Origin of the sequence: Brucella sp. 22210, from assembly GCF_052045675.1 — a bacterium.
Classification (GTDB): Bacteria; Pseudomonadota; Alphaproteobacteria; order Rhizobiales; family Rhizobiaceae; genus Brucella.
Genome location: NZ_JBQEPD010000022.1, coordinates 1 through 57,149 on the forward strand (window position 1 = coordinate 1; position 57,149 = coordinate 57,149).

A 57,149-nucleotide genomic window follows, 5' to 3' on the forward strand; every position below is an offset into this window, starting at 1 on the left:
GTAAGCGCTGTCCTGACCCCACCTTCCGGATCATCGCTTGATCATTGATGTTCAACCTCGAAAGAGGGCTAGGACATATGTCGATTTCAGAACTTACGCTTAAATCCAAGGATGAGCCGATACGCCGGTTTGAGGTGTTCACAGGCAATGGCCGTCGTCGCGAATGGAGCGACGATCAGAAGGCGCAGATCATTGCGGAGAGTTGCGAGCCTGGCGTCACGGTGTGCTCTGTGGCGCGGCGGCATGGATTGACGCCGCAGCAGTTGTTCACATGGCGACGGCTCGCCCGAAAGCCGCTTGATGTGTTGTCGGTGCCGGAGCAAGCACCAATGTTTGCACCAGCAGTCGTCGTGTCGCCCGAGAATTCGGAACCGAAGAGGGCGCGGCAAGCACGTTTGCCAAGAAGAACTTCTCCGGAGGCGGCCATTGAATTGCGGATTGATGGAGCCTGGCTGCGTATTGCCTCTGGCACCGATGCTGCAACCATTGCCGCCGTCATCCAGGCGTTGAAGGCTCAGTCGTGATTGGCCCGTCCGGTGCGGTAAAAGTGATGATCGCCACCAAGCCTGTCGACTTCCGCAAAGGTGCTGAAGGATTGGCGGCATTGGTAAAGGCCCAGATGGGTGCCGACCCGTTCTCGGGCACGATCTACGTATTCCGGGCCAAACGAACGGACCGGATCAAGCTGATCTTCTGGGACGGCAGCGGCGTGTGCCTGGTCGCCAAGCGGATCGAGGATGGCGAGTTCCATTGGCCTCGAATGCAAGACGGTGTGATGCATCTGACGGCCGCCCAGTTCTCGGCTCTGTTCGAAGGATTGGACTGGAAACGCGTGCATGCGCCGAGCGAAACGCGCACGCCGATAAAGGCCGGATAACGGGCGCGACCAATTGAATCAGAGCCATTCAGCGTCTCGCTCCGAGCGGCAAAATATGCTGTTCTCGATCCATGACGATGACGGCAGACGAGCTTCCGGATGACCTGAACGCGCTGAAAGCAATGGTGCTTTCGCGTGAGGCGGAGAATGCCCGCCTGCGGCAGATCATCAAGGAATTACAGCGTCACCGCTTTGGTCGACGGGCAGAGACGCTTCCAGAGGACCAGCTTCTGCTTGGGCTTGAAGAGGCCGAACAGATCGAGGCTGCCGGGCTGGAAGAGAAGGAACAAGGCTCGACTGCTCTGCGCCAGGCGCAGGTCGCTAAACGGCGTACGAACCGGGGTTCACTGCCAGCGCATCTGCCGCGCGTCGAGATCGTGGTCGATATCGATAACCATGCCTGCCCCTGCTGCCGCAACGACCTGCATCGGATCGGCGAGGATGTCAGCGAGAAGCTCGATCTTGTGCCCGCCCAATTCCGGGTGCTCGTGCTGCGCCGCCCGAAGTATGCCTGCCGGGCCTGTGAAGAAGTCGTTGTCCAGGCTCCGGCCCCGGCAAGGCTGATCGAGGGCGGCATCCCGACAGAGGCAACCGTCGCCCAGGTGCTGGTATCTAAATATGCTGACCACCTGCCGCTGTATCGCCAGGCGCAAATCTACAAGCGTCAGGGCATCGACCTCGACCGTTCGACGCTCGCCGACTGGGTCGGTCGCGCCGCCTGGCATCTACGCCCGGTCCATCAGCGGCTGCTCGATCATCTGAAGTCATCGTCCAAGCTCTTCGCCGACGAGACGACGGCCCCGGTGCTCGATCCGGGACGTGGCAAAACCAAGACCGGCCAGCTTTGGGCTTATGCACGAGATGACCGGCCGTGGCAGGGCGATGACCCGCCCGGTGTCACCTATGTCTATGCGCCAGATCGCAAAGGCGAACGACCGATGGCCCATCTCGACGGCTTCGTCGGCATCCTGCAGGTAGACGGCTACAGTGGATATCGCCCGCTCGCGGCAAAGAACACCGTGTCGCTGGCCTTCTGCTGGTCCCACGTTCGACGCCGCTTCTATGAGCTTGCTGCCGCTGGTCCGGCACCCATCGCCAGCGAGGCGCTGCGACGCATCGGCGAACTTTACAGGATCGAAGAAGAGATACGTGGCCGGCCCCACGAGGAGCGTCGTGTCGCCCGTCAGGAAAAAAGTCGTCCGATTACCGACAGCCTCGCTCCCTGGCTGCGTGAACAACTCGGCTACATCAGCCAGAAGACAAAACTCGCCGAAGCAATCCGCTATGCCTTGTCACGCTGGGACGGCTTGACCCGCTTCATCGACGATGGCCGGATCGAGATCGATTCCAACGTCGTCGAACGGTCAATCAGGCCAATTGCCCTCAATCGCAAAAATGCGCTATTTGCCGGTTCTGACGCCGGGGCCGAACACTGGGCGACTATCGCCTCGCTCATCGAGACGGCAAAGCTCAACAATGTCGAGCCACTGGCCTATCTCTCAGACGTCCTCACCAAGATCGTCAACAATCATCCAAATAGCCAGATCGACGACCTGCTGCCTTGGGCCTATGCCGCAACGCACGATCTCAAAGCCGTGGCCTGAAAACAGCGCTTACGTTGTATTTTGCGATCTCGGATTTCGGCGTCGTTTTGGATGATCTGTCAAACAGGATCGAGCGTAGTTGGCTTAAATCTGATCGGAAAGACCGAAATTTGGATACTTCCGCGTCGGAGGACCTATGAAAAAAGCCGGGCGCTAGACCCGGCTTTTTTCATATCTTCACTGTGAGCTGCGCTTACTCCGCAGCCTCTGAGTTCCGCTTGGGGCGTCGCTCCAGCAGCTCTTTGAGGAAATGGCCGGTATAAGAGCGCTTTTCCTTCACGATATCTTCCGGACGTCCCACGGCAACGATCTCACCGCCGCCGTCACCGCCTTCAGGGCCAAGATCGATTACCCAGTCGGCAGTCTTGATCACTTCGAGATTGTGCTCAATCACCACCACCGTATTGCCCTGTTCGACCAACTCATGCAGCACTTCCAGGAGCTTCGCTACGTCATGGAAATGCAGGCCGGTGGTTGGCTCGTCGAGGATATAGAGCGTGCGTCCGGTTGCGCGACGCGACAGTTCCTTCGCGAGCTTCACACGCTGTGCTTCACCGCCCGAAAGCGTCGTCGCCTGTTGCCCGACCTTGATATAGCCGAGGCCAACCTTGACGAGTGTTTCCAGCTTGTCGCGCACGGCAGGCACAGCAGAGAAGAACTCCGCGCCTTCTTCAACGGTCATATCCAGCACATCGGCGATGGACTTGCCCTTGAACAGCACTTCCAGCGTTTCACGATTGTAGCGTTTGCCGTGGCAGACATCGCAGGTCACATACACGTCCGGCAGGAAGTGCATTTCGATCTTGATAACACCGTCGCCCTGACAGGCCTCGCAGCGTCCACCCTTCACGTTGAAGGAGAAGCGACCCGGCTGATAGCCACGCGCCTTGGCTTCCGGCAGGCCAGCGAACCAATCGCGGATCGGCGTGAAAGCGCCGGTATAGGTTGCCGGATTGGAGCGCGGCGTGCGTCCAATCGGCGACTGGTCGATATCGATCACCTTGTCGAGGAACTCCAGCCCCTCGATGCGATCATGTTCCGCCGGATGCTCGCGGGATCCCATGATGCGGCGCGAAGCAGCCTTGAACAGGGTTTCGATCAGGAAGGTGGACTTGCCGCCGCCCGAAACGCCTGTCACAGCAGTGAAAGTGCCCAGCGGAATATCCGCCGAGACATTTTTCAGATTGTTGCCGCGTGCACCAACAACGCGAATGCGCTTGGTCTTGGAAATCTTGCGGCGCTCCGATGGAACGGCGACTTCCATGACGCCCGACAGATATTTGCCGGTCAGCGAGTTGGTATTCGACATCACGTCTTTTGGCGTGCCTTGCGCAATTACCTTGCCGCCATGGACACCGGCAGCCGGACCAATATCGACCACATAGTCCGCTGTCAGGATGGCGTCTTCGTCATGCTCCACCACGATGACCGTATTGCCGAGATCGCGCAGATGACGAAGCGTGTCCAGCAGGCGGGCATTATCGCGCTGATGCAGGCCAATGGACGGCTCGTCCAACACGTAAAGAACGCCCGTCAGGCCCGATCCGATCTGGGAGGCGAGGCGGATACGCTGGCTTTCACCACCCGATAGCGTGCCTGAATTACGCGCCAATGTCAGATAATCGAGGCCGACATCATTGAGGAACTGCAGGCGCTCGCGGATTTCCTTGAGGATACGCGCTGCAATTTCCCGCTGCTTGTCGTTGAAGCTGCCATCGACGTCGCGGAACCAGGCATCAGCCTTGCGGATCGACATTTCGGTGATTTCGCCGATATGCTTCATACCGATTTTCACGGCCAGCGCTTCCGGCTTCAGGCGATAGCCGTTGCAAGCCGGGCAGGGCGTCGAAGACATGAAACGTTCAATCTCTTCACGCGACCACGCAGAATCAGTTTCCTTCCAGCGGCGCTCGAGATTGGGAATGACGCCTTCAAAAGGCTTTGTGGTCTGATAAGAACGCAGGCCGTCGTCATACTGGAAGGTGATTTCCTTGCCGTCCGTGCCGTAAAGAATGGCGCGCTGCGATTCCTTGGACAGATCAGACCAGCGGGTGCCGACCTTGAAACCATAGGCCTTGCCCAGCGCTTCCAGCGTCTGATTGTAATAAGGTGAGGACGACCGCGCCCAAGGCGCAATCGCTCCGTCTTTCAACGCAGCGCTTTCATCGGGAACAATCAGGTTCGGATCGATGGCTTGCTGCGTACCCAGACCGTCGCAGGTTGGGCAGGCGCCAAAGGGATTGTTGAACGAGAAAAGACGCGGCTCGATTTCCGGAATGGTGAAGCCGGAAACAGGGCAGGCGAATTTTTCAGAGAACAGAATGCGTTCGTGGGTCTCGTTGGCCGACTTGTTGGCTGCACCACCTTCCGCCGTTTCTTCGGGCGGCAACGGCTTGTCGGCGAATTCTGCGATAGCGAGACCTTCGGCGAGCTTCAGACAGGTTTCGAGACTGTCCGCAAGGCGTGAGGTGAGGTCGGGGCGCACGACGACGCGGTCCACCACCACATCGATATCGTGCTTGTATTTCTTGTCGAGTGCCGGAGCATCGGCAATCTCATAGAACGTGCCGTCAACCTTGACGCGCTGAAAACCCTTCTTGAGAAGCTCCGCCAGTTCCTTCTTGTACTCGCCCTTACGCCCGCGCACGATCGGCGCCAGAATGTACAGACGCGTACCTTCTTCCAGCGCGATGATGCGATCAACCATCTGGCTGACGGTCTGGCTTTCGATAGGGAGACCAGTCGCTGGCGAATAGGGCACACCGACACGCGCGAAAAGAAGGCGCATATAGTCGTAGATTTCCGTAACAGTGCCGACAGTCGAGCGCGGATTGCGGCTCGTCGTCTTCTGTTCGATGGAAATGGCAGGCGACAGACCGTCGATCTGGTCCACATCCGGCTTCTGCATCATTTCCAGAAACTGGCGCGCATAGGCCGAGAGGCTTTCCACGTAGCGGCGCTGGCCTTCTGCATAGATGGTGTCGAAGGCAAGCGACGACTTGCCCGAGCCGGAAAGGCCCGTCATGACGATCAGCTTGTCGCGTGGCAAATCCAGATCGACATTTTTTAAATTGTGCTCGCGCGCGCCACGTATGGAAATGAATTTCTGATCGCTCATTCCGCGTCCTGCCTGCTTCGTGATGCCATGGATAGACTGGCTTCGGCTCTGATGCTGCCGCGCCAATCCCGTAATATGGGGCGACGCCCTCCAAAGAAGAAGGGGTTAGGTCATCCTAATTTGCGCTCTTGTAGCACCGGAACAAATATCGAACAACCAGCCTTCTGATAGGCGATACGAAATGTGAACGCAAGAGCGTTGACTGTCACTCCTGACAGGAGCACACTTTGGTTACTCGCTGCTAGCGGAGAGGTATTGCGGAGGGATGACGCGATATCGGCAAGAGGTTCGCAGGAAGCGGGAAAATCCGGTAGGGAGGTAAAGGAGCATGAGTCCACCTGACTACACTGCCTAGCTTTCACACAGATGAAAGCACAGTCGATCTTGGTCGCGGATGCATTCTTTCGTAAGGAACCATGCATCGTTGATAAGAAGTTCGATTGCCGACAATTTATATATGCGCGGAAAACGAATGGCCGCGCGCCTTCGAGTTCCGAAAGATTTTGTCGACGAATTAATGCCGACATATGAGCTTTGCTCAAACCCCAAGCCCCGCGCGCCAAAGAAACAGTGAGCGGCGGGGCTTTTTCTTGTTGAGATGACCGGTGCAAGGTTGTTGGAGTTCGGCTGGACCAATGAGTGGTTTTAAAGCTCAGAAAGCCGCATAAATTTACCCGCACAGTTTTCTGAAAATTGGGAGAGGAACAGTTTTTGATGATGCAAAATGCTTGCATTTTGAACAAAACAAGAACATAAACTCTGTGGACATTTACATTTCGCTGTACGGGAATTGAGCGCTCCACGCGTCAGTCCTGTAAGGTAAATGAATGAGTTTCAGGTGATGGCGCAATTCATGCGCCTGATCCTTCTTTTTGTAAGCGCTCTTGCCGGGGTAGAAATATCCGAAGAGACGCGAATGAGACCCGGAGTGGATTTTCGATGGCTGGTAGCGTCAATAAGGTCATTCTGGTCGGCAATCTCGGTGCCGATCCGGAAATTCGTCGTCTGAACTCAGGCGATGTGGTTGCCAATCTGCGTATTGCGACATCGGAAAGCTGGCGCGATCGTCAGTCTGGCGAACGCAAGGACCGCACCGAATGGCACAGCGTTGTCATTTTCAACGAAAACCTTGCCAAGGTCGCAGAACAGTATCTGAAAAAAGGCGCCAAGGTTTATATCGAAGGCGCGCTCCAGACCCGCAAGTGGCAGGACCAGAACGGCAACGAGCGTTATTCGACGGAAGTTGTGTTGCAGAAGTTCCGTGGTGAACTTCAGATGCTCGACAGCCGTGGCGAAGGCGGCGATCAGGGCCGTTCGTTTGACCGTGGCAGCAGCGGTGGTGGGCGCAACCAGATGTCGGATTATTCCGGCGGCGGTGATTTCGGTTCGTCCGGCCCGTCTTCTTCGGGCGGCGGCGGTGGCGGCGGTTTCTCCCGCGATCTCGACGATGAAATTCCATTTTGATGAATTTAACGGGCGCTTTAAGCGCCCGTTTCATTTTGGCTTGATTGTCTTTTAAATCAGAACATTATGTATTCGTGTTATCTTTCTGATTAATAATACTATTTTGATTTTATTCGATTAGTAAGTCTCGATTGAAAATTCCATACGGTCAGCAGAAAAGCGGGTCAGCGAATATTGGATTGGGTGACCATCTGTGTCGACATTGATGGCACGTGCCATCAGCACAATGGCCCCAGGTGAAAGCTTTAGATGTTTCAGATCATCTGAATCAGCATGTTGGGCCGATATGGTTGTCGATTTACGGAAATAATCCTCGATACCTGCCTTCCGGAGCGCCCAGGTAATGGATCCATTTTCAGCATAGTCGGCGGCAAAATCGGGAAAACGCGCCGTATCCACCCAATGCGTTGCCCGCGATACCGGCCGCCCATCCGCACTATGCGCGGTTTCAAGTTTTGTGACTTCGCTGCCGACAGCGATGCCCAAGGCGTCCGCTATGTCAGCGCTAGCCACTTCTGTGCTGCTACTGAGCAATATGCCTTTGACTTCGCTGGCCTGCGTGCCCAGCGATTGAGAAATACGGGTGCGCTGCCCGATCTGGTACGTCAGGCGCTTGGCATTGGCGACAAATGTGCCGCGGCCCTGTTCAGCACGGAGAACACCTTCCTGTGTCAGTGCCGCGATGGCGCTGCGTACCGTATGACGGTTGACACCGAAGCGATCCGCCAGTTCCATCTCGGCAGGCAAACGTGCACCGGACTGAAGTTTTCCGGCCATGATGTCGCCGCGTATTTCGTCGGCAATCTGCCGCCAGATCGCCACGCCGCTGTTTCGTTCAATTCGTTTGGTCTTTGTCATCAACTGTCATCGTCCTGTCATTGGCAGGGGGTAATAATTCTGTTATTGTATGGTTGTCTAGATAAATAGACAAATATGCGAAGCAAGTCAACAGGATTGAAACAGGGCGGAAAAGCTCATGCAAACGACAGAGCCCAAGGCAGGCAATGGCACTGCCGCCGGTGGGATCCACGCCTCGGCCAGCAATGACAAGTCCGGAAACGGTATGGCGCTTGATGCGATGCAGGCCGCACGTCAGGCCAGCATGGCAACACTTGCGCAGGCGAGCGGCGACGAGCTGAAGGCCTTCTGGCAGGAATGGTCGGACAAGCCCGATTTCGAAATTCTCCGTGGTCCGGAAACCGGACTGGTGATGCTGCGCGGCCGTATCGGCGGCGGCGGCGCGCCGTTCAATGTTGGTGAGGCGACGGTGACCCGCGCCACGGTGCGTCTGGCTGATGGTTCGGTCGGGCATTCCTATGCGCTCGGTCGCGATCAGGAAAAGGCGCGGCTGGCCGCTCTGTTCGATGCGCTCTGGATCGACGAAGAGCGCCGCGACGCGGTGGAAAGTCAGGTCCTCGGCGTCTTGCGCAACCGGCTGGCGCAGGCCGACGCAAAGCTGCGCAGCGAAGCCGCTGCTACCAAAGTTGACTTCTTCACCATGGTTCGGGGAGACAATTGATGCTTCATTCTTCACCCCATTCATCTCCGGCCTTTGAAGGCGGTCTCGCTAATCCGGTCACGGATGCCCAATCGGCATTTCACGCAGTCATGCATGCGATGGCCAATCCGGGCCGCGTTTATGCTCTGGCGCGTGCGGCCATGCCGCCGCTGCCGCTGACACCGGAACTGGGTGTCATCGCTGCCACCTTGCTCGACCACGACGCCACCGTCTGGTGTGACCGCGCCATTACAGCCAATGCAGACGCCACAGCCTGGCTGACCTTCCAAACGGGCGCGCCGCAGGCGGACGGCTCGGCTTCCGCGCAATTCGCACTGGTTACCGATGCTTCGCTGTTGCCAGCATTGGCAGAATTCTCGCAAGGGCTCCCGGAGTTTCCCGATCGCTCGACGACGGTGGTTCTGGCGGTCAAGTCCTTTGAAAGCGGGCAGGGCCTCGTTCTGAAAGGACCCGGCATCGACGGTGAGCGGGAAGTTCGCATCGATGGTCTTCCGCAGGACTTCGTTGCGCAATGGCGCGACAACGGCGCGCAATTTCCGCTGGGCATCGATCTGGTTCTGGTGAGTGACGGTGCTGTCCTCGCATTTCCGCGCACCACGCGCATAACCAAACTGGAGGGCTGAACATGTATGTTGCCGTAAAGGGTGGCGAAACAGCCATCCGTAACGCCCACCGGCTTCTCGATGATCGCCGCCGGGGTGATCGTGCGGTGCCTGCACTGCGTCTGGATCAGATTGTCGAACAGCTTGCGCTGGCCGTTGATCGCGTGATGGCGGAAGGTTCGCTCTATGATCGCGAGCTGGCTGCGCTTGCCGTGCGCCAGTCGCGAGGCGATCTGATCGAGGCCATTTTCCTCGTGCGTGCTTATCGCACCACATTGCCGCGCTTTGGCTATTCCCGCCCGATGGAAACCGGGCAGATGCTGATCGAACGACGCATCTCTGCGACCTATAAGGATCTTCCGGGCGGCCAGTTGCTTGGTCCGACTTTCGACTACACCCACCGTCTTCTCGATCCGGATCTGGCGGGCGACGTTGCAGTGCCAGAGCCTGAAGCACGTGAAACCGAGAAGGAAGAGACGCCCCGCGTCACCGATATTCTCGGCGTGAACGGCATGATCGAGGACGATGGTTTTCTGCCGGAAGGCCACGAGCCGGGCGATCTGACACGCGAGCCGTGGACATTCCCGATGGAACGCGATCTGCGCTTGCAGGCGCTGGCGCGCGGCGATGAAGGCTTCCTTCTCGCACTCGGCTATTCCACCCAGCGCGGCTATGGCAACACGCATCCTTTCGTCGGCGAAATCCGCATTGGTGAAGTGGAGGTCGAATTCGACGTGCCTGAGCTGGGCTTTGCTGTCTCGCTTGGCCGGGTGCAATTGACCGAATGCCAGATGATCAACCAGTTCAAGGGTTCGGCAAAGCAGCCGCCGCAATTCACACGCGGTTACGGTCTGGTGTTCGGCCAGAGTGAGCGCAAGGCCATGTCCATGTCGCTTTGTGACCGCGCCTTGCGGGTTCGTGAATTCGATACAGACGTGACCGCGCCCGCACAGGACGAGGAATTTGTCATTTCTCACTCGGACAATGTGCAGTCGACCGGCTTCGTCGAGCATCTGAAACTGCCGCATTACGTCGACTTCCAGGCTGAACTCGAACTCATCCGCAACATGCGTGCGGAATATGAGAAAACGCAGCGCGAGGCTGAAGGCACAGTGGAAGGCCAAGCGAAGGAGGCCGCAGAATGAGCGATCTGGCCAATTACAATTTCGCCTATCTGGACGAACAGACCAAGCGAATGATCCGCCGCGCCATATTGAAGGCCATTGCGGTGCCTGGTTATCAGGTGCCTTTTGCCAGCCGCGAAATGCCGATGCCTTATGGCTGGGGCACGGGCGGCGTGCAGGTGACGGCTTCCATTCTTGGGCCGGACGACGTGCTGAAGGTCATCGATCAGGGCGCAGACGACACCACCAATGCCGTTTCGATCCGGGCGTTTTTCCAGAAGACCGCCGATGTGGCTGTGACGACCAGCACCGGCGAGGCGACGATCATCCAGACGCGCCACCGTATTCCGGAATACCCGCTGACAGAGGGGCAGGTGATCGTCTATCAGGTGCCGATCCCGGAACCACTGCGCTTTCTGGAACCCCGCGAGACGGAAACGCGCAAGATGCACGCGCTCGCCGAATATGGCCTCATGCATGTGAAGCTTTATGAAGACATTGCGCGTCACGGTCAGATCGCCAAGACCTATGATTATCCGGTGATGATCGAAGGGCGCTACGTGATGGCGCCATCGCCGACGCCGAAATTCGACAATCCGAAAATGCATATGTCGCCTGCCTTGCAGCTGTTCGGCGCAGGTCGCGAAAAGCGCATCTACGCGGTTCCGCCCTACACGCAGGTCGTGAGCCTCGATTTCGAGGATCATCCGTTTGAAGTGCAGAAGTTCAAGGAACCTTGTGCACTCTGCGGTGCGAGGGGCGTCTATCTGGATGAAGTTGTGCTGGATGATCGCGGCGGCTCGATGTTCGTGTGCTCGGACACCGACTACTGCGAAGACCGTCAGGCAAAAGGCCATTTCGGTCATCTGGCCGCCAATAACGAGGCTGCAGCCAAGGAAACGGTAAGATGAGTGACGAACCTCTGCTGAGAGTGAACAGCCTTTCGAAATTCTATGGCAGCCGTCGTGGTTGCGAGGATATCTCCTTCAATCTTTGGCCCGGCGAAGTTCTGGCCATTGTCGGTGAATCCGGCTCGGGCAAGACGACGCTGCTCAACAGCCTTGCAACCCGGCTAGAACCGACATCCGGAACCGTTGAATACCGGATGCGCGATGGCGAATTCCGCGATCTGTACAAGATCGGTGAGGCCGAGCGCCGTTTCCTGATGCGCACCGATTGGGGTTTTGTACACCAGAACCCCGCTGACGGGTTGCGCATGACGGTTTCGGCTGGGGCCAATGTCGGTGAGCGCCTCATGGCCGTGGGTGAACGCCACTATGGCAACATCCGCTCCACGGCGACCGAGTGGCTTGGCCGCGTGGAAATTGCCGCTGACCGTATCGACGACCAGCCGCGGGCTTTTTCAGGCGGTATGCGCCAGCGTTTGCAGATTGCTCGCAATCTCGTCACCGCACCGCGACTGGTGTTCATGGACGAGCCGACCGGCGGTCTCGATGTTTCGGTGCAGGCACGTCTGCTCGATCTGTTGCGCGGGCTTGTCAACGATCTGGGGCTTTCAGTCATCATCGTGACACATGATCTGGCCGTAGCGCGGCTTCTGTCGCACCGCATCATGGTCATGAAAGACGGTCATATTGTCGAGCAAGGGCTGACGGATCGCGTGCTGGATGACCCGCAAGCGCCTTATACGCAATTGCTCGTATCATCGATCTTGCAGGTATAGATCAATTAAAACAGATATTTATCGCATGTTCTTCCCAAATTGGCGGAACTTCATGCGTGAGGTGAAAAATGTCTATGTTGCAAACATCCGCTTCGCAATCCATGCCGCCACTGGTCGTATCCGGCGTAACCAAGACCTTCACCATGCATTTGCAGGGCGGTATCGAACTGCCGGTCGTGCATGGCGTGAATTTTGAACTCAACGCCGGTGAATGCGCCGTGCTGGGCGGTCCATCAGGTGCAGGCAAAAGCTCGATTCTGAAAATGGTCTACGGCAATTATGCTGTGAATGGCGGTTCCATCCTGATCCGCCATGCGGATCGTGCCGTCGATCTGGCCAAGGCTGATCCCCGCGAAGTGCTTGCAGTGCGCCGTGACACGATTGGCTATGTCAGCCAGTTTCTGCGCACGCTGCCGCGTGTAGCGGCGATTGATGTCGTCGCAGAACCGTTGATTGCTCGCGGTGCAGACCACGACATGGCGCTGGACCGCGCCCGGGAACTGCTGGCCAAGCTCAACCTGCCGGAACGGCTCTGGGCACTGCCGCCTGCAACCTTTTCCGGTGGTGAGCAACAGCGCGTCAACATCGCTCGCGGTTTCATCACCGATCATCCGGTGTTGCTGCTGGACGAACCAACGGCTTCGCTCGATGCGAAGAACCGTGCGGTTGTGGTCGATCTGATCAAGGCCAAGAAGGCCGAAGGCGTTGCCATGCTCGGCATTTTCCACGACGAGGATGTGCGTGAGGAAGTGGCCGACCGCATCATCGACGTCACCGCCTTTTCGCCGAGGGCAGCGGCATGACCAAGCTCTCGGTTGAACCACTGGTTCACGAAACGGCAGATGTCAGCGGCAGCAAGCTTGGCCGCTACACGGAAGTCGGCGCGCGCAGCCGACTTTCCGAAACCGTGCTGGATGATTACTCCTATCTCGGCATCGATTGCGAAATCTGGTGCGCGAAGATCGGCAAATTCTCCAACATTGCCAGCCATGTGCGCATCAACGCCACCAATCATCCGACCTGGCGTCCAACCCTGCATCACTTCACCTATCGCGCAGGCGATTATTGGCCGGATGCGGAGAATGAGACCGAGTTCTTCGATTGGCGTCGTGGCAATGCTGTGAAGATCGGCCATGACACCTGGCTCGGTCACGGCTCGACCATTCTGCCGGGCGTTACCGTGGGCAATGGTGCTGTGATCGGCGCTGGCGCTGTCGTCAGCAAGGATGTTGCGCCTTACACGATTGTCGGCGGTATACCAGCGCGTCTCATCCGCGAGCGTTTTGACGCTGCAACGGGCAATCGTCTCGATCGACTGGCCTGGTGGGACTGGAGCCATGAACGTCTACGCGGCGCGCTTGATGACTTCCGCGCGCTCGATATCGAAACTTTTCTCTCGAAATATGAAACTGCCGCCAATACTGAGGCGGTCATGAAAGAGCTTTCTCATGGCGAATGAAATCGTTCTCAAAAATGCGCGCATCGTGCTTGCCGATGAGGTCGTTTCCGGTTCCATCCTGATCCGCGACGGCAAGATCGCCGCCATAGATCAGGGCAATGTGAATGGCGGCGAGGATATGGATGGCGATTATGTCATTCCCGGCCTGATCGAACTCCATACCGACCAGCTGGAATCGCATTATGCGCCGCGCCCCAAGGTGCGCTGGAACGTGGATGCCGCCGTTCAGGCCCACGATGCGCAGGTTGCCGCATCGGGCATCACCACTGTCTTCGATGCGATGCGGGTCGGTTCCGATTATGATCGCGACTTCGTCGGCAAGGATATGCGTCTGCTGGCGGATGCGATTGAAAGCGGCGTGCGCGAGAACCGTCTGCGCGCCGACCATTTCCTGCATCTGCGTTGCGAAGTTTCCGCAGCCGATTGTCTGGAAGGCTTTGCGCTGTTCGAAAACGATGATCGGGTGAAGCTCGCATCACTGATGGATCACGCACCGGGGCAGCGCCAGTTCGCGGAAGTCGAAACCTACCGCACCTATTACATGCGCAAACTGAAACTCAACGATGAAGAGTTTCGTTTGCATTGCGAAAAGCGCATGGCAGACTCAGACGCCTATTCGGCCAAGCATCGCCGGGCGATTGCCGATCTGTCTGGTGCGCGTGGCATCGTGCTGGCAAGCCATGACGACGCCACCAGCGCCCATGTCGATGAATCGCTCGACCATGGCGTCCGGATTGCCGAGTTTCCCACCACGCTGGAAGCGGCTTCAGCTTCCAAGGGCGCAGGTCTGTCGATCTTGATGGGCGCGCCGAATATTGTTCGCGGCGGCTCGCATTCCGGCAATATCGCCGCCCGCGATCTGGTGGATAATGGCAGCCTCGATATTCTATCGTCGGATTATATCCCGTTCAGCCTGATCCAGTCGGCTTTCGGGCTTGCTTCTGGCGAACGTCCGATTGGGCTGCCTGAAGCTATTCGTCTCGTTAGCAAAAACCCGGCCGATGCAATGCGTATGGATGATCGCGGCGAAATTGCTGTCGGCAAGCGCGCCGATCTGGTACGAGCACGCACCAGAAGTGCAATTCCGGTGGTACGCACTGTCTGGCGTGAAGGCGAGCGGGTGCTCTGATGCGTATGGAGAATATCCAGCCGAAAGGCTGTTTCGTTGCCGTTGTCGGCCCCAGCGGGGCCGGCAAGGATACGATCATGGATGGCGCGCGCATGGCCCTTGCAGGCGATGCGCGTTTTCACTTTGTGCGCCGCATCGTCACGCGCCCGCAAATGCCCGGAACCGAAGATCACGACAGCATGGATGAGGCGGCTTTTGCGAAGGCTGCGGGCGAGGGCGCCTTTGCGCTGCATTGGCGTGCTCATGGCCTCGATTATGGTCTGCCAAAGTCGCTCGATACGCTCATTGATGGCGGAACCGTGGTGATTGCCAATCTCTCACGCCGCGTTCTGGACGACATGCGCAAGCTCTATCCTTCGCGTTCGGTGGTCGTTATCAGCGCTCGTCCCGAGGTGCTGGCCGAGCGGCTGGCAAGCCGTGGACGCGAGAGCAGAGACGAAATCGCCTTGCGACTTTCACGTGAAGTGAGCTTCGATGACGGGGCGGGCGATGTTGTCATAATAGACAATTCCGGCGATGTCCTTGAATCCACTAATGCGTTCATTCGCCACCTGATAAAAATCCAAGAGAGAACAATACTTAAACCATAGACTTCGAGTGGCGTCTAAATTTACAAAAACGTCACGATGCTTTCATTGCAGTGTCATGGGAGCAATTCAGAGTAAGCATGAATGGAGATGAATTCATGCTTCAACTAAAAAACGTAACGCGCCGCTATAATGACAAGGTGGCGGTTTCGGGGGTTGACCTCGAGATCGAGCCCGGCACGTTTGTGGGTATTATCGGGCGCTCGGGCGCGGGCAAGTCAACGCTTCTGCGTATGATCAACCGCCTCGTTGAGCCGTCCGAGGGTACCATTCATTGGGATGGGCGCGACGTAACCGGGCTGAAAGGCTCCGGGCTTCGCGACTGGCGCGCGCAATGCGCGATGATTTTTCAGCATTTCAATCTGGTTGACCGTCTCGACGTTCTGACCAATGTGTTGATGGGGCGTCTCAATTATGTTTCGACGCCAAAGTCGCTCTTACGCATCTGGAGCGATGAAGAACGCCTGATTGCGCTGTCTGCCCTGCAGCAGTTCGATATCGCCCATCTGGCCGCTCACCGCGCCGATGAGCTGTCCGGTGGCCAGCAGCAGCGCGTTGCAATTGCCCGCGCACTGGTTCAGCAACCACGTATTATCCTCGCCGATGAACCGATTGCATCGCTTGATCCGCGCAATACGCGCAGCGTCATGGATGCCCTGCGCCGCATCAACCGCGAATACGGCATCACGGTTCTCTGCAATCTGCATTCACTTGATATCGCGCGCAACTATTGCGACCGCCTCGTCGGCATGTCTGCTGGCAAGGTTGTGTTCCGTGGCACGCCATCGATGCTCACGGATATGGCATCGCGCGATCTTTACGGCATGGAAGCCGCCGACGTTGTCGATAGCGACGACACGGTCGATGCAATGCCTGCACCGGTTCCGCAGTCGGCAGAAGCCGCACTGCGCCAGATTTCCGCCTGAGCACCAAAAGCTCCGGAAAAAAACTCGCTCCAAACTCAGGATTAACAGGAGAGACTTATGCTTAACCGTAGAACTTTTCTGGCGGCTGTTGCGCTCACCGCTACCATGACCTTTCATGCTCAGGCTGCTGACTGGAGTAAGGAATATCCAGAACTCGTTCTGGGTGTCATTCCGTCCGAAAATGCTTCGACCACCAGCGATCGCTATGCTGCCCTGACCGCCTATCTCGGCAAGGAACTCGGCACCAAGGTTACGCTGCGCGTTGCAAACGACTACGCCGCCGTTATCGAAGGCCAGCGCGCTGGCAATATCCAGATCGCTTTCTACGGCCCGGCTTCCTATGCCCGCGCTGTCATGACCGGCGTTGAAACCACGCCGCTCGTCAACCAGCGTCACGACACCGGCGTCAACGGCTATTATTCGGTCGTTTATGTTCGCGCCAACAGCCCGTACCAGAAAATGGACGACCTGAAGGGCAAGAGCATTGCGCTCGTCGACCCGAACTCCACCTCGGGCAACAATGCGCCGCGCTACTTCCTGAACCGCGATGGCTATAGCGTCGACACGTTCTTCGGTAAGAACTTCTTTGCCGGCAGCCACGAAAACGCCGTTCTGGCGCTCGCTCAGGGCACCGCTGACGCTGCCGCCAATTCCTGGAACTCGGAAGACGATTCCAATCTGACCCGCATGATCAGCCGCGGCGTTCTCAAGGATGCAGACGGCAAGGCGCTGACCAAGGATGATTTCCGCATCGTCTTCAAGTCGGACTTCCTACCGGAAGGCCCATTTGCCGTGCTCAGCACGCTGCCTGACCAGCTGAAGGCTGACATCAAGCAGGCTTTCCTTGAAATGCCGAAGAAGGACAAGGCTGGCTTTGACGCCCTTTCCGACGGCAAGGATCTGGAATTTGTGGCGACCGGAGCCAAGGATTATGAACCGATCATCGAGATGCTGAAGTTCAACGACAAGGCACGCAAGTCCTAATCCGTAGAACAATCGAAATGCCCGAAGCCACAAACGCTTCGGGCATTTTTGTTAGGGAATCTCGCATGACGATATCCTCTCTCGACGGCAGCGGCTCCAAGAGCCTGCTCGCCGAGTATCGCAGGGAAGTCGGGAAACGACGCCTTTACGGCATCGGTTTCCTCCTCACTCTGGTTGTTATCGCCATAGCTGCCTCTGTTGTTGCCGATGTTCGGCTGGGCACACTGGTTGAAAATCTCTTTCGTTTTACGAGTTATCTCGGCCGCATTCTGCCGGACCTGACCATCGCCAATTTCTGGGGCGATATGGCTGCGTGGTACTGGAACATCGGCGGCTGGCTCAGAATGCTCTTTGAGACTCTGCTGATTGCCTATCTTGCGACGCTGATCGGCGCGACGATTGCTTTTGCCGCTTCATTCGCGGCTTCCTCAAATATGGCGCCCAATTCGACAGTGCGCTTCATCGTCCGGCGCGGACTGGAACTGTTACGCACCGTACCTGAAATCGTGTTTGCCTTGCTGTTCGTGATTGCATTCGGTCTCGGACCAATGGCCGGTGTGCTGGCTCTGATGCTTCATACAACCGGTGCGCTCGGCAAGCTGTTCTCGGAGGTAGTCGAGAATATCGATATGCGACCGGTTGAAGGCATTCGGGCGTCGGGCGGCTCTGGCCTTCAGGTCATCCGTTTTGCCGTGCTGCCGCAGGTCGCGGCCAATTTTGCCTCCTATGGGCTGCTGCGTTTTGAAATCAATGTGCGCGGCGCATCGGTCATGGGCTTTGTCGGGGCAGGCGGTATCGGTCAGGAACTGCTCACCTCTATCCGGCAATTCTACTACAGCGACGTCAGCGCCATTCTGCTGCTGATCATTGTGACGATCGTCGCGATCGATCTCATCACCCAGCGTGTCCGTCACGCGCTTCTGGGCCGCATCGGCTGAAGGGGAGGATACTATGACTGATATTGCACAAAGCCTCTCCCGCGAAGCCCATGCGCATGAAAAGGAATTGCGCGCGGAATATGCCTCGCTCTTCGGCAACGGACGTGTCTGGCGCAATCTGACGATATTCAGCCTCTTGCTGGTCGCTTCAGTGTGGTTTGCCTTCTACTGGCTCGATTTCTCGTTTCTGCGGATCGTGAACGGGCTTGGCCGGTTGGGCGACTTCGCGCTGATGATGCTGCCCCCAGCGTCCAATGGCCGTTTCAGCCTTTACCTCTGGTCAATGCTGGAAACGCTCGCCATTGCCTATCTGGGCACGTTGCTGGCAGCAATCCTTGCCTTTCCGTTCGGCTTTCTGGCGGCAAAGAACATCATCCCCAACGTGTTCCTGCATTTCGGCATCCGCCGCTTTCTCGATACTATTCGTGGCGTCGATACGCTGATCTGGGCATTGATCTGGGTGTCGGTGGTGGGGCTTGGACCTTTCGCCGGTATTCTGGCTATCGCCTGTTCCGACTTTGGCGCTTTCGGCAAGTTGTTTTCGGAAGCCATTGAAGGAGCCGACAAGAAGCCGGTCGAAGGCGTGCTCTCGTCCGGCGGTAACCGCCTGCACGGCTATCGTTTCGGCGTGCTGCCACAGGTTCTGCCACTGATTGGCAGTCAGGTGCTCTACTTCTTCGAGTCGAACACGCGCTCGGCAACCATCATCGGTATCGTCGGGGCAGGTGGCATCGGCGCGCATCTGGCGGAACAGATCAAGGTTCTGAACCTTCAGGACGTTTCGTTCCTGATCATCATGATCCTGATTGCTGTCGCGGTTATTGACTGGTTCTCGTCCAAGCTACGCCACGCCATGATCGGCAAGAAGGCGCAGAAGTCGGCCTAACCACTAATAAGCGTCTTGATGCCGTCGGCGACGAACTGCACGGCCAGTGCGGCCAGAATGACACCCAGCAAGCGGGTAAGAATGGATCGACCGGTTTCGCCAAGGAACCGGTCGACGCGTTCTGCGAGCAAAAGCACGACATAGGTAATGAGCAGGCAGATGAAGATCACACCAACGAGGGCCGCACGCGGGCCGATGCCGTGGAATGAGTTCGACGTCAGCACGATAGCCGAAATCGCGCCAGGCCCCGCAATAAGCGGTATTGCGAGCGGGAAGGCCGCAATGTTGCGGATATGGTCTCTGGTGATGGCGACTTCAGCGCTCTTTTCCTTACGCTCCGTCCGCTTTTCGAAGATCATTTCAAATGCGATCCAGAACAGAAGCAAACCACCGGCAACGCGGAACGCGCCAATGGAAATGCCGAACATACCGAGGATTTGCACACCCGCCACGGCAAACAGCGCCATGACGATGAACCCGATGATGGAAGCCCGAAGCGCGACCTGTCCACGATGACTTCGATCCATGCCCGGCGTAAGCGCCAGAAACAGCGGCGCCAGACCGGGTGGGTCGATTGTGACGAGAAGGGTAACGAAAGCGCTGAAAACGGTATCGTAGAACCCCATGCTACTGTCGCCCTCTCATTGGTCTGTCATGATTGAATTCTAGACGATCAAGGCGCGTTGGTCGATGCAAAGCGCCGGATCGGGCAACAAGCTTGCGCCATGTTTATGTGAATATCTTATAAGCCATTGATTTGCAAAAGTGATTTAGCCCGCCGAAACGGTCTCGAAATTGGCGTTTTGCGCTGCTTTCCTTTATAAAGAGACTTTATCGATTCTGTTGAGAAAGATATCTGAATAGTGTCAGATCAAACCCCTCCACCCGGTTCCGACGATATGAATGGCGGCCCGAGCGGTATTGAGCCGATTTCCATTATTGAGGAAATGCAGCGCTCATATCTCGATTACGCAATGAGCGTTATCGTGAGCCGTGCTCTGCCTGATGTGCGTGACGGCCTGAAGCCTGTGCATCGTCGTATCCTTCATGCCATGAACGAGATGAATCTCGCCTATAATCGCCCCTACCGTAAATCGGCGGGTGTGATCGGTGAGGTCATGGGTAAGTATCACCCGCATGGCGACTCCTCGATTTACGACGCCCTCGTGCGTATGGCGCAGGATTTTTCCATGCGCGATCCGCTCGTCGACGGGCAGGGCAATTTCGGCTCCATCGACGGCGATCCACCGGCGGCGATGCGTTATACCGAATGCCGTCTGGAAAAGCTCACCGAAGCGCTCCTGTCGGACATCGACAAGGACACGGTCAATTTCCAGGACAATTATGACGGTCGCGAACGTGAGCCGGTGGTTATGCCTGCTCGCTTCCCGAATCTGCTCGTCAATGGGTCTGGTGGTATCGCGGTCGGTATGGCGACCAATATTCCGCCGCACAACCTTGGCGAAGTCATCGATGGCTGCATAGCGTTGATTAAAAATCCGGCCATTGAGCTGGAAGAAATCATGGAAATTATCCCCGGTCCGGATTTTCCGACCGGTGGCATCATTCTCGGACGCGCAGGCATCAATTCGGCCTATACGACGGGTCGCGGCTCGGTGATCATGCGCGGGCGCGCTGTCATCGAACCGATGCGCGGCGACCGCGAAGCCATTATCATCACCGAGATTCCGTATCAGGTGAACAAGGCTTCGATGATCGAGAAAATGGCCGAGCTGGTGCGCGACAAACGCATTGAGGGCATTTCCGATCTGCGCGACGAATCCGACCGCGAAGGCTATCGCGTTGTGGTCGAGCTGAAGCGTGACGCCGTAGCCGACGTCGTGCTGAACCAGCTCTATCGTTACACACCGCTGCAGACCTCTTTCGGTTGCAACATGGTGGCGTTGAACGGTGGCAAGCCCGAACAGCTGACGCTGCTCGACATGCTGCGCGCTTTCGTGGCCTTCCGTGAGGAAGTCGTCACACGTCGCACCAAGTTCCTGCTCAACAAGGCGCGTGACCGCGCGCATGTGTTGGTTGGTCTGGCAATTGCCGTTGCCAATATCGATGAAGTGATCGCACTGATCCGTCGCGCGCCAGATCCCACAACGGCGCGTGAGCAGTTGATGGAACGTCGCTGGCCTGCCGCCGATGTTGCACCACTGATCCGTCTGATCGACGATCCACGTCACCGCATTAATGACGACAACACCTACAACCTCTCCGAAGAACAGGCTCGTGCCATTCTCGATCTGCGTCTGCAGCGCCTGACCGCGCTTGGTCGCGATGAAGTGGCTGACGAACTGAACAAGATCGGCGAGGAAATTCGCGATTATCTCGACATTCTCAGCTCGCGCGTGCGCGTGATGACGATTGTCACAGACGAAATGATTGCCGTTCGTGACGAGTTCGCCACGCCACGCCGGACCGAATTCGGTCTTGGTGGCGCGGAAATGGACGATGAAGACCTCATCGCCCGCGAAGACATGGTCGTCACTGTCAGCCATGCTGGTTACATCAAGCGTGTGCCACTGGCGACCTATCGCGCGCAGCGACGTGGCGGCAAGGGCCGTTCCGGCATGGCGACGAAGGACGAAGATTTCGTCACGCGCCTGTTTGTCGCCAATACCCATACGCCGGTGCTTTTCTTCTCCTCGCGTGGCATTGTCTACAAGGAGAAGGTCTGGCGTCTACCTGTCGGTAATCCACAGTCACGGGGCAAGGCGCTCATCAACATGCTGCCATTGCAGCAGGGTGAGCGTATTACGACCATCATGCCGCTGCCGGAGGATGAAGATTCCTGGGCAAATCTGGACGTCATGTTCTCGACGACGCGTGGTACGGTTCGCCGTAACAAGCTGTCGGACTTCGTTCAGGTCAACCGCAACGGCAAGATCGCAATGAAGCTCGAGGACGAGGGCGATGAAATCCTCTCCGTCGATACCTGTACGGAATTCGACGATGTGCTTCTGACCTGTGCTGGCGGCCAGTGTATCCGCTTCCCGGTGACAGATGTGCGCGTCTTCGCAGGCCGCAACTCCATCGGCGTGCGCGGCATCAATCTGGCGGATGGCGACAAGGTCATCTCCATGGCGATCCTGCACCATGTCGATGCCGATGCTTCGCAGCGTTCCGCCTATCTCAAGCGTTCGATTGCCGAACGCCGTGCTCAAGGTGCGGACGATGCCGATGATATCGTCGTTGTCGGTGAAGAAGTCGGTACGGACGCGGAGCTTTCCGAAGAGCGGTACCAGGAACTGAAGGCACGCGAACAGACCGTGCTGACGGTTAGCGAATATGGCTACGGCAAGCGTTCGTCGTCTTACGAGTTCCGTGTTTCAGGCCGTGGTGGCAAGGGTATCCGTGCAACCGATACGTCGAAGACCGACGAAATCGGCAAGCTGGTCTCGCTGTTCCCGGTTGAAGCAAGCGACCAGATCCTGCTCGTCTCCGATGGCGGTCAGCTCATTCGTGTGCCGGTCGACGGTATTCGTCTAGCAGGCCGTTCAACGAAGGGCGTCACGATCTTCAATACGGCTGACGGCGAAAAGGTCGTTTCGGTCGAGCGCATTTCCGAAACGGAAAGTGACGAAGAAGGTGGCAATGGCGACGTCGAGGGTGGCGAATCTGCTCCCGAGGGCGGAGCCCCAACGGCGACCGAAGAATAAGGCAACCTGGCCGGGCGCATTCGCCCGGTTAGAGCAAGCACAACGAAAAAGGCCGATGGTTTTACCATCGGCCTTTTTCAGATGCCAAGACTGGAGGAATTGGCGGTCTTCTAACCAGATCGCGTCGATAAGACGCTGATATTTAAGTTATTCAGTGTGAGATATTTAGAAGATTAGCGTGAAGGCGATGTGTTCTTCGGGCGCTTCATCTCAAGCCGATAAGGCGAGACTAAAAGCCGTGAAGACGCAGATTATCGCGAACGCATATTGCGGATGCTGTTGAGGTCGAAGGCCACCTGACGCACGCGCTGGCGTTTGGCTTCGTTCTCCTCAAGGAGCAGTATGATTGCCGATGCGGCCATTGCGACCATCATGGATAATGCCAGAAGAAAGATCATCATCGTCATATCCTTTCAGCATACATACGCTTCAGAAACGAAAAGGTTGCACCAAACTTGCGCCTATTCTGGTAAATCGGTTGTGAACTTGCTGTGAAATCCGCGTTCACATCACGTTCAATTGGTTTCTTGGTTTCTATTTTCTTATCGCTGTGGTTCTTGTTGAAAATCCTGTCAGAAAAGGCTAGCTGGAAGAAATGACAATCGCGATCTATGCGGGCTCCTTCGACCCGGTAACAAACGGCCATATGGATGTCCTGAAAGGCGCTCTGCGCCTTGCCGATGAGGTTATTGTCGCTATTGGCGTTCATCCCGGCAAGAAACCGCTATTCAGTTTCGAAGAGCGCGTGGAGCTGATCGGCCAGAGTGCGAAAGCTGTTCTTGGCCGTGATGCCGCGCGCATTTCCGTTATTTCCTTCGATGGCTTGGTGATCGACTCAGCGCGCAAACATAAGGCGCAGTTGATGGTGCGCGGCCTGCGCGATGGCACCGATCTTGATTACGAAATGCAGATGGCGGGGATGAACGGCACTATGGCGCCCGAATTGCAGACTGTTTTCCTGCCAGCCGATCCTGCCGTGCGCACGATTACCGCCACATTGGTTCGCCAGATTGCGTCGATGGGCGGCGATATCAAGCCTTTCGTACCGGCTGTTGTTGCCGCTGCCCTTGAAGCAAAATTCAAATCCTGAGGTTTGGGAGTTTTTCGATCATGAAATTTATTCGTTCGGCGCTTGCCGCTGCCGCGATCCTTGCATTGTCTCAAGGCGTGATGGCCTCCGTCGCCAATGCGGCGGACACGCTCGTTCTGAAGCTCAAGGACGGTGATGTTGCGATCCAGCTGCGTCCTGACCTCGCGCCGAAACATGTGGCCCAGATCGAAAAGCTGGTCAGCGATGGCGCCTATGACGGCGTTGCCTTCCATCGTGTCATTCCGGGCTTCATGGCCCAGACTGGCGACGTCCAGTATGGCAATATGGACAAGGGCTTCAACGCTCAGAGCGTTGGCACCGGCGGCTCCAAATATCCGGACATCAAGGCTGAGTTCTCGAAAGAGCCTTTCGTGCGCGGCACGGTTGGCATGGCACGCAGCCAGAGCCCGAATTCCGCTAACTCGCAGTTCTTCATCATGTTCGATGACGGCGCATTCCTGAACGGCCAGTACACTGTGGTCGGCAAGGTTGTCAGCGGTATGGAAGCCGTGGACAAGATAAAGAAGGGCAGCGAATCCGATAACGGATCCGTGGAAAACCCGGACAAGATCGTCAAGGCGACCATTCAGAAATAACTATCCAATACAACGCGTCTTATTGAACGCATTGAAACAGGAGAGGCCAAATGGCTTACAAAGACCCCGAAAACACGCTCGTTCTGGAAACCACCAAGGGCAATGTTGTGCTCGAACTCTATCCGGATCTGGCACCGGGCCACGTTGAGCGCATCAAGGAACTGGCACGCGAAGGCGCGTATGACGGCGTTGTGTTCCACCGCGTGATCGACGGTTTCATGGCGCAGACTGGCGACGTGAAGTTCGGCAAGTCGGGCGGCGCGCATTTCAACGGCTCGCGCGCTGGCATGGGCGGTTCGGACAAGCCGGACCTGAAGGCTGAGTTCTCCAACACCCAGCACAAGCGCGGCACGGCTTCGATGGCACGCAGCCAGAACCCGAATTCGGCCAACTCGCAGTTCTTCATCTGCTTCACCGATGCTCCTTGGCTCGACCGCCAATACACCGTCTGGGGTCAGGTCATCGAAGGCATGGACAATGTCGACACGATCAAGCGCGGCGAGCCGGTTACCGATCCGGACAAGATCGTAACTGCACGTATCGCAGCCGACATCTGATCGATTATTTCCAATGAAAATTGCGGCTCCGGTTCAAACCGGGGCCGTCATTCGTTTACCGCATTGTCCAACGCATCGAAGCGGGATCAGAAATCAGTCCAGTGAACTGATTTCCCCGCGTAGACGCTTCGCACTTTTGCTGGAAATGTTCTAGAGCGGTTCCGATTAAAACGGAATCGTGGAACCGCTCTATCTATTTGTTTTTACGCATTATCCTACGCAAAATCGCTTCGCACTTTTGCTGGAAATGCTTTAGAGGCCCATCATGCGTGTTGATCTTTTTGATTTCGATCTGCCGGAAGAGCGTATCGCTTTGCGCCCCGCAGAACCCCGCGACCATGCAAAGCTTTTGCGTGTTGTTCCGGGCCAGCCTTTCGAGGATCACCACGTCTATGATCTGCCCGATCTTCTCCAGCCGGGCGATGCACTTGTTTTCAATGATACCAAGGTGATACCGGCACAACTTGAAGGCATGCGCGAACGCGACGGCAATATCTCGCAGGTTAGTGCAACCTTGCATATGCGCATGGGGCCTGACCGTTGGGCGGCATTTCTGCGTCCGGCCAAGCGCGTCAAGGAAGGCGACCGCATCCGCTTTGGTCATTCCGGTTCAAGCTGCTTCCTTGGCACGCTCGACGCAACTGTTGCCGAGAAAGGTGACGCAGGCGAGGCGCTTCTGGTGTTCGACCTGTCCAGCGCAATGCTGGACGAGGCCATCGCTGCCGTCGGACATATTCCGCTTCCGCCCTATATTGCATCGAAGCGTGCGGAGGATGACCGCGACCGCAGCGACTATCAAACCGTTTATGCCCGTGAGGAAGGCGCTGTCGCAGCCCCGACCGCCGGGCTTCATTTCACGCCTGACCTTCTGGAAAAGATCAAGGCCAAGGGTATCGAAGAGCATTTCGTGACATTGCATGTCGGGGCGGGGACTTTCCTGCCCGTCAAGGCCGATGACACGAACGATCACAAGATGCATTCCGAGATCGGCTACGTTTCGCAAAAGACTGCGGACGCGCTGAATGCCGTGCATGCGCGCGGCGGCCGCGTTGTCTGTGTCGGCACGACGTCGCTGCGGCTCATTGAAAGTGCAGCGGGCGAGGATGGCATCATCCGTCCATGGTCCGGTCCGACCGACATCTTCATCACGCCCGGTTATAAATTCCGCGCCGTCGACATGCTGATGACCAATTTCCACCTGCCACGTTCGACATTGTTCATGCTGGTTTCCGCATTCAGCGGCCTCGATACGATGCGCGCCGCCTATGAACGGGCGATTGAAACCGGCTATCGCTTCTATTCGTATGGCGACGGCAGCTTGCTTGAACGCGCTTGACATACTAGACAACGGCCATGACCAGCGAAAATTTTGAATTCAAAGTCCTCGCCCGCGATGGCGCGGCCCGTCAGGGTGAAATTTCCATGCCGCGTGGCGTGGTGCGCACGCCTGCCTTCATGCCTGTCGGCACAGCCGGAACCGTCAAGGCCATGTATATGGATCAGGTGAAGGAGCTTGGCGCGGATATCATCCTCGGCAATACCTATCATCTCATGCTGCGCCCCGGTGCGGAGCGCGTTGCCCGCCTCGGCGGATTACACGAATTTGGTGGCTGGAAAGGCCCAATCCTTACAGATTCCGGCGGCTTTCAGGTCATGTCTTTGGCGCAGTTGCGCAAGCTGGATGAGAAGGGCGTAACCTTCCGCTCACATATCGACGGCAAAGCCTATGAGATGACGCCAGAGCGTTCCATTGAAATTCAGGGCTTGCTGGATAGTGATATCCAGATGCAGCTCGATGAATGCGTGGCGCTGCCTTCGCCGGAAAAGAACACCGAGCGTGCAATGGAGCTGTCGCTCCGCTGGGCTGAACGCTGCAAGGTGGCCTTTGGCGACCAGCCCGGCAAAGCCATGTTCGGTATCGTGCAGGGCGGTGATAATGCCCGCTTGCGCGAACGTTCAGCAGAAGCGCTGAAGGCGATGGACCTCAAGGGCTATTCGGTCGGTGGTCTTGCTGTCGGTGAACCGCAGGACGTCATGCTGAATATGCTGGAAGTGGTCTGCCCGATCCTGCCAGCTGAAAAGCCTCGTTATCTGATGGGTGTCGGCACGCCGGACGACATTCTGAAATCAGTTGCGCGCGGCATCGACATGTTCGATTGCGTGATGCCAACCCGCGCAGGGCGTCATGGTCTGGCCTTCACGCGTTTCGGCAAGGTCAATCTGCGCAACGCCCGCCATGCCGATGATCACCGTCCGCTGGATCCGGAATCCGATTGCCCGGCATCACGCGACTACAGCCGCGCCTATCTGCACCATCTGGTGAAATCCGGCGAGGCACTGGGCGCAATGCTGCTGACCTGGAACAATCTGGCCTATTATCAGTATCTGATGAAGGGCATCCGCGCAGCGATTGCTGACGGTCGCTTCAACGACTTTGCCGCTGAAACCACCGCGGGGTGGGAGCGGGGAGACATTCCGGCTCTGTGATTCGCAAGTTGCTAAAATAAAGGGGCGCTGAGCGCCCTTTTTTCTTAAATACTGTCAGTTTTCTGTCAGCATGTTTTCCAGACGACACAGAACCGCACGCTGTTCTTCATCGCTTAAAATTTCGCATTCCATCAATTTAGAACACTCAAGGCCAGCGACGGCCAGATAGACGATCAGAGCCGTATCGGGATCGGTTGTGTCCTTGATCATGCGGTCAAGAAACGTCCGGTGATACTGGCGAACGGGGACCATGAAACCTGGATCTTCGGCAAGTGCGGCAAGGACGCCGCATGCGGGCGGTTCATCATCGGCCTGAACGCGATAAACATCAAGAAAAGCCCGCGCAACGCGGTTTTTATCGCCGGACTGGAGCGTTTCCTGAACCTCCATCGCCCGTTCGTGTTCTTTCATATATTCTTCGACAACGCCTTCGAGCAGCTTTGCCTTGGTCGGAAAAGAATAAAGCAATCCGCCTTTCGACAGCCCGGCACGGGCTGCAACGGCGTCGAGTGAAATGTGAGCTGGCCCCACTTCCCGGGCAAGTTCCACGGCCGCGCGTAAAATACGCTCGCGCGAAGAGACCTTCTTTTTAGCTAACAACTTCGACGGGTCTCCTGACAGTTCCTGAGTTGACAATACCGTCCAGACGGTACAGTTATTCGCTCCGCTAATTCAAGTAAAATACGCGCGACCTTTGTGTGATTGCGAAAGGGTGCGCTCAACGTCCCCCTTCGACGCTTTTTTAAGAGCGTTCAGGGCGCCACCCCGGAGTACAACCGCAATGATAAAGCGCCTAATTCTGGCAATCGTGTTCCTGGTGATCGTCGTCGGGGGGCTTGTCGGCTTCAATCTGTTCAGATCGAAGGCCATCAAGGACTTTTTCGCCACTATGCAGCAGCCAGCCCAGACGGTTTCAACCACCACGGTCGAGCCAGGCACATGGCAGCCGGGTGTTGAGGCTATCGGCACGGCCCACGCCCTCAACGGCGTGGACCTGACGGTTCAGCTCGACGGCATCGTGCAGAAGATCAACTTCACCTCCAATCAGGAAGTGAAGGAAGGCGACGTGCTGCTTCAGCTGGAAGACAGCATCCAGAAGGCTGACCTTGTTGCCGCCGAAGCGCAGGCTGTTCTTGCCCAGCAGAACCTGAAGCGCGCCGATACGCTGCGCACACGCGGCGTGGGTGCTGTTTCCAACGTCGATACGACGGCATCGGTCGCCAATGCCGCGGAAGCTGCCGTTGAAAAAATGCGCGCGACGCTGGCGCAGAAGACGGTGAAAGCGCCGTTCTCCGGCGTTATCGGTATCGCCAAGGTCGATATTGGTCAGTATCTGACGCCCGGTACGGTGATTGCCACCTTGCAGGACACCAACATGATGCGCATCGACTTCACGGTGCCGGAACAGTCGCTGACCTCGATCAAGCTCGGCCAGACCGTCAAGGTCGGTTCCACAGCTGAGAAGCTCGATTTCACCGGCACGATCGTGGGTATCGATCCGAAGATCGACCCGACCACGCGCCTTGTTTCGGTGCGCGCCGAAGTCAAGAACCCGGATCACAAGCTGACGCCGGGTCAGTTCGTGCAGGTTCGCGTTGAACTGCCCGAAGAAAGCAATGTATTTGCCATTGCGCAGACGTCCATCGTGTCGAGCCTTTACGGCGACTATGTCTATGCCGTTCGCCCGGAAAAGAAGGCTGAAGACGGCAAGGCAAATGCGGAAGCAGCAAAGCCAGCCGAAGAAGCCAAGACGCCTGCCGCCGACGCAAAGCCCGCAGACGGTGAAAAGCTGGTTGCACAGCAGGTCTTCGTCAAGCTTGGTCGTCGCTATAACGGCGTGGTGGAAATCACCAGCGGCCTCAAGGCAGGCGATATCGTCATCACCGCAGGACAGAACAGGCTTTCGCCCGGCGTTCCGGTGAACATCGACAATGCGGTTAACCCGGCCAATCCGGCTGACAAGAAATAGGCGAACCGATGAGTTTTTCAGACATTTTCATCCGGCGACCCGTTCTTGCAACGGTGGTCGCCCTCATGATCATTCTTCTCGGCCTTCAGGGTATTGCGCAGCTTTCCGTGCGCGAATATCCGAAGGTTGACGAAACGGTCATCACCATCACCACCAACTATGCCGGTGCAAGCGCTGAACTCATTCAGGGCTTCATCACCGCGCCAATCGCTGAATCGGTCGCAACGACCGAAAATATCGATTATGTGACGTCGTCCAGCCGCCCGTCGTCGAGCACGGTGACAGTGCAGATGAAGCTCGGCGCAAATCCGGATGCCGCGCTGACGGAAGTGATCGCCAAGGTCAATCAGGTTCGCGGCGATCTGCCGGATGAATCCGATGATCCGATTATCGTCAAGGGAACGGGCCAGAGCTTCGCAACCATGTATCTGGCTGCGCAGAACCCGAACATGACGAGCGAGCAGATCACCGAATATCTGGAACGCGTCATCCAGCCGCGCATGTCCACCATTCAGGGTGTCGCCAAGGCTGAAATCCTTGGTGGTCAGGTCTATTCGATGCGTGTCTGGCTCGATCCGATCCAGTTGGCAGCGCGTCAGATAACGGCACCGGAAGTGCTGGCCGCGATCAACGCATCCAACTTCCTGTCGGCTCCGGGCACGACGAAGAACGAGTATGTTGCGTCTTCGATCACGCTGAAATCGACGTTGCAAACACCGGAAGCCTTTGGCGCAATGCCGATCAAGACTTCGGGTGACGAAGTTGTGCGTCTGCGTGATGTGGCAAAGGTGGAACTGGCGGCCAAGAGCACCGACACCATCGTGTCGTTCAACGGCTCCGCAGGTACCTTCCTCGGCGTTTATCCGACGCCGGCGGCGAACCCGATCGACATGGCGGCTGCCGTCAATAAGGAACTGCCGTCGATCCAGAACTCGCTGCCGGAAGGCATGTCGCTGGTTCTCGTCTATGACGCGACCGAGCAGATCAGCTCGTCGATCAAGGAAGTCTTCACGACCATTGGCGAAGCTGTGGCTATCGTTATTCTGGTCATCATCGTCTTCCTCGGTTCGTTCCGTTCGGTTCTGATCCCGATTGTGACCATTCCGATCTCGCTGATCGGCGTGTGCTTCTTCCTGTTCGCGCTCGGTTTCTCGATCAATCTTCTCTCACTGCTCGCCATGGTTCTTGCCATCGGCCTCGTGGTCGATGACGCCATCGTCGTTCTGGAGAATATTCACCGCCATATCGAAGAGGGATTGCGTCCAATGGATGCCGCCTTCAAGGGTATGAAGGAAATCACCGGCTCGATCATCGCCATGACGATCACGCTGGCTGCCGTGTTTGCTCCGCTCGGTTTCACCGGTGGTCTGACCGGCGCGCTGTTCCGCGAATTCGCCTTCACGCTGGCGGGTGCCGTTATCATTTCCGGTGTGGCGGCTTTGACCATCTCGCCGATGATGTGCTCGCGCATGCTCAAGCATGGCGAGGCAACGCGGTTCCAGAAGTTTATCGACCGCACCTTCTCGCGCGTGGAAAAGTGGTATCATCGCCGCGTCACGAACTCGCTGAACTATCGCGGCATCACGCTGATGATCGTCATAGCGCTGATGGGCCTGACGGGATTCCTATTCATGAACACGTCGAGCGAACTGGCTCCTGAAGAAGATTCAGGCGCGCTGTTCTCGATGTTCCAGGCTCCGCAATATGCGACTTCGGCCTATACGAACCTCTACGCCGAACAGATTGATGAGCTGACGAAGGATCTGCCTGAGCAGAAGACCCGTTTCCAGATCGTTGGCATGGATGGCGGCACCACCTCGGGTATCGCACTTTGGGTGCTGAGCGACTGGAACGACCGTACTCGTTCGCAGAAGCAGATTCAGGAAGACCTGACAAATCGTCTGAACAAGGTGGCTGGCGTACAGGCTTTCGTCTTCGCTCCGCCTTCGCTTCCGGGCACCGGCGGCGGTCTGCCGATCTCGATTGCACTGCAGTCAACCGGTCCGGCGGACACAGTTTTCGCACTGGCCGAAGAGATCAAGAACGAAGCGCAGGCTTCGGGACAGTTCATTATCGTGCAGAACTCGCTGTCCTTTAATGCACCGGAAACGACGATCACCATCGACCGTGACCGTGCGGCAACGCTTGGCGTGCAGGTGAGCGATATCGGTGCAACGCTTGGTCTCCTGACCGGCGGCGCATCGGTTGCCAAGTTTGACCGCGATTCGAACAGCTATGACATCATCACTCAGGTGCCGGATGCCTATCGCTCGAATCCCGAGAAGCTCGGTGAGTTCTATGTTCGCAGCGTTTCGGGTTCGATGATCCCACTGTCGTCGGTCATCACGATCACACAGAACGCATCGCCTGCCGCAATCGAGCAGTTCAACCAGCTCAATTCGGCAACGATCTCCGCGCTGCCTCTGCCGGGCGTGACAACGGGCCAAGGCCTGCAAACGCTTGTCGATCTGACCAAGGCCAAGATGCCGGAAGGCTTCTTCCTTGATTATTCCGGCCAGTCGCGTCTGGAAGTGGAGCAGGGCAACACCATTCTGATCGCATTCGGCCTCGCCGTTGTCGTGATCTATCTGGTTCTGGCTGCGCAGTTCGAAAGCTTCCGCGATCCATTCATCATCATGATGTCGGTGCCGCTTTCGATCTTCGGCGCTATCGTGCCGCTCAATATCGGTCTTGGCACGCTGAACATCTACACGCAGGTTGGCCTCATCACCCTTGTCGGGTTGATTACCAAGCACGGCATTCTGATGGTGGAATTCGCCAATCAGCAGCGCCGTCTGCACGGACTTTCGCGTCGTGATGCGATCATCGCTGCCGCTGAAACCCGGCTGCGTCCGATCCTGATGACCACTGCGGCCATGGCGCTTGGCGTTGTTCCGCTGATCATCGCAACCGGTGCCGGTGCTGCCGCCCGTTATTCAATGGGTCTGGTGATCTTCACCGGTATCGTGATCGGCACGATGTTCACGCTGTTCGTGGTGCCGATGTTCTACACCTTCATCGCAAAGAAGGACGTGGAAGGCGAATATGTGGTTAAGCCGGAAGAGGGACATGATTCAGCCCCGGCACAGCCGCACTAATATTGTCTGATCACTCTTAGTTGCTTTGAATTAAGTATAGGGCGCCCTATTTCTAGGGTGCCCTATTTCTTTGCGGCCGTTGTAACCGCAGTACTCAATCCCATATGAGCCAGTATGATACCTTTATCCGTACTCGATCTTTCGCCCGTTCCCGATAACAGCGATGCCGGTCAGTCTCTGCGCAACACGCTTGAGCTTGCACAGCATGCGGAGAAACTTGGCTTTCATCGCTATTGGCTGGCTGAACATCACAATATGCCCGGCATTGCCAGCGCGGCCACGTCGGTCGTGATCGGCTATGTCGCCAATGGCACTTCGACAATCCGCGTTGGCGCGGGCGGCATCATGCTGCCGAACCATTCGCCTCTGGTGATTGCTGAACAGTTTGGCACGCTGGCCTCGCTCTTTCCGGGTCGTATTGACCTCGGCCTTGGCCGTGCGCCCGGAACCGACCAGATTACGGCTCATGCGCTGCGGCGCAATCTTGATGGCGATGCCAGCGCATTCCCGCAGGACGTGGTCGAACTGCTCAACTATTTCAAACCGGCAGAGCCCGCCCAACGTGTTCGCGCCGTTCCGGGTGAGGGACTTGAGGTTCCGGTCTGGATTCTCGGCTCAAGCCTGTTCGGCGCGCAACTGGCTGCCATGCTGGGCCTGCCTTACGCCTTCGCATCGCATTTTGCGCCAGCGGAAATGGAACGCGCCATCGCACTTTACCGCGAGCGGTTTGAGCCTTCGGAATATATGCAGAAGCCTTATGTCATGCTCGGCCTCAACGTCATTGCCGCTGATACAGACGAAGAGGCGCATTACCTCTTCACCTCGCAATTGCAGGCTTTCGTGAACCTGCGCAGCGGCCGTCCGGGCAAGCTTCCGGCACCGGTAGAAGGCTACATGGAACAGCTTGATCCGGCAGCGCAAGCGCTTGTCCGCCAGATGCTGTCATGCCGCGTCGTCGGCGGGCCAGAAACTGTGGCAAAGGGCATTCAGGCCTTTGCTGAAAGCACCGGCGCTGATGAACTGATGATCACCGGCATGATTCATGATCACAAGAAGCGCTTGCGCTCCTACGAGATTGTCAGCAACTCGATTGCATGAGGGTCGAATTCGCGATTGACTTCACCCAGAAGCCAATCGCGAAACGCATTCACCGCAGGCGTGTTGGTGCGCGCCTTCGGTGTGACGAAATAATAGCTGCTCGGGCTTTTGACCGTGTGCGGATAGGCCACCACGAGTTGTCCGCTATCGATTTCCGAGCGGGTCAGAAAAAGCGGCATGAGGGCGACACCCAGCCCCGCTATGCAAGCCTGTGACACGTTGGAAAATTGTTCAAACCGCATGCCGCCCGGCGCTGGCACGGTTATGTCGAGGCTGCGAAACCAGTGATCCCACGCGCCAGGTCGTGATGCCATATTGAACAGTGGCAGCCGTAGAAGATCGGTGGGCGCTGACACCGGGTTCTCCCTCAGAAAAGCCGGGCTACAAACTGGCGCAACCGTCTCATCCATCAGAAACACGCAATCCGCATTGGGCCAGTCCGGCTGGCCAATGTGAATTGCCGCGTCGAGACCTTCGCGGTCGAAATCGAATTGACCGATACGGGTCGCGAAATTCAGAATAATATCCGGATATTGCGCCACAAAACGCGGAATGCGCGGAATGAGCCAGCGTGTACCGAATGTCGGCAGAAAAGCGAGGTTTAATGTCTTGCCGCGCATCTGCGACATCACCTGAAGCGAAGCAGCACGAATGGCTGAAAGGGCAGGCGCAACGGCATTGAAATAAGCGCGCCCCGCATCCGACAGCACGACATGGCGGCTGGTGCGGTCGAAAAGCGCTGTTCCAAGCTGTTCTTCAAGTGCTGAAATCTGACGGCTGACAGCACCTTGCGTCAGCGCCAGTTCTTCGGCAGCGGCTGAAAAGCTTGCAAGCCGCGCAACAGCGTCAAATGCCGCAAGAGCACTGGTCGAGGGAAGGAGCCGTCGTGAGAGTGTCGTCATGATCTATTACTAAATGGAATAGATCGATGAGTAAACATCGTTTGCAGCCTGACGCCCTGCGGTTCATAGTCCGTTCAATTCTGAACTGAGGAGAATTCATAATGTCGCGTACGGTCTTTAACTGGGAAGATCCCTTTCTGCTCGATGAACAGCTGACTGAAGACGAGCGCATGATCCGCGACTCTGCAAAGGCGTTTGCGAGCGACGTTCTGCTGCCGCGTGTGGAAAAGGCCTATCTCGACGAAACCACCGATCCGGAACTGTTCCGCCTCATGGGCCAGTCCGGTCTGCTTGGCGTTACGCTGCCGGAAGAATATGGCGCGGCCAATGCCGGTTATGTCGCCTATGGCCTCGTAGCCCGCGAAGTCGAGCGCGTTGATTCCGGTTATCGTTCGATGATGAGCGTGCAGTCCTCGCTCGTCATGTACCCGATCTATGCCTATGGCTCCGACGAACAGCGCAAGAAGTACCTGCCGGGCCTCGTCTCGGGCGAACTGATCGGCTGCTTCGGACTGACCGAGCCGGATGCCGGTTCCGACCCTGCAGGCATGAAGACCCGCGCCGAGAAGATTGACGGCGGCTATCGCCTGACCGGCTCCAAGATGTGGATCTCGAATTCGCCAATCGCCGACGTGTTCGTGGTGTGGGCCAAGTCCGCAGCCCATGACAATGCCATCCGCGGTTTCGTACTCGAAAAGGGTATGAAGGGTCTTTCCGCTCCGAAGATCGGCGGCAAGCTGTCGCTGCGCGCATCGATCACCGGCGAAATCGTCATGGATGGCGTGGAAGTGTCGGAAGACGCCCTGCTGCCAAACGTATCGGGCCTCAAGGGTCCGTTCGGCTGCCTTAACCGTGCCCGCTACGGCATCTCCTGGGGTGTGCTGGGCGCAGCCGAAGACTGCTGGTTCCGTGCGCGTCAATACGGCCTCGACCGCAAGCAGTTCGACAAGCCGCTGGCTGGCACGCAGCTTTACCAGAAGAAGCTTGCCGACATGCAGACCGAAATTACGCTCGGCCTTCAGGCATCGCTGCGCGTCGGTCGCCTGTTCGACGAAGGCAAGATGGCTCCGGAAATGATCTCCATCGTCAAGCGCAACAATTGCGGCAAGGCGCTCGATATTGCCCGTCAGGCGCGCGACATGCATGGCGGCAACGGTATCCAGATCGAATACCATGTCATGCGTCACGCGCAGAACCTTGAAACGGTGAATACCTATGAAGGCACCCATGACGTTCACGCGCTGATCCTTGGACGCGCGCAGACCGGTATTCAGGCTTTCTTCTGATCGTAACCGCCCGCAATGTCCTCCCAAGGCCCGCTCGCTTTCTGCGGGCGGGCTTTTCCGCTTTTGTAAGGTATCCGAAATGCAGAACACACCGCTTGACGGTCTCAAAGTGGTTGAGCTGGCCCGCATTCTGGCCGGTCCATGGGTCGGTCAGACGCTCTCCGATCTTGGCGCGGACGTTATCAAGGTCGAAAGCCCGGAAGGCGACGATACACGCAAATGGGGCCCTCCGTTCATTGAAGTGGAAGGTGAGAAGTCGGCTGCCTATTTCCATGCCTGTAATCGCGGTAAGCGCTCGATTACAGCGGATTTCCGCACGGAAGAGGGGCAGGAGCTGGTGCGTCGCCTCGTGGCCGATGCAGATGTTGTCATCGAGAATTTCAAGCTCGGCGGCCTCGATAAATACGGCCTTGATTATGAGAGCCTCAAGGCGGTCAATCCGCGCCTGATCTACTGCTCCATTACCGGGTTCGGACATGACGGTCCCTATGCCGAGCGGGCAGGCTATGATTTCATGATCCAGGGCATGGGCGGCATCATGGATCTGACTGGCGAGCCGGATCGCGAGCCGCAGAAGATCGGCGTGGCCTTTGCAGACATTTTCACCGGCCTTTATAGCGTGATTGCCATCCAGTCGGCGCTTATCATGCGCCAGCGCACGGGCAAGGGGCAGCACATCGATATGGCGCTGTTCGACTGCATGTCGGCAGTCCTCGCCAATCAGGCCATGAACTATCTGGCGTCCGGCGTATCCCCGAAGCGCATGGGCAATGCGCATCCCAATATCGCGCCATACCAGACGTTGCCCGTTTCTGACGGCTATTTCATCATCGCCTGCGGCAATGACGGCCAGTTCGGCCGTCTGGTCGGCCTGCTGGACCTTGCAGAGCTTGCGAGCGATGAACGCTTTGCAACCAATGCTGCCCGCGTCGCGAACCGAACGGCGCTAACAGAGCTTCTGGAAGAGCGCACGCGCCAGTGGACCCGCGACGACCTGCTGGCGAGACTGGAAAAGATTGGTGTTCCGGCAGGGCCAATCAATTCGGTGGCAGATGTCTTTGCCGATCCGCAATTCATCGCACGCGGGATGAAGATCGACCCGCAAGGCGTGCCGGGATTGCGCACGCCTATCCGCTTCTCCGATGCGGAACTTAAAATCGACCACCGCTCACCCAATCTGGGAGAGCATAGCGAAATGGTTCGATCGGAACTGGACAAGGCATGAATCAAAAACCCCGCTCAGGCGGGGTTTTTCTTTGCCGGTATGCTGTTGGTTCAGTCTTCCACGGCAACCATGACGTCTGACGCCTTGACGACGGCATAGGCCGTGCCGCCAACGGCGAGACGTAGTTCGTCAACAGCTTCATTGGTAATGGACGAGGTGACGATCACGCCATTGCCGATATCGATACGCACATGCGCCGTCGTGGCGCCCTTGGTGACGTCTACGATCTTGCCCTTAAGCCTGTTACGCGCACTGATCTTCATGCAATCCTCCATGATTTTGCTTAGGTCTGGAAACTAGCACAGACATCTATGTCAGAGAGGGGGAATATCGAGGGCCAAGGCTGAAACTGTTTATAGCGGGGCTTGGAAAAACAAAAACGCCCCAGAGGGCGTTTGCTTAAAATCTAACGATTTCAACTCTCTAGAGAGAGAATGGTGCGGTCGAGAAGACTCGAACTTCCACGGGTTGCCCCACAGCGACCTCAACGCTGCGCGTCTACCAATTCCGCCACGACCGCCCGTGGTAGAAGCCGAATTGCTCCGGCGAGTGGGCATTTAGCAAATCACCTTGGGGTGCACAAGCCCCATCTGCATCATCAGCCAATCTTTTTCGAAAAGAATGTGAAAAACCGTAGCACGTTCATTCCTTCAAACACTGGGAACCCTTATTTTGTGGGCTTTTTCAAAGACTTCCTGCAAATGATAATTTTTCAAAAAATCTTCACAGAGCTGGTCTTCCAGACGTCACGAGCGCTCGTGGCGATCAAAAAACCTCTGGAATCGCGAATCCCGATTCCGTAGGATTCGCAAAATGGAGAGAAATCAGCTCGCTATGCCCTGAAGACGCCGAATATCCTCCAGACGCTTGATCGTTTCGACATAACCAGCATCAATCGCTTCGGCAGCGCGGTGGAAATCGGCAAGTCCGATCTGGCCGACGACCGGCATCAAGGACAGATCCGGCGGATCACCCGCCATGCGGGCTCGCGAAATACGGTCCTGAATGATGTTGAAGGCATCCATCATCACGCCGGTGATTCCGAGCCGCGCTTCCTTCTCACCATGGACCGCGCCTGGCAGACTTTCCTGACGCATCTGGGCATGCTTGATGACCGCTGCGCGGCCATACTGGTCGTAATGGAGATTGACCGCCAGAACGAGACGCTGCTCATAAGCACGGCACACGGAGACCGGCACCGGATTGACGAGCGCACCGTCAACCAGCACGCGCTCATCCCACCGGACAGGCTCGAATACGCCGGGCAGGGCATAGGAAGCGCGCATGGCATCCACCAGCGGCCCGGACGACAGCCATATCTCATGGCCGGTGCGTAATTCCGTACAGACCGCTACAAAGGGCCGTGTGAGCTCTTCTATGCGCAGGCCATCGAGATGTTCGCGCAGGCGCCCATCAAGCTTCATGCCGCCAAACAGGCCGCTGCCACGAAATGTAATGTCGAGGAGATTGAACATGCGACGGCGGGTCAGACTACGGGCGAATTCTTCCAGCTCATCGAGCTTGCCCGCCAGATAACAACCGCCAACCAATGCACCGATGGAGGTGCCGGCGATCATTTCGATCTTGATGCCAGCCTCGTCAAGCGCGCGCAACACACCGATATGCGACCAGCCGCGCGCAGCACCACCGCCTAGCGCCAGCGCGATCTTACGCGGCTCGCGCTTGATTTCGGGCTTCTCAATGACTTCCTGAGCAGGCGCTTCGACGTCTATGCTGACAGTCCTGCGCCGTACCCCCCAGTTAAGCATCACCTTGGACACCTCATCGTTTCGATCAGATTAGCGAAACATGGTATCCAAAGAATAAATGCTGCAAATTGATGACGCGAGGCCTATTCGCATCATCACATCGTTTTGAAAGCGATCAATGATCGTGATCGCAACCGCCGCCATTTTCTATTTTCAGTGTGGTTTCACCGTTTTCAGTGACCACTTGCCGGTAGAAGCATGAGCGGCGTCCGGTATGGCAGGTGGGGCCATCGCCAGCGACCCGAACCTTGAGCCACAAGGCGTCCTGATCGCAATCGGTGCGCAGTTCGATCACGCTTTGCAAATTGCCGGAAGTTTCGCCCTTTTTCCAAAGCGTGTTGCGCGAACGCGACCAGTAATGCGCGATCCCTGTGTCCAGCGTCAGGCGAAGCGCTTCCGCATTCATATGGGCTACCATCAGAAGCACACCGTCACGCTCGTCGGTGACAACCGCCGTGATGAGGCCGGAAGCATCGAAGCGCGGCATGAACACCGCACCTTCTTCAATGGTCTTTTTATCGGAAGGCTGGGCAGGGAAGGTCGTCATTGTCTCACCTGAAATGGATAAGAGGCACGTGGCTTGTGCAACGTGCCTCTGAATATCTGAAAAACATGTCATGTATAGCCGAAAAGCCGAGCCTTTCGGGATCGTGCATTATTTGCTGCGCGCCAGGGTCATAAAACGCACTTGTTCATCAACCTTCACCTTCATTTCACCGGTAAAGGTGGTGGTGATGGTGGTTGAACCCTGCTTGCGAATACCGCGCATGGCCATGCACATATGCTCGGCCTCGATCATCACGGCAACGCCACGCGGCTTCAGAATGGTCTGAATGCTGTCGGCGATCTGTGCAGTGATGCTTTCCTGCGTTTGCAGGCGATGTGCGAAAATATCGACTACACGGGCGATTTTCGACAGGCCAACAACCTTGTGGTCAGGAAGATAGGCGACATGCGCCTTGCCGATGATCGGAACCATATGGTGTTCGCAATGCGAGAAGAAGGAAATGTCCTTCACCAGCACCATATCATTATAACCGGCAACTTCCTCGAACACGGTGCCAAGCACTTCTTCAGGGCTCTCCGCGTAACCGGAGAAAAGCTCCTTATAGGCCTTGGCAACCCGCTTTGGCGTTTCCAGAAGGCCTTCGCGTTCCGGATCATCGCCAGCCCACAGGAGAAGCGTGCGAACTGCAGCTTCCGCGTCGGCCTGCGTCGGCTTACCGTGCAACGGGGTAACATTTGCCTGCTTCTTAGAAGGCAGGCCGGATTCGTCATCTTCTTTGAGGATGCGCGCGTCCATCAGTATTCTCCAGTAGTCTCCTTCAAGGAGGAGACGAGTTAAACGGACAATACAACGATACGCTTTGCGAGCGGGCGATGTATTGATCCGGTGGCTTAAGCGCACCGGACAGGTTTCATGCCTTCACTATGGTGCCCTGCTAAAACATGACATCTAAAAACACAAAGGTTTTTCGTATGATATCATGCCTTAAAACAGACCGTCAGAACGTTCAACAATATTTAAAAGTCCAACGCTCCAACGCCATCCAAACTGCAGGCGTTACTTGCCTAATATATAGGGAGTAAATTGCAACTTCAAACTGATATCAAAAAACATTTTTTTGTTTTTTCTCTGACTGGTATCAAGATTTTGAAATTCGTATCATTTTGGCGCAATGAAAGCGGCAGAGGCAGGATTCGAAAACAGCTGAATCTTGCTGAATCTGACACTCTGAACGGATTTGAAGTTCCTGACTGCTGGCACCATGTAAAGACATGAAGCTGCATGGCCAGCATATCAGGCGGAAGGCTTACGCACATGATCGACGATATTTACAACAAACGCATCCTGGAATTTGCGGGCAATATGGAGCGCATCGGTCGGCTGGCCGAAGCGGATGCTGTCGCCACGATGCATTCCAAGCTGTGCGGCTCGACGGTCACGGTCTATCTCAAGATGGCAGATGGCGTGGTGACTGATTTTGCGCATGAGGTGAAAGCCTGCGCGCTGGGGCAGGCGTCGTCGTCGGTCATGGCGCGCAATGTCATTGGTGCAAGTGCCGACGAACTGAAAGCCGTTCGTGATAAGATGTATGCCATGCTCAAGGAAAATGGACCGTCACCGGAAGGACGATTCGAAGACCTGAAATATTTCGAGCCGGTGCGCGAATACAGAGCCCGCCACGCATCGACGCTTTTGACCTTCGACGCCGTTGTCGATTGCATTCGCCAGATCGAAGACAAAGCCAAGGCCGCCTGACCCGATGTGCTCCTGTGGCAAAGACCACGCGACTGATACGCCGCCTCAAGCAAAGCGATACAGCCGTAATTTCACCGATAGCTGGCGCAAAACGCCGGGCAGGGTGTTTGGCACAGCATGTGTCCGATTCTATCAGCTGACACTGTCATCGCTGATCGGAAACTCCTGCCGCCATATGCCGACCTGTTCGGAATATGCCTATGAAGCGATTGCGCGTCATGGCCTGTGGAGCGGTGGCTGGATGGGGCTTTTCCGCGTTATGCGCTGCGGCCCGTTCGGCACGCATGGTATAGACCCAGTGCCGCGCGAATTGTCGGGCGAGCTAAAATGGTATCTGCCCTGGCGCTATTGGCGCTGCTCTGCCCCTCACCACTAGAGCAGTTCCGGTTCAAAACAGAATCGTGGAGACGGCCTATCTATTTGTTTTTGCGCATTATTCTGCGCAAACCGGCTACGCACATTTACTGGAAATGCTCTAAATACCTGTATTTTTTGCACGATGCTTAGAATTCATTAACGATATCAATGTTTCTTAGGGAATAAGAATTGAGGCATCGTTATGGTCTTTTTCAGGCCGCAATTTGCCTGCAAATGCAGCTAGCATTTTTAAATCCGCGAGCCATCATGCTGACATCGTCGTCCCGTATCGCACGTTTCGTTGCTTCCGTAGCGTTTGGAGCCACTGTTCTTTGTGGTTCCGCAGCAATGGCGAAGCCCTCGTGGGTCGTGTTCGACGCTGACAGCAACCGCATTCTTGGGCAGGACGACGCCAACTTCCAGCGTGCACCGGCATCGCTCGCCAAGATGATGACGCTTTACATCACCTTTGAAGCATTGAAGACAGGTCGCCTGCACTGGGATGACCAGATGCCCATCTCGAAGAATGCCGCCGCCAAGGTGCGCATGAAGCTCTGGCTCAAGCCGGAGCAGACCATTTCGGTGCGTGATGCGGTCAATGCGATGATCATCATTTCGGCCAATGATGCCGCGACGGTAATGGGTGAATATATCGGCGGATCTGAAGCCGGTTTCGGCCGTCTGATGACGCAGCGCGCGCGCCAGATTGGTATGAAGAGCACCTTCTTCGTCAACCCTTCGGGATTGACCGCCAATATGACCCAGCTTACCACAGCGCGCGACATGGCTGTGCTTGGTATGGCGTTGCGCCGCGACTTTCCGGAACAATACGCACTGTTTTCCCAGCGCTCGTTCACTTATCGCGGCCGAGACTATAACGGTCACAACAATCTGATGTACCGCTATGGCGGCGTCGATGGCATCAAGACCGGCTATACAAACGTGTCCGGTTACAATCTGGTTTCGTCCGCCATTATCGGCGGCAAGCATCTTGTCGGTGTGGTTCTGGGCGCCGGTTCGGCAGGTGAGCGCGACGGCCAGATGGCCAAGCTTCTGACCCGTTATGGCAATTCCAGCGGCGAGGGGACGGCTGTGGCGATGGCAAAGCCGGTCGCTTTTGCTCCATCGCCGAAAGAAACCCCGAAGAAGGATTCAGTTGCCGACCTGATCGACGATTCCCAGATCGAGCAGGGCGATGGCGGCTATCTCGTGGCATCGGCAGGCGCAGCCTGGCGTATCCAGCTTGCTGCAACACCGACGCGTGCTGGAGCCGCAGAGCTTCAGGAAAAGCTGCGCCCCGCAGTGGATCAGGTTGCTCATGGTTTGAAGGGCGAGATTTCGCCGGACGGCAAGCGCCGCAAGGTCTATCGCGTCTGGTTCGGCGGGTTCAAGGATTCTGCTTCTGCTGAGAAGGCCTGCGTCAAGCTCAAGAAGCAGCGTATCGACTGCTTGCCCATCAAGGGCTGACATCCCATTTACCGTTTGTTTTTACATCCCGACAAATAGCCCTGTCGGGATGTCGCGCTTTACTGGCCGGACAAAAAATACTAGAAGCCTCACAATACTGACAACGCATGATCATGAACCACCCGCAATCGTTGGCGGGACTGGATAAGGACGAATAGAATGTCGAATACCGTTTCCATGCAATTCCCCGATGGTTCCGTACGGGACTATGATGCGTCGACCACCGGCGCTGCACTCGCGGAATCAATCTCCAAATCTCTCGCAAAAAAGGCAGTGGCCTATGCCGTCGACGGCACCGTGCGCGATCTTTCCGATCCGCTTGGCGCTTCCGGCAAGATCGAGATTCTCACCCGCGAAGACCCACGCGCGCTTGAACTGATCCGTCACGATACGGCCCACGTTCTGGCAGAGGCCGTTCAGGAGCTTTTCCCGGGTACGCAGGTCACCATTGGTCCCGTCATCGAAAACGGCTTCTATTACGACTTTGCGCGTAATGAACCGTTCACCCCGGACGATTTGCCGGTGATCGAAAAGAAGATGCGCGAGATCATTCAGCGCAACAAGGCGTTCACCAAGGAAATCTGGTCGCGCGACAAGGCCAAGCAGGTTTTTGCCGACAAGGGCGAGGCCTACAAGGTCGAGCTCGTCGATGCCATTCCGGAAGGTCAGGACCTCAAGATTTATTACCAGGGCGACTGGTTCGATCTTTGCCGCGGTCCGCACATGGCTTCCACCGGCCAGATCGGCAATTCCTTCAAGCTGATGAAGGTTGCCGGTGCTTACTGGCGCGGTGATTCCAACAATCCGATGCTGACCCGCATCTACGGCACCGCTTTTGCGAACGACAACGACCTTCAGGCCTATCTGCATATGCTTGAAGAGGCCGAAAAGCGCGATCATCGTCGTCTTGGCCGCGAAATGGACCTCTTCCACTTCCAGGAAGAAGGACCGGGCGTCGTGTTCTGGCACGCCAAGGGCTGGAAAATGTTCCAGAATCTGGTGAGCTATATGCGCCGTCGCCTCGATAGCCATGGCTATCAGGAAGTCAACGCGCCGCAGGTGCTCGACAAGTCGCTCTGGGAGACCTCCGGTCACTGGGGCTGGTATCGCGACAACATGTTCAAGGTAACGGTTGCCGGTGACGACACCGACGACGACCGTGTCTTTGCGCTGAAGCCGATGAACTGCCCGGGCCACGTGCAGATTTTCAAGCACGGCCTCAAGTCTTACCGCGATCTGCCGATCAAGCTCGCCGAGTTCGGCAATGTGCATCGCTATGAACCGTCGGGCGCTTTGCATGGCCTGATGCGCGTGCGCGGCTTTACGCAGGACGATGCGCATATCTTCTGCACCGAAGAGCAGATGGCTGCCGAATGCCTGCGCATCAACGATCTCATTTTGTCGGTCTATAAAGATTTCGGCTTTGAAGGGATCACGATCAAGCTCTCGACCCGCCCTGAAAAGCGCGTCGGTTCGGATGAACTTTGGGATCGCGCTGAAAGCGTGATGATGACTGTTCTCGAACAGATCGAACAGCAGTCGGACGACATCAAGACCGGCATCCTGCCGGGCGAGGGTGCGTTCTACGGACCAAAGTTCGAATATACGCTGAAGGACGCCATTGGCCGTGAATGGCAGTGCGGCACCACGCAGGTCGATTTCAACCTGCCGGAACGTTTTGGCGCGTTCTACATCGACAATGAATCGGAAAAGCGCCAGCCGGTCATGATCCATCGCGCCATCTGCGGCTCGATGGAACGTTTCCTCGGCATTCTGATCGAAAACTTTGCCGGTCACATGCCGCTCTGGTTCGCGCCGGTTCAGGTCGTGGTGACGACGATCACGTCAGACGCCGACGATTATGCCATCGAAACAGCTGCAAAGCTGAAGGCTGCCGGTCTGCAGGTTGTCACCGATCTGCGCAATGAGAAGATCAACTACAAGGTTCGCGAACATTCGCTCCAGAAGGTTCCGGTCATTCTCGTCTGCGGCAAGCGTGAAGCGGAAGAACAGACGGTCAATATGCGCCGCTTCGGCTCTCGCGATCAGGAAGCGATGACGCGTGATGAGGCGATGGCCCGTCTTGTTGAAGAGGCAACCCCTCCGGATCTGATTCGCCTCAAGAATGGTGGCAGATAACAAGAGCTTCGCTCCAAACAAAAAGACCGCGCCGAGGCGCGGTCTTCTCTATTTTTACGATCCAGTGCAGATCGGCCACCACTGTGGCGGTAGCTTTTTGCAGTCAATCGGAAGCGGAGGGAGGCATCCGGTACCCCATTGCGTACATTGGGCCGGAGACATGCCCTGATTTGCGCTCAATTCCGCAGCCCCTGCATAAGCCTGTGAAGCTACAAGAACGCCAAATGTCAAAATTATAAGATTTTTCATTTGAATACCGTGTAAGAAAATTAAAGTGGCGAATACAAGAATAGTCGAAAAATGAAATCGTAAAACACCAATATGGCGCTATAAATAATAGCCTAACCGAAAATTGTTATTAATCCAAAGAATCGTCAGATGCCTCGAATTCCTTGTTGGCAATGACTTCGACTTCTTCATTCTTGCCAGACGAAACCTTGAAATCCCGCTGATAGATGCGATCCTTGTTCTTCGCCACAGCGACATAATCGCCTTCGATCAGAACCAGCGATGAATAGGCGCCCACGCTTTCACGCACCACATCGCCCGAAGCGTTGAGAACCGACCATGACGTATCGGCCAGCGCTTCGCCGCCGTGCTCGCGCACAAGCTTCAGCGTCATTTCCGCAGCGCGATGCTCGACCGTCGCTTCGGTAAGCTTGCCTGCTTCGACGCGAATATCAGCGCGGATAATGGCATTGGCGGAGCCATAATTGGAGACAACGTGATAAGTGCCGCTGTTGAGCCGGATAATGGCATTCGGCTTCACATCCGGGACGATCAGCGAGCGTTCGCTGTTGTCCTCGTCCGCATAGATCGAGAACCGCAGCAGATCGTCATTAATCTTGCTCTTGTCGGGCAGAACCGCGCTCAGCTTCATGCCGCCCGCATCGAGCATCATCAGCTCGTGCCGGGCATTACTGCCAAGCGTTATGCGCTTGGTGGCACCGGCGCGCCCATAGGCTACATGCACGAGGTAGCTTCCCTCCGGCAGATTAAATGCGGCGCTGCCGCCCTGTGCGCTGGCGATCAGCGGCAATTGCCCGTCCGGCCCTACATTGGGCGAGAAAACGCGCCAGACCAACCCCGTCGGTATGTCGGCGCCGTCATCCATGAGACGGGCCTTCAGGTCCAGCTCGGTGGTTTTGATCAACGGATTGTTTTCCGGGCTCGTGGGTGACGCATAGGGGCTGAGCGTCGGCAGATTGAGCGGGGGTTCGGGTAGATTCAATCCGCCGCTTGCCTCGGCAGCAGGGTCAAGGCCCTGTGCCCATGCAGACGCACCCGACATCACGGTCAGCAGCGCTACAGCGAGCCATTCGCCGCGAAAATATCGTGATGTTTGAACGCAAGGCAGAAGTTTGAAAACCGACATAGCTTTTTTGAGCCCATGCGGGTGTCGAATTCAAGGCCAAATCGATAATGACACCGGCATTTTTTAGCCATCACCGTGCTGCGGTTTCCCCGAGTTTTGACTTTACACCACCGTTGCAACGGGCGAGAAGAGGCGGCCCTCTCTAAACAGGAGTGGCAATTCAGGTTTTAGCAAGTTCCAGTCGAGAGGTTTTCCGTGGCGCATCCGGTGTTCGATTTTCTAGCTCAGCGTAGTTCCACGCCGATTTCAGCAATTGGCGCTCCAGCACCAGAAGGCGAAGAACTGGCTGAACTGCTTAAAGTGGCAGCCCGCGTTCCTGATCACGGTCGCCTGACGCCCTGGCGCTTCATTCTCTACCGTGGTGATGCCCGCAAACGGGTAGGGGAGTTTCTGGTCAAGCGCGCTGAAGAACGCGAAGGCCCGCTGCCCGAAGGCCGCAAGGAACAGGAATTGACCCGCTTTTCGCGCGCGCCGCTCGTTATCGGCATTGTGTCGTCGCCCGTCGGACATGAGCGCATCCCGGAGTGGGAGCAGTTTTTGTCGGCAGGTGCTGTCGCGATGAACCTCTGCATTGCCGCCAATGCGCTTGGCTATGCGACCAACTGGATCACCAACTGGTATTCGGACGATGCACCGTCGCGCGCATATCTCGGTCTTGCGCCGAATGAACGCGTGGCCGGTTTCGTTCATATCGGCACCGCAGAAAACAAGATGCCGGAGCGTCCCCGTGCAGATATGGACAAGATCGTTTCCGACTATTCCGGCCCATGGGCGGAATAAGATAGAGCTTTAAAACTATTTCCCAAGGCGAGGAAATCACAATGTTTTATGAGCCGAAAGAGGGGCATCCATTGCCCCACAATCCCTTCAAGGCAATTGTCGCACCGCGCCCGATCGGCTGGATCGGAACGTGTTCGAAGAATGGAGCGGTCAATCTCGCTCCATATTCATTCTTCAATGCGATCTGCGATACGCCGCCTATGGTGATGTTTTCATCCAGCGGCATCAAGGACAGCGTGACTTTCATCGAGGAAACCGGTGAGTTCACAACCAATCTGGTGAGTGAGCACCTCAAGACGCATATGAATGCGTCGTCAGTCGACGCACCGCGCGGCACCAGCGAGTTCGAGTATGCCGGATTGACCCGTGCGCCATCGAAAATCATCGCCGCTCCGCGTGTGAAAGAGGCCTATGCCTCGCTGGAATGCGTTGCTGTCGACATCAGGCGATTGCAGGACAAGGAAGGCAAGCCGACCGACAATTACATGGTCATCGGTGAAGTCGTCGGCGTCCATATCGACGAGAGTATTCTGACGGACGGTCTGGTTGATATAGCCAAGGTGAAACCCGTGACGCGTCTCGGTTATATGGATTACGCCACCACGGAGAGCGTCTATCAGATGTTCCGGCCGAAATGGTCCGATAAGTAAGGGGCTGATTACAGCCCCTTTTTCTTGGCTTCGGTCCAGATTTCTTCCATTTCTTCGAGGCTTGCTGAACCAAGGTTGTTTCCGGCCTCATCCAGCGTCTTCTCGATGAAATGGAAGCGCCGCTTGAATTTATCATTCGCCGCGATCAACGCCGTTTCAGCATCAATATCGAGGTGGCGGCCAAGATTGACCATGGCGAAGAGCAGATCGCCATATTCTTCCGCGATATGAGCCTTGTCCTGTGCCGCCATTGCTTCCTTCAACTCGGCAGTCTCTTCGGAAATCTTGTCGAGAATCGGCGCAGCCTCTGACCAGTCAAAGCCGACCTTTGCCGCTTTCTGCTGCAATTTCAGCGCACGAACGAGGGCAGGGAAGTTGGTTGGAATATCGTCGAGAAACCCGTTATTCTCATGCGTGTCGAGCCCGAGACTTGCGCGGCGTTCGGCGCGTTCCGCCTTCTCTTCCGCTTTGATCCGGTTCCACGAGCCTTTGGCCATGCCAGCGCTACGGGCTTCTTCATCTCCAAAGACATGCGGGTGACGGCGGATCATCTTATGAGTGATCGCCTCTACCACATTGCCAAAATCGAAACTGCCTTGCTCTTCGGCCATGCGCGCATGGAATACCACCTGTAGCAGAAGATCGCCCAGCTCCTCGCGCAGATCGTCCATGTCGTCACGCTCGATAGCGTCGAGAACTTCATAGGCTTCTTCCAGCGTATAAGGCATGATCGAGCGAAAGCTCTGCTCGACATCCCACGGGCAGCCGGTTTTCGGATCGCGAAGAGCAGCCATAATCTCAAGCAGGCGGTCTATATTGCGGGAAGGGGTCATCTGCGCTCCATCAAACTTCGCTAACTCCGTTTCCAGTTGTTCCCAAAGAATCATCTGGAACGGGTTGAAGTCCGTTGCCGATTTTGCATAGTCAGCTCGGGATCGCACATCGGGGCGGCATGTTCAACAAGTGGATACTTGATCGATGACAATTCTTGTGACTGGCGGCGCCGGCTATATCGGCTCTCATACCTGCGTTCAGCTGATCGAGGCAGGCCATGAAGTGGTTGTGGTCGATAATTTCGACAATAGTAACCCGGAAGCCCTTCACCGGATCGAGAGAATTACCGGTCGCGCACCCATTCGTGAGCCAGGAGACATTCGTGATCGCGCGCTTCTGGAACAGATCATCACGCGTCATAAATGCACAGCAGTGATCCACTTTGCGGGCCTGAAGGCCGTGGGGGAATCGAGCGAAAAGCCGCTGCATTATTATGACTGCAACGTGCTGGGTACGTTGCGGCTGTTGCAGGCGATGGAAGCAACCGGCGTCAAAACGCTGGTATTCTCCTCATCCGCGACCGTTTACGGCGATCCGCAGAAGCTGCCGATCACCGAAGACCAGCAGCTCTCCGCGACAAATCCTTATGGTCGTACCAAGCTCATCATCGAAGAAATGCTGCGCGATCTCTACAACAGCGACTATAGCTGGAAGATCGCCATTCTGCGCTACTTCAACCCCGTCGGCGCTCACGAAAGCGGCCTGATTGGCGAAGATCCGAAAGGCATTCCGAACAATCTGATGCCGATCATCGCCCAGGTTGCGACAGGACGCCGTGAAAAGCTGAACATCTGGGGCAATGATTATGCAACGCCGGACGGCACCGGCGTTCGCGATTACATCCATGTAGTCGATCTGGCCGCCGGTCACCTTAAGGCGCTGAAAAAGCTGGATGAACCAAAATGCTTTGCGGTTAATCTCGGTACGGGGCAGGGCTATAGCGTTCTCGATGTCGTCAAGGCGTTCGAGCACGTCTCCAACCGCCAGATCAATTATGAAATCGCGCCACGCCGTCCGGGCGACGTTGCTGAGTGTTATGCCGATCCGACCTTTGCCAACGACTTCCTTGGCTGGTCAGCCGAAAAGAACCTGCGCGAGATGTGCCAGGATATGTGGAACTGGCAGTCAAAAAACCCTAACGGCTACGAATAAAGCGGGCGCTGCCAGTTAATCGCAAGAAAATCCCGGAAAAGTGAAGCAAACAGGCCTGTTTTTCAACCATCAAGGATTGAAAACAGGCCCGATGCGTTTAATAAACAGGCCCCGCAAAACAGGGCTCATGTCCCTGAATATCTCCCATGTTTCATGGATGCGACGCGGCGCCAGATCCTCCCCAAGGCGCGCCGAACAAGATTGGACGAAACAATGCGCTTCCTGCCGGATAAATTCACCTCAATGCTGATCGCCACAATTCTGCTGGCATCGGTGCTCCCGGTTCAGGGCGAATTTGCCGAATGGTTCGGCATGGCGACGAAAGTCGCTGTCGGCCTTCTGTTCTTCCTTCATGGCGCACGTCTTTCGCGAGAAGCCGTTATTTCAGGCATCACCCACTGGAGACTGCATCTGGCAGTTTTCCTGTCGACATTCGTGCTGTTCCCGATCCTGGGGCTCGCAGTCGGCTGGGTCATTCCCGGTCTGGCGCAGTCCGCCTTCTATACCGGCATTCTCTATCTCTGCGTGCTGCCTTCGACGGTTCAGTCGTCCATTGCCTTCACGTCCATGGCGGGCGGCAATGTTTCGGCTGCAATTGTCTCAGCTTCCGCATCGAATATTTTCGGCATGTTCCTCACACCGCTTCTGGTGGGCCTGCTTTTTGCGGTGCAGAGTGGAGGAGGCGGCATCTCGCTTGATGCGTTTGAAGCCATTCTGCTGCAATTGCTGCTGCCCTTTGTTCTGGGTCAGATTCTGCAACCCTGGATCGGCAGCTTTATGCGGCGTAACAGCAAGCCGCTCAGCTTTGTGGATCGCGGCTCCATCCTGATGGTTGTCTATCTGGCCTTCAGCGAAGCCATCGTGGAAGGTCTTTGGAAATCAGTCTCTTGGGACGATCTGGTGATGATGGTCGGCGTCAATATAGTATTGCTGATTGTCGTCCTGCTGATCACCTGGTACGGGAGCAAGCGACTGGGCTTTAATCGCGCCGATTGCATAACCATCATGTTTTGTGGCTCCAAGAAAAGCCTTGCCAGTGGCGCGCCTATGGCCAGCGCCATTTTCGCAAGCGCCAATGTCGGCAGTATTGTGCTACCATTGATGCTGTTTCATCAGATTCAGCTTATGGCTTGCGCAGTGATTGCGCGCAAACTGGCCGATCATAAATAAGCTGCCGCACTATACAGACTTTGAAAAGGCATACGGTAATGGCGCAAACCGAGAACAAATCTTTCGATGAAGACGCTCTGGCGGAAGCCTATGATCGTGCGCTCGCGCTTGAAAAAGCTGGCGATTTTGACGGTGCTGCAAAAGCCTATGAAGAAGTTCTGGCCATCGATCCTGATGATCACGGCGGCGCAGCCGTGCGGCTTGCCAGCATGGGACGCGGCGCTGTTCCACTGAAAGCGCCCGACGCCTATGTGGCGACGCTGTTCGACCAACATGCCGAAATGTTCGACACGATTCTCGTCGACCAGCTTGGCTATGACGTGCCGCTACAGCTGCGCGAAATATTGCTGGAGATCAATGAGGAGTTTCACCGTGATCGCATGCTCGATCTTGGCTGCGGCACCGGTCTGTCGGCTGACGCGCTCGACGATATGGCGACGCACAAGACTGGCGTGGACATTTCTGAAAACATGATCGAAGTCGCGTTTGAAAAAGGCGACTATGACGCGCTGTTCGTTGGCGAAGCGGTACGCTTTCTTGAAACGACAGCTGAGGACAATTGGGATCTGATCGTGGCGACCGACGTGCTGCCTTACATGGGCGAGCTGGATCGCTTCTTTGCAGGTGTGGCCACGCAACTCGAGCCGGACGGCTATTTCGGCTTTTCGAGCGAAACACAGGACGAAGCGCGCTTTGCGGGCCGGGCCTTCATGGTTGGCGATTATCAGCGCTTCGCGCATGCCAAGTCATATGTGACGGCAATGCTGGATGCACACGGCATGGACTGCATTCGCTGCGAGAACATCACCGTGCGCAGCGAGCAAGGATCGCCAGTTCCTGGACATCTTTATGTCGCACGGCGCCGCTGACACGTCCATCATCGACGATTGAGCTGAACCGCATTATCAATGCATGATCATACGGTTCAGCGGGAACTGATAGGCCTGATTTGCAGAAGGCCGGCCGAAGCGTCTCGATAGGATTTGCTACGCGGAATAGATATCTTCTAGTTCCATAATCTATCTTATGTGATCAACGTATGAAGCTGGGTGGGTTCTAGCTTGAAGTCGGTCTCGCGTTGGTTTCAACGAACAAAAAGCAGCAAATGAACCGATAGAAAACGCCTGCTCCTCATCGACTTCCCGAACGATGTAAGATCGCTCGTAGCCTAGCGGCAAGCTGCTCTCACGTTCGTTTCCAGCTACGTCACACAACTGCTCCGTGATAGCGCACGTCCGTTCTCAACTCGGAGGACCGAAATATTTGGTTCTAAGCTTCGCGATTTCCTCGCTCTCGTGCAGACTTATGATCGCCACGCTGGCTGGTTGGACAAGCGCGCTGTGACGTGGAAACGCAAAACCGTATTTATCCGGGCTGAATGCTCCGCCAACAAGGTCGAGCGGCTCATCGGTATGCTGATGTGTGTAATATTCCAGCACAGGACCATCAGCAACGATCGCCGCGATCTCATCATTGACGAGAGCGGAAACAGCTTCCGGCAAATGATCAAACGATACAGTGGCTATGGATCGGGATTTCAGAAACTGTTCTGCAACGCTGCCGGTTCGAACGCCGACGGATTTTCTTTGAAGATCGCTCAAGCTCGATATCGTGTTGTCGATATGCGCAACGGTCATCACGCTGGTGATCGATGACGTGACATAAGCGATAATGGCGATGCCAAAAACCATCCAGAACGTTTGCCACACACGTCCTATCCAGCCGAACAGGTTTTTACGTGAGCTTTTGCCGGACGTGGCAATTGAAACCACGTGATAAAAGCTCTCCGCCAGCCCTTCCCGCCAGCGTTTCGGAAAATTTTCATCAAAGCGTCTGTCGAACAGCGTCAGAAACAGCGTTGCCACCAGAAGAATGCCCAGAATCCAGACATAGGTGGTCAAGTGACCAGCCCTGTTGAGACGTTCGATAAGGTCGTCCCATCCCGTCCCGGCCTGGGTATGTACCATGATACGCAGACCAGCATCGAACCACGGATAGGTAAAATCTGCGATTTCAGCACGGTTTTCGGTGATGGTAAGATTGGTGACGGCTGCATCAATCTTACCATCGGAAACGGCTTTCATCAGGTCGCCATAGTTCGGATATTCCACATAATGCGACGTAATATTCAGGCGCGCTGCGATGTTCTGCCAGATATCGATTGCCATGCCGGAATAGCCATTGCCGTCACTATTGACGAAGGGCTCGCTGACATAAATGCCAACTTGTACCGGCTTTGATGTCTCGGTTGGCCCTTGAGCATTAGCCGCGCCGGAAAACACCGCCAAGAACGCAGTGAAAAGAAGGGCGGATATAATCCTATATTTTATATTACCCAATGAAAATAAAAACATTATCAAAACCGAATATCAAAATAACCATATATATAGAAATTATGATTGCAAATTTTCTTTCAAATATCAACTATACTGTATAAATATAAGAATTACCTATAATATATTCTGCCGATGGGCCGTAACATACACATTCTGGCCACACGAATGCACCCTGCCCGTCAGGCTGTTCCGGCGGTCAATCTGATCAGCGATTGACAAATTCTACGCTTGATTAAAATCATTCCCTCACTGCCCGCATCGTGAGAATGACTGAAACGTGTTTGGAACCTGAAACGGTCTAAGACCAAAGCAGCATGTAATCGTCCTGTACATGTTGTATGACCCGACACGGGTTCCAGCACTCGCGTTTTCGGCCAACTCTTGGTCACGATGCACATCGAACGGGCTTCCCGGCCCGCTGGCTGGATGGGATAGAAGGTAGAGTTATAGATGTTGGAAGCACGCATTCGAAACGCTTCGCTGCGAGACAAGATTATTACCCCGGAACAGGCAGCCAGCCTCATTAAGGATGGCATGATTGTCGGTATGAGCGGCTTTACACGCGCCGGTGACGCCAAGGCCGTGCCGGTCGCTATGGCGGCCCGTGCGGCAACCGATCCGTTTCAGATTACGCTTATCACCGGCGCTTCCCTTGGACACGACGTCGACAAGATTCTGACTGAAGCCCATGTGCTCGCCCGCCGTATGCCGTTTCAGGTTGACCGCACGCTGCGTTCCGCGATCAATCGCGGCGAGGTCATGTTCATCGACCAGCATCTGTCCGAAACGGTCGAGCAATTGCGCTCCAACCAGATTGGCCCGATTGATTATGCCGTTGTCGAGGCACTGGCGATTACCGAAAGTGGCGGTATCATTCCGACCACCTCGGTTGGCAATTCGGCAAGCTTCGCCATTCTGGCCGACAAGGTGATCGTTGAGGTCAATCTCAACCAGCCTATGGCGCTGGAAGGTCTGCACGACATCTATATCCCGACCAAGCGCCCTACCCGCGACCCGATCCCGGTTACCGCCTGCGACAGCCGCGTGGGCCTGCCCTATATTCCGATCCCGGTCGAGAAAATCGCTGGCATCGTCATCACGCAGGAAAATGACAGCGCCTCGACGGTCGAACCAGCCGACAGCGAAACCATCGCTATTGCCGGTCATCTGATCGATTTTCTGAAGGATGAAGTGGCACAAGGCCGTCTCGATCTGACGCTTAATCCGCTTCAGGCCGGCATTGGCACCATCGCAAACGCTGTGCTCAACGGTTTTGCCGATAGTCCGTTCCACAATCTGCGCATGTATAGTGAAGTGCTGCAGGATAGCACCTTCGAGCTGTTTGATGCCGGAAAGCTGGATTATGCCTCCGGCGCTTCAATCACGCTCAGCCCGGCAGTCGGTGAACGGGTGTTCAACAATATCGACCGCTATCGCGACAAGCTGATCCTGCGGCCACAGGAAATCAGCAACCACCCGGAAGTCATCCGTCGTCTCGGCATCATCGGCATCAATACGGCGCTTGAGTTCGACATTTATGGCAATGTGAATTCCACTCATGTGGATGGCACCCATATGATGAACGGTATTGGCGGTTCGGGTGATTTCGCGCGCAACGCCTATATCTCGATTTTCGTCAGCAAGTCGGAAGCCAAGAACGGCGCCATTTCGTCAATCGTGCCGATGGTCACTCATGTGGATCACACGGAACATGATGTTGATATTCTGGTGACGGAACAGGGCCTTGCCGATCTGCGGGGGCTCGCCCCACGCGAGCGTGCCCGTGTCATCATCGATAATTGTGCGCATCCCGATTATCGCGACCAGCTCAATGATTATTTCGAGCGCGCCTGCAAGCGTGGCGGTCATACGCCACATCTTCTGGAAGAAGCTTTCAGCTGGCATATGCGTCGTCGCGAAAACGGCAGCATGCAGCAGCGATAATATTCCCGCCTATGGTGGCCGGCGGTTCATAACCGGCCATCAGTCTCCATGCCCGCTCACAAATCGAGCGGAACCTTCTCTAAAGCGAAACGTTATCCGGCATATCGTTTTCAAACTGGAAACGAGAATGCCACGGACGAAACTGGGAACTTGCCCCATGTTTTCCGTGTAATGTTTAGTCTGGCGTTCTGGAGGAGCGGCCGTCGGACACAAACGACAACAGTGCCGTTCCAGGAAGGTTCAGAACAGCTATGTCCATCCTCATCAGCCTTCTGATAACAATTCTTGTTATCTTCCTCGTGCTTTATCTGATCAACATGCTTCCGCTGGATGCAAAGGTGAAGCAGATCGCTCAAGTTATCGTGATCATCATTGGTATCATTTCTCTTCTGAAATATCTCGCCATCTTCTGACGACCACTGCCCTCACCCGGCTCTACGCCGATTAAACCTCCAAAATTATACATTTGTCGCAAGACAACACTCTCGACGTGAGACGAGTTCTTTCGGAGCGTTCTGGCCATCTGCGCGCTTCGAAAAGCTCGCCTCCGTCACCCGCAGGCGGTTGTTTCCGACCTTCCCTTATGTTAGCCATTACAATTATCGGTTAGATTATTCGAAAATCCCGATATTATCCCCGCTCCCCCAATACAATTTGCTTGATCAGTCTTTAGTGATAAAACCCTAAATTGTGTCTTTCGGGAAACTGTTCGTGGAAAAGTTGCAATCATACCTTTTGGCATCTTTTCCTGACGCGCAGATGCTTTTATAAGCCCTCCAATCAATTGCTCCCTCAACGTAAGGTTTCGAGTGACAATTAAATAATCCTGATCCAGGGACGGGGAGTTAGGAAATGAAAGCAGCGTTATGGAAAGCAGGTGTCATAACACTTTCTGTTGTGCTGTTTTCTGTGTCGCTCACCTGGACGGTTGCTGCCTTTTCGGGCGCACGGCCGGGCATTGTTGCGCTGGCGCTAAGCTCCGGCATTCCCATTGCGACGGCCTTCCCGTCGCTCGCCTATATTTTCCGTCAGCATAACAAGCTGAGAGACGCCTATAACCAACTTGAAAGGGCGCATATTGAATTGCAGGCGCGGGCGCGCGTCGATCACATGACGGGATTGCTCAATCGTGAAGCCCTGTTCGATGCCATGAAGATCAGCAGGTCGCGTATTGAAACGGGCGTGCTGATGGTCATCGACGCCGACCACTTCAAAGCCATCAACGATACATTCGGCCATAGCGCTGGCGACCGCGCATTGAAGCTGATCGCATTTGCCCTGCAAAATGTGACACGCAAGGGCGATCTGGTCGGGCGTATCGGTGGCGAAGAGTTTTGCGTCTTCTTGCCGGGCGCCAGTAGCGAAACGGGCGTCCGTGTGGCGCAGCGCATCCGCACCGAAGTGGAAGGCACGCCTTTTCATTCGACGGAATATCAGGTCTATCCTCTGACGATCAGCATCGGCGTGGCGTCCGCTCCAAAAACCGAGAGCAATTCGCAAGTGATGAGCCGCGCCGACCGCTGCCTCTATCAGGCCAAGCAACGTGGACGCAATTGCGTGGTTCTGGACGAAGAAAGCGCCCGACTGGCGAGCGCTTCCGTTGTTTCCATCACCAATGGCCGCGAGGTCGCGCGCGGCTAATCTACCCGGTAATTAGTCCGCCCATGGAGTGACTTCTTCCTCCGACCATCCGACCGGAACAAATCCCATCTTCTGATAAAGCTGCAATGCGCGTGGGCTATCGAGCGTATTGGTGTGGATGGCAACTTTCTGCGGTCCATGGGCCCATGCGGCGGAAATGGCTTCGCTGAGAAAGAATTTGCCAAGCCCCCGCCCCTGAAAATCACGCATCAGACCAAAATAAAGAATTTCAGCCGTTTCCGGCATAGCGGTCAAATCCAGTTCCACGAAACCGGCCGGATTGCCATCCGCATAGAGCACGTGGATCGCACTCGTATCCGCATGGATGATGCTGTCCACTTCCGCATCGCTTTGCACGCGGCGCATCATCCAGTGATGCTGCCGACCGACCTGTT

54 protein-coding genes, 1 tRNA gene and 1 pseudogene (1 of these 56 running past the window's edge) are annotated in these 57,149 nt (G+C 56.1%); 40 read left to right on the forward strand and 16 right to left on the reverse strand.

Features of this window, described 5'->3' with window-relative positions:
- Positions 1–77: 77 nt before the first annotated feature.
- The 3 genes from tnpA to tnpC all read left to right on the forward strand — a co-directional run bounded on the left by tnpA (position 78) and on the right by tnpC (position 2,481).
- Positions 78–524, forward strand: a complete 447-nt coding sequence (gene tnpA / locus ACTJKP_RS20250; protein WP_181375986.1) for an IS66-like element accessory protein TnpA — start codon at positions 78–80, stop codon at positions 522–524.
- Positions 521–877, forward strand: a complete 357-nt coding sequence (tnpB, locus tag ACTJKP_RS20255; protein WP_109366349.1) for an IS66 family insertion sequence element accessory protein TnpB — start codon at positions 521–523, stop codon at positions 875–877. Before tnpA ends, tnpB begins: the two co-directional genes overlap by 4 nt.
- A gap of 71 nt (positions 878–948) precedes the next feature.
- Positions 949–2,481 carry an IS66 family transposase gene (gene tnpC, locus ACTJKP_RS20260; RefSeq protein ID WP_121539677.1) on the forward strand — a complete coding sequence of 511 codons (1,533 nt, stop codon included), beginning with the start codon at positions 949–951 and terminating at the stop codon, positions 2,479–2,481.
- A gap of 193 nt (positions 2,482–2,674) precedes the next feature.
- Here tnpC and uvrA read toward each other — a convergent pair whose 3' ends face one another.
- Both uvrA and ACTJKP_RS20270 read right to left on the reverse strand, forming a co-directional pair.
- A complete protein-coding gene (uvrA, locus tag ACTJKP_RS20265; RefSeq protein ID WP_440631938.1) occupies positions 2,675–5,599 on the reverse strand; it encodes an excinuclease ABC subunit UvrA in 2,925 nt (974 codons plus the stop codon).
- A gap of 110 nt (positions 5,600–5,709) precedes the next feature.
- Positions 5,710–5,906, reverse strand: a pseudogene (locus tag ACTJKP_RS20270) (hypothetical protein).
- A 632-nt stretch (positions 5,907–6,538) separates the two neighbouring features.
- Between ACTJKP_RS20270 and ssb the strand changes: the two are divergent.
- A complete protein-coding gene (gene ssb / locus ACTJKP_RS20275; RefSeq protein WP_078338601.1) occupies positions 6,539–7,063 on the forward strand; it encodes a single-stranded DNA-binding protein in 525 nt (174 codons plus the stop codon).
- A gap of 117 nt (positions 7,064–7,180) precedes the next feature.
- Here the strand turns inward: ssb and phnF are convergent, their stop codons facing one another.
- Positions 7,181–7,924, reverse strand: a complete 744-nt coding sequence (phnF, locus tag ACTJKP_RS20280; RefSeq protein WP_440631939.1) for a phosphonate metabolism transcriptional regulator PhnF — start codon at positions 7,922–7,924, stop codon at positions 7,181–7,183.
- Between the two features lie 202 nt (positions 7,925–8,126).
- On the opposite strand from phnF, the gene phnG reads away from it, so the two are divergent.
- From phnG to phnE (ACTJKP_RS20345), 13 genes are all read left to right on the forward strand, one after another.
- Positions 8,127–8,582, forward strand: coding sequence for a phosphonate C-P lyase system protein PhnG (gene phnG, locus ACTJKP_RS20285; protein WP_440631976.1), 456 nt, complete (start codon positions 8,127–8,129; stop codon positions 8,580–8,582).
- Positions 8,582–9,205, forward strand: coding sequence for a phosphonate C-P lyase system protein PhnH (gene phnH / locus ACTJKP_RS20290; protein ID WP_440631940.1), 624 nt, complete (start codon positions 8,582–8,584; stop codon positions 9,203–9,205). Before phnG ends, phnH begins: the two co-directional genes overlap by 1 nt.
- 2 nt (positions 9,206–9,207) lie before the next feature.
- A complete protein-coding gene (locus ACTJKP_RS20295) occupies positions 9,208–10,329 on the forward strand; it encodes a carbon-phosphorus lyase complex subunit PhnI (RefSeq protein ID WP_440631941.1) in 1,122 nt (373 codons plus the stop codon).
- Positions 10,326–11,219: an alpha-D-ribose 1-methylphosphonate 5-phosphate C-P-lyase PhnJ gene (locus ACTJKP_RS20300; RefSeq protein WP_078338606.1), complete on the forward strand. Its 894-nt coding sequence runs from the start codon at positions 10,326–10,328 to the stop codon at positions 11,217–11,219. The genes ACTJKP_RS20295 and ACTJKP_RS20300 overlap by 4 nt, the downstream gene beginning before the upstream one ends.
- Entirely contained in the window at positions 11,216–11,992 is a 777-nt protein-coding gene (gene phnK / locus ACTJKP_RS20305) for a phosphonate C-P lyase system protein PhnK (RefSeq protein ID WP_440631942.1), read from the forward strand. Before ACTJKP_RS20300 ends, phnK begins: the two co-directional genes overlap by 4 nt.
- 68 nt (positions 11,993–12,060) lie before the next feature.
- Positions 12,061–12,795: a phosphonate C-P lyase system protein PhnL gene (gene phnL, locus ACTJKP_RS20310; RefSeq protein WP_440631943.1), complete on the forward strand. Its 735-nt coding sequence runs from the start codon at positions 12,061–12,063 to the stop codon at positions 12,793–12,795.
- Positions 12,792–13,451 (forward strand): DapH/DapD/GlmU-related protein, encoded by a 660-nt coding sequence (locus tag ACTJKP_RS20315; RefSeq protein WP_440631944.1) that lies wholly within the window; start codon positions 12,792–12,794, stop codon positions 13,449–13,451. The genes phnL and ACTJKP_RS20315 overlap by 4 nt, the downstream gene beginning before the upstream one ends.
- The gene (locus ACTJKP_RS20320) at positions 13,441–14,580 is read left to right on the forward strand and encodes an alpha-D-ribose 1-methylphosphonate 5-triphosphate diphosphatase (RefSeq protein ID WP_078338608.1); all 1,140 of its coding nucleotides are present in this window, start codon (positions 13,441–13,443) and stop codon (positions 14,578–14,580) included. Before ACTJKP_RS20315 ends, ACTJKP_RS20320 begins: the two co-directional genes overlap by 11 nt.
- A gap of 5 nt (positions 14,581–14,585) precedes the next feature.
- Positions 14,586–15,170: a phosphonate metabolism protein/1,5-bisphosphokinase (PRPP-forming) PhnN gene (phnN, locus tag ACTJKP_RS20325; RefSeq protein WP_440631977.1), complete on the forward strand. Its 585-nt coding sequence runs from the start codon at positions 14,586–14,588 to the stop codon at positions 15,168–15,170.
- A gap of 95 nt (positions 15,171–15,265) precedes the next feature.
- On the forward strand, positions 15,266–16,093 hold the full coding sequence (gene phnC / locus ACTJKP_RS20330) for a phosphonate ABC transporter ATP-binding protein (RefSeq protein ID WP_440631945.1): 828 nt from the start codon (positions 15,266–15,268) through the stop codon (positions 16,091–16,093).
- Between the two features lie 57 nt (positions 16,094–16,150).
- The gene (gene phnD / locus ACTJKP_RS20335; RefSeq protein WP_440631946.1) at positions 16,151–17,077 is read left to right on the forward strand and encodes a phosphonate ABC transporter substrate-binding protein; all 927 of its coding nucleotides are present in this window, start codon (positions 16,151–16,153) and stop codon (positions 17,075–17,077) included.
- Positions 17,078–17,142: 65 nt separating this feature from the next.
- Positions 17,143–18,015: a phosphonate ABC transporter, permease protein PhnE gene (phnE, locus tag ACTJKP_RS20340; RefSeq protein WP_440631947.1), complete on the forward strand. Its 873-nt coding sequence runs from the start codon at positions 17,143–17,145 to the stop codon at positions 18,013–18,015.
- A 13-nt stretch (positions 18,016–18,028) separates the two neighbouring features.
- Complete coding sequence (phnE, locus tag ACTJKP_RS20345; protein ID WP_440631948.1) at positions 18,029–18,901, forward strand: phosphonate ABC transporter, permease protein PhnE; 873 nt, start codon at positions 18,029–18,031, stop codon at positions 18,899–18,901.
- Here phnE (ACTJKP_RS20345) and ACTJKP_RS20350 read toward each other — a convergent pair.
- Positions 18,898–19,527, reverse strand: a complete 630-nt coding sequence (locus ACTJKP_RS20350; protein ID WP_440631949.1) for a MarC family protein — start codon at positions 19,525–19,527, stop codon at positions 18,898–18,900. The genes phnE (ACTJKP_RS20345) and ACTJKP_RS20350 overlap by 4 nt on opposite strands.
- A gap of 273 nt (positions 19,528–19,800) precedes the next feature.
- Here ACTJKP_RS20350 and gyrA point away from each other — a divergent pair, with 273 nt between their 5' ends.
- A complete protein-coding gene (gyrA, locus tag ACTJKP_RS20355; protein WP_440631978.1) occupies positions 19,801–22,569 on the forward strand; it encodes a DNA gyrase subunit A in 2,769 nt (922 codons plus the stop codon).
- 251 nt (positions 22,570–22,820) lie between these two features.
- Here the strand turns inward: gyrA and ACTJKP_RS20360 are convergent, their stop codons facing one another.
- Entirely contained in the window at positions 22,821–22,970 is a 150-nt protein-coding gene (locus ACTJKP_RS20360) for a hypothetical protein (protein ID WP_171058747.1), read from the reverse strand.
- A 194-nt stretch (positions 22,971–23,164) separates the two neighbouring features.
- On the opposite strand from ACTJKP_RS20360, the gene coaD reads away from it, so the two are divergent.
- The 5 genes from coaD (at position 23,165) to tgt (ending at position 27,299) form a co-directional block, all read left to right on the forward strand.
- Complete coding sequence (gene coaD, locus ACTJKP_RS20365; RefSeq protein ID WP_078338614.1) at positions 23,165–23,659, forward strand: pantetheine-phosphate adenylyltransferase; 495 nt, start codon at positions 23,165–23,167, stop codon at positions 23,657–23,659.
- Positions 23,660–23,679: 20 nt separating this feature from the next.
- A complete protein-coding gene (locus ACTJKP_RS20370; protein WP_440631950.1) occupies positions 23,680–24,255 on the forward strand; it encodes a peptidylprolyl isomerase in 576 nt (191 codons plus the stop codon).
- A gap of 50 nt (positions 24,256–24,305) precedes the next feature.
- Positions 24,306–24,812: a peptidylprolyl isomerase gene (locus ACTJKP_RS20375; RefSeq protein WP_078338616.1), complete on the forward strand. Its 507-nt coding sequence runs from the start codon at positions 24,306–24,308 to the stop codon at positions 24,810–24,812.
- 265 nt (positions 24,813–25,077) lie between these two features.
- The gene (queA, locus tag ACTJKP_RS20380; RefSeq protein ID WP_440631951.1) at positions 25,078–26,148 is read left to right on the forward strand and encodes a tRNA preQ1(34) S-adenosylmethionine ribosyltransferase-isomerase QueA; all 1,071 of its coding nucleotides are present in this window, start codon (positions 25,078–25,080) and stop codon (positions 26,146–26,148) included.
- 17 nt (positions 26,149–26,165) lie between these two features.
- On the forward strand, positions 26,166–27,299 hold the full coding sequence (tgt, locus tag ACTJKP_RS20385; protein ID WP_440631952.1) for a tRNA guanosine(34) transglycosylase Tgt: 1,134 nt from the start codon (positions 26,166–26,168) through the stop codon (positions 27,297–27,299).
- A gap of 54 nt (positions 27,300–27,353) precedes the next feature.
- On the opposite strand, the gene ACTJKP_RS20390 is transcribed toward tgt, so the two are convergent.
- Positions 27,354–27,899 carry a TetR/AcrR family transcriptional regulator gene (locus ACTJKP_RS20390; protein ID WP_078338619.1) on the reverse strand — a complete coding sequence of 182 codons (546 nt, stop codon included), beginning with the start codon at positions 27,897–27,899 and terminating at the stop codon, positions 27,354–27,356.
- Positions 27,900–28,080: 181 nt separating this feature from the next.
- Here ACTJKP_RS20390 and ACTJKP_RS20395 point away from each other — a divergent pair, with 181 nt between their 5' ends.
- The 3 genes from ACTJKP_RS20395 to ACTJKP_RS20405 all read left to right on the forward strand — a co-directional run bounded on the left by ACTJKP_RS20395 (position 28,081) and on the right by ACTJKP_RS20405 (position 33,464).
- Complete coding sequence (locus ACTJKP_RS20395) at positions 28,081–29,268, forward strand: efflux RND transporter periplasmic adaptor subunit (RefSeq protein ID WP_440631953.1); 1,188 nt, start codon at positions 28,081–28,083, stop codon at positions 29,266–29,268.
- Between the two features lie 8 nt (positions 29,269–29,276).
- Entirely contained in the window at positions 29,277–32,366 is a 3,090-nt protein-coding gene (locus tag ACTJKP_RS20400) for an efflux RND transporter permease subunit (protein ID WP_138785126.1), read from the forward strand.
- A 114-nt stretch (positions 32,367–32,480) separates the two neighbouring features.
- Positions 32,481–33,464 (forward strand): LLM class flavin-dependent oxidoreductase, encoded by a 984-nt coding sequence (locus ACTJKP_RS20405; RefSeq protein WP_078338622.1) that lies wholly within the window; start codon positions 32,481–32,483, stop codon positions 33,462–33,464.
- Here ACTJKP_RS20405 and ACTJKP_RS20410 read toward each other — a convergent pair.
- Positions 33,434–34,366 (reverse strand): LysR family transcriptional regulator, encoded by a 933-nt coding sequence (locus tag ACTJKP_RS20410; protein WP_440631954.1) that lies wholly within the window; start codon positions 34,364–34,366, stop codon positions 33,434–33,436. The genes ACTJKP_RS20405 and ACTJKP_RS20410 overlap by 31 nt on opposite strands.
- Before the next feature lie 101 nt (positions 34,367–34,467).
- Here ACTJKP_RS20410 and ACTJKP_RS20415 point away from each other — a divergent pair, with 101 nt between their 5' ends.
- Positions 34,468–35,652 (forward strand): acyl-CoA dehydrogenase, encoded by a 1,185-nt coding sequence (locus ACTJKP_RS20415; RefSeq protein ID WP_182520445.1) that lies wholly within the window; start codon positions 34,468–34,470, stop codon positions 35,650–35,652.
- A 79-nt stretch (positions 35,653–35,731) separates the two neighbouring features.
- Positions 35,732–36,877, forward strand: a complete 1,146-nt coding sequence (locus ACTJKP_RS20420; protein WP_440631955.1) for a CaiB/BaiF CoA transferase family protein — start codon at positions 35,732–35,734, stop codon at positions 36,875–36,877.
- Positions 36,878–36,927: 50 nt separating this feature from the next.
- Here ACTJKP_RS20420 and ACTJKP_RS20425 read toward each other — a convergent pair whose 3' ends face one another.
- The 5 genes from ACTJKP_RS20425 to folE form a co-directional block, all read right to left on the reverse strand.
- Positions 36,928–37,140, reverse strand: a complete 213-nt coding sequence (locus tag ACTJKP_RS20425; protein WP_078338625.1) for a TOBE domain-containing protein — start codon at positions 37,138–37,140, stop codon at positions 36,928–36,930.
- 172 nt (positions 37,141–37,312) lie between these two features.
- Positions 37,313–37,397: transfer RNA gene (locus ACTJKP_RS20430), tRNA-Leu, on the reverse strand.
- A gap of 304 nt (positions 37,398–37,701) precedes the next feature.
- On the reverse strand, positions 37,702–38,649 hold the full coding sequence (locus ACTJKP_RS20435; RefSeq protein ID WP_440631956.1) for a patatin-like phospholipase family protein: 948 nt from the start codon (positions 38,647–38,649) through the stop codon (positions 37,702–37,704).
- A gap of 112 nt (positions 38,650–38,761) precedes the next feature.
- Positions 38,762–39,193, reverse strand: coding sequence for a phosphoribosyl-AMP cyclohydrolase (gene hisI / locus ACTJKP_RS20440; protein WP_078338626.1), 432 nt, complete (start codon positions 39,191–39,193; stop codon positions 38,762–38,764).
- A gap of 108 nt (positions 39,194–39,301) precedes the next feature.
- Positions 39,302–39,949 carry a GTP cyclohydrolase I FolE gene (gene folE / locus ACTJKP_RS20445; protein WP_440631957.1) on the reverse strand — a complete coding sequence of 216 codons (648 nt, stop codon included), beginning with the start codon at positions 39,947–39,949 and terminating at the stop codon, positions 39,302–39,304.
- Between the two features lie 519 nt (positions 39,950–40,468).
- On the opposite strand from folE, the gene ACTJKP_RS20450 reads away from it, so the two are divergent.
- From ACTJKP_RS20450 to thrS, 4 genes are all read left to right on the forward strand, one after another.
- On the forward strand, positions 40,469–40,909 hold the full coding sequence (locus ACTJKP_RS20450) for an iron-sulfur cluster assembly scaffold protein (protein WP_440631958.1): 441 nt from the start codon (positions 40,469–40,471) through the stop codon (positions 40,907–40,909).
- Positions 40,910–40,913: 4 nt separating this feature from the next.
- Entirely contained in the window at positions 40,914–41,285 is a 372-nt protein-coding gene (yidD, locus tag ACTJKP_RS20455) for a membrane protein insertion efficiency factor YidD (RefSeq protein WP_440631960.1), read from the forward strand.
- A gap of 248 nt (positions 41,286–41,533) precedes the next feature.
- On the forward strand, positions 41,534–42,733 hold the full coding sequence (locus ACTJKP_RS20460) for a serine hydrolase (RefSeq protein ID WP_440631961.1): 1,200 nt from the start codon (positions 41,534–41,536) through the stop codon (positions 42,731–42,733).
- Positions 42,734–42,892: 159 nt separating this feature from the next.
- Complete coding sequence (thrS, locus tag ACTJKP_RS20465; protein WP_440631962.1) at positions 42,893–44,872, forward strand: threonine--tRNA ligase; 1,980 nt, start codon at positions 42,893–42,895, stop codon at positions 44,870–44,872.
- Positions 44,873–45,230: 358 nt separating this feature from the next.
- On the opposite strand, the gene ACTJKP_RS20470 is transcribed toward thrS, so the two are convergent.
- A complete protein-coding gene (locus tag ACTJKP_RS20470; protein ID WP_440631963.1) occupies positions 45,231–46,247 on the reverse strand; it encodes a hypothetical protein in 1,017 nt (338 codons plus the stop codon).
- A 195-nt stretch (positions 46,248–46,442) separates the two neighbouring features.
- Between ACTJKP_RS20470 and ACTJKP_RS20475 the strand changes: the two genes are divergently transcribed.
- Both ACTJKP_RS20475 and ACTJKP_RS20480 read left to right on the forward strand, forming a co-directional pair.
- Positions 46,443–47,027 carry a nitroreductase family protein gene (locus ACTJKP_RS20475; protein ID WP_078338633.1) on the forward strand — a complete coding sequence of 195 codons (585 nt, stop codon included), beginning with the start codon at positions 46,443–46,445 and terminating at the stop codon, positions 47,025–47,027.
- 41 nt (positions 47,028–47,068) lie between these two features.
- A complete protein-coding gene (locus ACTJKP_RS20480) occupies positions 47,069–47,677 on the forward strand; it encodes a flavin reductase family protein (RefSeq protein WP_440631964.1) in 609 nt (202 codons plus the stop codon).
- An 8-nt stretch (positions 47,678–47,685) separates the two neighbouring features.
- Here the strand turns inward: ACTJKP_RS20480 and mazG are convergent, their stop codons facing one another.
- Positions 47,686–48,510 (reverse strand): nucleoside triphosphate pyrophosphohydrolase, encoded by an 825-nt coding sequence (gene mazG, locus ACTJKP_RS20485; RefSeq protein WP_440631965.1) that lies wholly within the window; start codon positions 48,508–48,510, stop codon positions 47,686–47,688.
- Between the two features lie 145 nt (positions 48,511–48,655).
- Here mazG and galE point away from each other — a divergent pair, with 145 nt between their 5' ends.
- The 3 genes from galE to ACTJKP_RS20500 all read left to right on the forward strand — a co-directional run bounded on the left by galE (position 48,656) and on the right by ACTJKP_RS20500 (position 51,702).
- Positions 48,656–49,663 carry a UDP-glucose 4-epimerase GalE gene (gene galE, locus ACTJKP_RS20490; RefSeq protein ID WP_440631966.1) on the forward strand — a complete coding sequence of 336 codons (1,008 nt, stop codon included), beginning with the start codon at positions 48,656–48,658 and terminating at the stop codon, positions 49,661–49,663.
- A gap of 213 nt (positions 49,664–49,876) precedes the next feature.
- A complete protein-coding gene (locus ACTJKP_RS20495; RefSeq protein WP_440631979.1) occupies positions 49,877–50,833 on the forward strand; it encodes a bile acid:sodium symporter family protein in 957 nt (318 codons plus the stop codon).
- Between the two features lie 38 nt (positions 50,834–50,871).
- Entirely contained in the window at positions 50,872–51,702 is an 831-nt protein-coding gene (locus ACTJKP_RS20500) for a methyltransferase domain-containing protein (RefSeq protein ID WP_440631967.1), read from the forward strand.
- Positions 51,703–52,074: 372 nt separating this feature from the next.
- On the opposite strand, the gene ACTJKP_RS20505 is transcribed toward ACTJKP_RS20500, so the two are convergent.
- A complete protein-coding gene (locus tag ACTJKP_RS20505; protein ID WP_440631980.1) occupies positions 52,075–53,115 on the reverse strand; it encodes a transporter substrate-binding domain-containing protein in 1,041 nt (346 codons plus the stop codon).
- A 504-nt stretch (positions 53,116–53,619) separates the two neighbouring features.
- On the opposite strand from ACTJKP_RS20505, the gene ACTJKP_RS20510 reads away from it, so the two are divergent.
- The 3 genes from ACTJKP_RS20510 (at position 53,620) to ACTJKP_RS20520 (ending at position 56,754) form a co-directional block, all read left to right on the forward strand.
- Positions 53,620–55,113, forward strand: a complete 1,494-nt coding sequence (locus ACTJKP_RS20510) for an acetyl-CoA hydrolase/transferase family protein (protein WP_440631968.1) — start codon at positions 53,620–53,622, stop codon at positions 55,111–55,113.
- Between the two features lie 251 nt (positions 55,114–55,364).
- On the forward strand, positions 55,365–55,526 hold the full coding sequence (locus ACTJKP_RS20515; RefSeq protein ID WP_113533570.1) for a Thivi_2564 family membrane protein: 162 nt from the start codon (positions 55,365–55,367) through the stop codon (positions 55,524–55,526).
- A 439-nt stretch (positions 55,527–55,965) separates the two neighbouring features.
- Positions 55,966–56,754: a GGDEF domain-containing protein gene (locus tag ACTJKP_RS20520; RefSeq protein ID WP_078338639.1), complete on the forward strand. Its 789-nt coding sequence runs from the start codon at positions 55,966–55,968 to the stop codon at positions 56,752–56,754.
- A gap of 12 nt (positions 56,755–56,766) precedes the next feature.
- Here ACTJKP_RS20520 and ACTJKP_RS20525 read toward each other — a convergent pair whose 3' ends face one another.
- On the reverse strand, positions 56,767–57,149 hold the 3' portion of the coding sequence (locus ACTJKP_RS20525) for a GNAT family N-acetyltransferase (protein WP_440631981.1). The gene runs 142 nt beyond the window's last position; 383 of the gene's 525 nt are visible here — the last part of the coding sequence; its start codon lies off the right edge, out of view; its stop codon occupies positions 56,767–56,769.

Coding starts and splice junctions, on each gene's coding strand:
- phnH (WP_440631940.1), top strand. CDS start 8,582: ATGCTTCATTCTTCACCCCATTCATCTCCGGCCTTTGAAGGCGGTCTC.
- ACTJKP_RS20395 (WP_440631953.1), top strand. CDS start 28,081: ATGATAAAGCGCCTAATTCTGGCAATCGTGTTCCTGGTGATCGTCGTC.
- ACTJKP_RS20405 (WP_078338622.1), top strand. CDS start 32,481: ATGATACCTTTATCCGTACTCGATCTTTCGCCCGTTCCCGATAACAGC.
- ACTJKP_RS20410 (WP_440631954.1), bottom strand. CDS start 34,366: ATGACGACACTCTCACGACGGCTCCTTCCCTCGACCAGTGCTCTTGCG.
- ACTJKP_RS20425 (WP_078338625.1), bottom strand. CDS start 37,140: ATGAAGATCAGTGCGCGTAACAGGCTTAAGGGCAAGATCGTAGACGTC.
- ACTJKP_RS20495 (WP_440631979.1), top strand. CDS start 49,877: ATGCGCTTCCTGCCGGATAAATTCACCTCAATGCTGATCGCCACAATT.
- phnE (WP_440631947.1), top strand. CDS start 17,143: ATGACGATATCCTCTCTCGACGGCAGCGGCTCCAAGAGCCTGCTCGCC.
- ACTJKP_RS20295 (WP_440631941.1), top strand. CDS start 9,208: ATGTATGTTGCCGTAAAGGGTGGCGAAACAGCCATCCGTAACGCCCAC.
- phnN (WP_440631977.1), top strand. CDS start 14,586: ATGGAGAATATCCAGCCGAAAGGCTGTTTCGTTGCCGTTGTCGGCCCC.
- uvrA (WP_440631938.1), bottom strand. CDS start 5,599: ATGAGCGATCAGAAATTCATTTCCATACGTGGCGCGCGCGAGCACAAT.
- gyrA (WP_440631978.1), top strand. CDS start 19,801: ATGAATGGCGGCCCGAGCGGTATTGAGCCGATTTCCATTATTGAGGAA.
- coaD (WP_078338614.1), top strand. CDS start 23,165: ATGACAATCGCGATCTATGCGGGCTCCTTCGACCCGGTAACAAACGGC.
- ACTJKP_RS20375 (WP_078338616.1), top strand. CDS start 24,306: ATGGCTTACAAAGACCCCGAAAACACGCTCGTTCTGGAAACCACCAAG.
- hisI (WP_078338626.1), bottom strand. CDS start 39,193: ATGACGACCTTCCCTGCCCAGCCTTCCGATAAAAAGACCATTGAAGAA.
- ACTJKP_RS20300 (WP_078338606.1), top strand. CDS start 10,326: ATGAGCGATCTGGCCAATTACAATTTCGCCTATCTGGACGAACAGACC.
- ACTJKP_RS20480 (WP_440631964.1), top strand. CDS start 47,069: ATGTTTTATGAGCCGAAAGAGGGGCATCCATTGCCCCACAATCCCTTC.
- ACTJKP_RS20450 (WP_440631958.1), top strand. CDS start 40,469: ATGATCGACGATATTTACAACAAACGCATCCTGGAATTTGCGGGCAAT.
- galE (WP_440631966.1), top strand. CDS start 48,656: ATGACAATTCTTGTGACTGGCGGCGCCGGCTATATCGGCTCTCATACC.
- tgt (WP_440631952.1), top strand. CDS start 26,166: ATGACCAGCGAAAATTTTGAATTCAAAGTCCTCGCCCGCGATGGCGCG.
- folE (WP_440631957.1), bottom strand. CDS start 39,949: ATGGACGCGCGCATCCTCAAAGAAGATGACGAATCCGGCCTGCCTTCT.
- ACTJKP_RS20370 (WP_440631950.1), top strand. CDS start 23,680: ATGAAATTTATTCGTTCGGCGCTTGCCGCTGCCGCGATCCTTGCATTG.
- mazG (WP_440631965.1), bottom strand. CDS start 48,510: ATGACCCCTTCCCGCAATATAGACCGCCTGCTTGAGATTATGGCTGCT.
- phnD (WP_440631946.1), top strand. CDS start 16,151: ATGCTTAACCGTAGAACTTTTCTGGCGGCTGTTGCGCTCACCGCTACC.
- yidD (WP_440631960.1), top strand. CDS start 40,914: ATGTGCTCCTGTGGCAAAGACCACGCGACTGATACGCCGCCTCAAGCA.
- ACTJKP_RS20350 (WP_440631949.1), bottom strand. CDS start 19,527: ATGGGGTTCTACGATACCGTTTTCAGCGCTTTCGTTACCCTTCTCGTC.
- ssb (WP_078338601.1), top strand. CDS start 6,539: ATGGCTGGTAGCGTCAATAAGGTCATTCTGGTCGGCAATCTCGGTGCC.
- tnpC (WP_121539677.1), top strand. CDS start 949: ATGACGATGACGGCAGACGAGCTTCCGGATGACCTGAACGCGCTGAAA.
- ACTJKP_RS20360 (WP_171058747.1), bottom strand. CDS start 22,970: ATGATGATCTTTCTTCTGGCATTATCCATGATGGTCGCAATGGCCGCA.
- phnC (WP_440631945.1), top strand. CDS start 15,266: ATGCTTCAACTAAAAAACGTAACGCGCCGCTATAATGACAAGGTGGCG.
- phnG (WP_440631976.1), top strand. CDS start 8,127: ATGGCGCTTGATGCGATGCAGGCCGCACGTCAGGCCAGCATGGCAACA.
- phnK (WP_440631942.1), top strand. CDS start 11,216: ATGAGTGACGAACCTCTGCTGAGAGTGAACAGCCTTTCGAAATTCTAT.
- ACTJKP_RS20520 (WP_078338639.1), top strand. CDS start 55,966: ATGAAAGCAGCGTTATGGAAAGCAGGTGTCATAACACTTTCTGTTGTG.
- ACTJKP_RS20460 (WP_440631961.1), top strand. CDS start 41,534: ATGCTGACATCGTCGTCCCGTATCGCACGTTTCGTTGCTTCCGTAGCG.
- ACTJKP_RS20515 (WP_113533570.1), top strand. CDS start 55,365: ATGTCCATCCTCATCAGCCTTCTGATAACAATTCTTGTTATCTTCCTC.
- phnL (WP_440631943.1), top strand. CDS start 12,061: ATGTCTATGTTGCAAACATCCGCTTCGCAATCCATGCCGCCACTGGTC.
- ACTJKP_RS20415 (WP_182520445.1), top strand. CDS start 34,468: ATGTCGCGTACGGTCTTTAACTGGGAAGATCCCTTTCTGCTCGATGAA.
- ACTJKP_RS20470 (WP_440631963.1), bottom strand. CDS start 46,247: ATGTCGGTTTTCAAACTTCTGCCTTGCGTTCAAACATCACGATATTTT.
- thrS (WP_440631962.1), top strand. CDS start 42,893: ATGTCGAATACCGTTTCCATGCAATTCCCCGATGGTTCCGTACGGGAC.
- ACTJKP_RS20500 (WP_440631967.1), top strand. CDS start 50,872: ATGGCGCAAACCGAGAACAAATCTTTCGATGAAGACGCTCTGGCGGAA.
- ACTJKP_RS20315 (WP_440631944.1), top strand. CDS start 12,792: ATGACCAAGCTCTCGGTTGAACCACTGGTTCACGAAACGGCAGATGTC.
- ACTJKP_RS20510 (WP_440631968.1), top strand. CDS start 53,620: ATGTTGGAAGCACGCATTCGAAACGCTTCGCTGCGAGACAAGATTATT.
- phnE (WP_440631948.1), top strand. CDS start 18,029: ATGACTGATATTGCACAAAGCCTCTCCCGCGAAGCCCATGCGCATGAA.
- tnpA (WP_181375986.1), top strand. CDS start 78: ATGTCGATTTCAGAACTTACGCTTAAATCCAAGGATGAGCCGATACGC.
- ACTJKP_RS20420 (WP_440631955.1), top strand. CDS start 35,732: ATGCAGAACACACCGCTTGACGGTCTCAAAGTGGTTGAGCTGGCCCGC.
- queA (WP_440631951.1), top strand. CDS start 25,078: ATGCGTGTTGATCTTTTTGATTTCGATCTGCCGGAAGAGCGTATCGCT.
- ACTJKP_RS20400 (WP_138785126.1), top strand. CDS start 29,277: ATGAGTTTTTCAGACATTTTCATCCGGCGACCCGTTCTTGCAACGGTG.
- ACTJKP_RS20320 (WP_078338608.1), top strand. CDS start 13,441: ATGGCGAATGAAATCGTTCTCAAAAATGCGCGCATCGTGCTTGCCGAT.